The sequence below is a fragment of the Microbacterium sp. genome (assembly GCF_044340635.1).
Taxonomy (GTDB): Bacteria; Actinomycetota; Actinomycetes; order Actinomycetales; family Microbacteriaceae; genus Microbacterium.
In genome coordinates, this window is record NZ_JBIITF010000008.1 from 1 (window position 1) to 57,056 (window position 57,056).

Genomic DNA, 57,056 nt, shown 5'->3' on the forward strand with positions numbered 1-57,056 from the left:
TCACACCCATCGAGAAGGAGAACGAGTACTACCGTGAGATCAACCCCCAGAGCCAGCCGGCGCTGGGAGAACTCGCCCTCCACTAAACCCGGGGCGATTCAGGGTGAGGTCCATTCCAGAACTCCGCCGCCGAGTTGGCGGACGGTCCACGCCGTTTCGCCCTTGAGAATGTGGTGTCGTTTGCAGAGACAAGCAAGGTTGCAGACGGCGGTTTCACCACCCAACGCGTAGTCGAGGGTGTGGTCCCGATCACACCGATGTGCGGGTTGTCGGCATCCCGGGAACCTGCAGTGCTGATCCCGCGCCCGCAAGAACCGTTTCATATCCGCCGAGGGCGTGTACCGGTCCACGGCGAGCACGCACCCCGTGATCGGATCGGCGAGAACTCGGTCCCACCCGGTCGCGTGTCCCGCGAGCTGGCGGGCGGTGGCGGGGTCGATCGGGCACCGTCCCACGAGCTCGGCGGGCTCGTCCGTCACGCCAGCCAGCGCCAAGGCGGGAACGGTGACGTTCACGATCCCGCGAATCGCCCCGAGACCGCCGAGCCCGTCGGAGAGACCGGCACCCGTTTCCACGGAAGGCGTCGTGGTGAGCAGCATGTCCGCCACCAGATCGGCACGGATCTGGTCCAGGGTCCGCGCATCCGTCGGATCGGCTTTCCTGATCGCCCGAGCCTGTTGGGTGATGCGGTCGTGCATCGCATGCGCCAGCACCGCGGGTTGGGTGGAAATGAACTCCGCCATCCCGTCGCCGATGTCTCGTACGCACGCGCCCCGTGACGTGCGTGCCTCCTTGTGGCGCTCCGCGAGCGGTCGCGGCTGCAGCGACTCCGCGAGCCGCGCCAACGATGCTCCGAGCCGCCCGGGCGTGGTCCCCTCGGCGCGAGGCAGTGCTTCGGTCTCGAACTTCGCGCGTGCATCCGGATCCGTCAACGGGAGTCCGTGTTCCATGATCACCGCGACATGGCCGCGAGCGATCCGTCCCTCTTCCCACGCGTTGAACGTCGCGGGAAAGGACTCCGCCAAAACAGCGGCGTCGTTCATGCGGCGTTGCACGGTCCGGTCGGACATATTCGCCGCAGCGGCCATCTCCGCCGCCAAAGAACGGAACGGCAACTCAGCTTCGCGTGAGGAGGGGGAGGCGAGTTCCGCGACCCGGTGCATCCCCTCCGCAGCCGCCTCCGCGAAGATCCGAGCCAGCGCGGCCTGCCCCTGCTCGGCTACACGCACCGCCTCGGCACACCGGACCGCGAAGTCCCGAGCCTTGGCATCAACCCCACAAGAAATCGAATGCATGTTCGAAACTCTACGGACGACCACCGACATCCACAGCCCGAAAAGCATCGAAAACGGGCCGAATCAGCCGAGCGAAAATGAGATTTCTCCCATCTTCGCATCGTGGTTTGGCGCGGCTCAGCCGTTGCCCCGGCCTCCGCTGTTTCCGTTCCCGTTCCCGCTGTTTCCGCCGCCGTTGCCGCTGTTGCCGTCGTTCCCGTTGCCGTCGTTCCCGTTGCCGCTGTTGCCGTCGTTACCGTTGCCCTGGTTGCCCTCGCCACTGTTGCCGCCTTCCCCGCCGTTGCCGTCACCCTCTTCCGGCTCAGCCACATCAGGAGCCACCGGGGCCGGCGCCTCGACGGGCGCCTCGGCGGGCGCGCTCGGCGTTGCGGATTCCACCGCTTGCACGAGGTCGGCGCGCACCGCATCGATCGCTGCCTGGATCGTCGCGGCCCGCTCGTCACTGACGTCGCCCTGCTCCCGCGCGGTGTCGAGCGCCGCCTGAAGCGCATCGAGTTCGACCATCGCTGCGGCATAGTCGCCCGTCGCGGCGGTCTCCGCCACCGAGACCACATGAGACTGGAGTTGTGTGGCGGACTCCCCGGCGAGGTCGGTGTCCGCCTGTGCGCACCCGCTGAAAACGAGCACGAGGGCTAGCGCCGGGGCGATCCATCCCGCCCGGCGCCTCACGGTGTCACCTCGTCGAGAAGATCCTGCAGGTGTGTATCGAGGGGCTCGCCCACCTGCGGCAGATCCGGCTGCGCCGGCCCGGACGGCAGGTTCGCGTTCCAGAGAACGACGGCGAGCACGCCCGCGACCAGCAGCGCGACGAGCGCCAGCAACCCCAGACGCGCGCGGCGCGAACGCGCGGGCGAGCTTGTCCGTCCCGCGTCCCCTCCGGTGCCGATCGGCGCGGGCTCGTGAGGCGCTGGCGAGACATCCGTCAGCGCTTCGGTCGGCAGCATGAGGGTGGGTGCGGGGGAAACCGAGCCCACGGATGAGATCGACGAGGCAGATGCGACGGATGCCTCACCCGCCTCTTTCTCGGAGACCACATCGACGGCAAGCGCGGTCACGCCCGGATCGCTCGGCTCGACATCGAGCAAGCGCGCCCGCGTGGCGACCTCGAGTGCGGTGGGGCGCTGTTCAGGGTCGCGAGCGGTCATGTCGGTGAGCAGCGCACCCCAGCCGGGTCCGAGAGAGGCAGGGATCTCGGGCTGGATCGACAGTCGCGCCGCGATCGCCTCGACCGGGGTCTGCTGTGCGAACGCGCGGCGACCCGTCAGCGCCTCGATCAGAACGAGGCCCAGCGAATAGATGTCGGACGCGGTCGTGGGCGCGGCACCTCGCACCTGTTCGGGCGCGAGATAAGCAGCCGTGCCGATCGCGGTTCCCGGCGCGGTGAGCCGGGTCGTGTCGATGAGGTACGCGATGCCGAAGTCGGCGAGCGTCGGGCGGAGGGGGCTCTGCGGCGTCAGTGCCGGACGCAGCAGGATGTTCGACGGCTTGACGTCGCGGTGGATGATTCCGGCGCCGTGCACGACGTGCAGTGCCTCGCCGAGCTCTCGCGCGAGAGAGGTCGCGTCCTCGTCGCCGATCACGCCGCCGAGAAGACGCGCGTCGAGCGTTCCCCCGTCGATGTACTCCATCACGAGGAACGCGTCGCCGCGCTCCGGCAGATGCGCGTCGAAGAGGGTGACCAGCGCGTGATGGCTCAGCGATGCAAGCAGCCGCGTTTCGGATACCTGGCGTGCCTCGTCCCCGCGGCCCGCGGTACCGGGAGTGAACAACTTGATCGCGACCGTGCGGCCGAGCGCTTGATCGGTGGCGCGGAAGACGGATGCCATCCCGCCCGCGCCGACGAACTCGTCGATCCGGTATCTGTCCGCGAGCACATCACCGGCCTGCAGGGTGTTCCCCCGCAGGCCGGCATGTGCGCGTGGAGCATCCGCCCCGCCGCGACGGCCATCACGGGCCCGTCGCGGGTCGGATGCGACATCCCCCGTCATACGCGCGTTCAGCTGCGGCGCGAGCGACGACCCGAGAAGGCGCCCCAGAGAAGCAGGACGATGATCGAGCCGATGAGCGCGCCGATGATGCCGGCCGGCTGGAAGAATCCATCCTGCGCGTCGGCGCCGAACAGCAAGAATCCGAGGAATCCGCCGACGAACGAGCCGACAATGCCGAGCAGGATGGTCATACCGATGCCCATGCTCTGCTTGCCGGGCACGATCAGGCGTGCGAGCGCACCCGCGATCAGTCCGATGACGATGATGCTGATGATGAGTCCGAGCATGTGTTCTGCCTCTCGTGCAGGGAAATGAGCAACTCAGATCATGCACCGCCCAGGCGCCGCGCGGAAGGGGGTTGCTTTTTCGTCCGCGGCTCGTCGTTTGCCGAAGTTCGTTGCGCGGGGCCACGGCGTCTGCGGTTCGCCGTAGCGTTCTCGGGTGCCGTTCGTCGTCCCACTTGCTGACCCGTGTGTGCTCTGCGGGGCAACGGAGGGCGAGCGCCACGACGGATGCCTGAGGTGCGCGCTCTGCCACTGGCGGGTCGGCGACTCGATCGACGCCGACCTGGAACGACCTCGGGTCGAGGTCGTCTACTATCTGCGCTATGCCGACCGCATCAAGATCGGCACCTCGGCCGCGCCTCGGCAGCGACTCTCGGCGGTCTGGCACGACGAGTTGCTGGCTTTCGAACGGGGCGGGCGGGCGCTCGAGCAGCAGCGTCATCGGGAGTTCGCGGGGCTCCGTGAGGGCGGCGAGTGGTTCCACGCAGGCCCCGAGTTGTTGTCGCATATCGGGGCGCTCGAGTGCGCGGACCCGTGGCAGTCCTACGCCCGCTGGGTGAGCGAAGCGCTCCGGTCGATCACGTGAGTCGACACCGTCGTGCGAAGGTTGAGATGACCGTCGTCGCGAGGATGCGACTTCGGGCGACGGCGAAAGACGCGACCGACGGGATGGACGGATGCCTCAGGCACCACGAAGAGACACCGGACCCAGCGCGTGGCGCGGGTGGTGGGCGACCCTGTCCGAAGCGATCGACTCCCGACTCTGGCCTGTCCCCGTCGGGACGGTCGTCGTCGCGGTGGTCATCGGCATCGTCCTCCCCCGTCTCGACCTCATCGTCGACCCGCAACTGCCGAACGCGGTCGATTCCGTCGTGTTCAACGGGGGCGCCGAGACCGCGCGCACCGTGCTGTCATCCATCGCCGGTTCGCTGATCACCGCGACGTCGCTCACGTTCTCGCTCACCGTCGTCGCACTGCAATTGGCGAGCAGTCAGGCATCGCCCCGCGTGCTGCGGCTGTTCGCCCGCGACCGCCAGGTGCATTGGACGCTCGCCGCATTCCTCGGAACATTCGCATACTCCCTCACCGTGCTGAGGTCGGTGAGGTCGGAGGACGACGATATCGCCGAGTTCGTGCCCCGGCTTTCCGTCACGCTCGGATTCGTCTTGACGCTCGCGAGCGTCATCATGCTCGTCTTCTTCCTCGCGCATCTCGCGGCGCAACTGCGGGTCGAGACGATGCTGAAAGAGATCCATGCCGAGACGGATGGCACGATCGATCTGATCGATGCGCGGAACGCCGACACCCCTGGCTACGTCGGCGCGATCCCGGTCCCCCCGGCGCACGAGACGGGGGTTGCGGACTCGAGCGGGTTCATCACACGCCACGACCACGATCTGCTCGTCCGATACGCCGCCGAGCACGGGATCGTGATCCAGGAGCTCCGCCGCGTCGGCGAGAACATCGTGACGGGATCACCACTGGCACGGTGGTGGCCGTCTGGACAAGCGGAGACGGTTCGAGAAGAGAGCGATCGGGAGGACGTCCATCGAGAAGACGTCGATCGAGAAGACGTCGAGCGCATCATCCGGAAGGCATTCCCCATCGGGTACGAACGGACCTCGGCGCAAGATGTCGACTTCGGGGTGCAACAGACCCTCGATATCGCCCTGCGCGCGCTGTCGCCCGGCGTGAACGATCCGACGACCGCCGTGCACGCTCTCGGTCACCTCAGCGCGATCACCGCGCGTCTCGTCGCGATGTCGCGCCTGCCCGCGGGACTCGCGGGACCCGATGGGCAGCTCTGTGTCGTCACGCTCCCACGACGCTCGGCGGACGATGTGGATGCCTCGCTGACCCCTCTCCGCCACTACGGCGCAGAGCATCCCGCCGTCGTCAAGCGTTTCGTCCAGGCCGTTTCCGAACTCTCTCTGACCTGCGCCAGTCGCGAGGTCGACGTCGCGCTCGTCGCTCAACTGGATGCGCTGGACGAGCAGATTCGCGGGCACACCGCGGACCCGGCGAGCAACTCGGCGATGCTCACGCTGATCGCCGAACAACGAGCACGTCTGATCAGCCCCAGGGCAACGACGAACTGAGCGATATATCCCGCCGACAACCCGATCCGGCTGAAACCGGTGGCAGGGTGGAATCCATGACCACGCAGCAGAGCGGCCGGGCGCGCCGCGAACCGGTGTACTCCCTCGCGGTCGGGTTCGGTCGGTTTGTCTTCGGCGGGGTTCTGCGCCTGAAACCGGTCGTGTCCGGGATCGACAAGATCCCCGCATCCGGATCCGCCGTCCTCGCTATCACGCATTTCGGATACGCCGACTTCGCGCTCGTCGAGTGGGTCACGTGGCTGCACAATCGGCGTCACGTGCGTTTTCTCGCGATGAAGGGCGCCTTCGACAAACCCGTGGTGGGCTGGCTGCTGCGAGCCATGCGACACATCTCGGTCGATAAGGCCGCGGGGAGCGCCGCATATGAACTCGCCGTGGATGCCCTCCGCCGGGGCGAGTTGCTGGGGGTCTTTCCCGAGGCCGGGGTCAGCGCATCCTTCACGGTCCGCGAGCTCAAGACCGGTTCGGCCCGGATGGCGGCCGAGGCGGGCGCACCGATCATTCCCATCGTCGTGTGGGGCGGGCAACTCCTGCGCACTAAGAACCACCGTCCGCGGCTGCGCGAGGCGTACAAAGCGCCCCTTCGCATTGCGGTCGGCGAGCCGCTCACCGTGACGACGAACGATGACCCGGTGCAAGCGACGGAAGAACTGCGTGAACGGATGCAGGCGCTGCTCGATGAGGCGCAGGCGTCCTATCCCCTCTCGGGTTCCGGTCAGTGGTGGCAGCCGAAGCACCTCGGCGGCACGGCCCCGACCCCCGGAGAGGCGGCCGTGGTCGAGGCCGAGCGTCAGCAGCGGAAAGCCGCCGCGCGCAACCGCTGAGGCGTCGCGCGCATGCCGGGACCCGCACGTACGATCGAAGGATGACCGACACTCCCCTCGTCCTCGTCGCCAATGCGGGCGACGGATCGATCAGCGTCTTCCGCCTCGCGGACCGCACGCTCGAGCGCCTCGCCGTCACGGACGGGCTGACGGATTGCTCGACGTTCGCCGTCGACGCGGCCCGCGGCCTCGTCTACGCCGGAGTCAAGGGCAGCGGACCGGGCGAACCCTCCGGCATCCTGACCCTGCAGCTCGACAGGGGCACCGGGCACCTCACCCCGCGCGGACGGCTCGATCTGCCCGACGGCGGCATGAACTACCTCGCGCTCGGTCGCGACGGAACCCTGCTGCTGGGAGCGTCCTACAGCGGCGGTTACGGCATCAGTTGCCCCGTCGATGACGGGGTGATCGGCGAGCCCGTCAGCACGATCGCGTTCCCCAATCTGCATTCCGTGCTCCCCAGCGCCGACGGCCGATTCGCCTACTTCGTCTCGCTCGGTGCCGACCTCGTCGCGCAGTACGCCGTCGACGATGAGCTGCACCTCAACCCGCTCGACCCCGCGACGGTTGCGGCACCCGAGGGAAGCGGCCCGCGTCACCTCGTCCTGAATGGGGCTCAGGACGCCGTGTACGTGATCACCGAATTCTCGGGCGAAGTCCTGCACTTCGCCCGAGACATCACGTCGGGCGAACTCGCGTTCCGAGGCGCTACATCCGTGGTCGACCCGGCACGGGGACTCGGGCACAGCGTCTTCGGCGCCGACCCCCGCGAGAACCATTTCATCTGGGGGGCCGACCTGCACTGGGGCCGGTCCGAGGCGACGCTCTGGACGTCCGAGCGAACCGAAAGCACACTCGCGGCTGCCGCCGTGGACACGGACGGCAGCGTTTCTGCGCCCACGACCTTCCACGAGACCGAACCGCAGCCGCGCGGTTTCGCGCTCAGCCAGGACGGGTCGCTGCTCGTCGCGACCGGGGAACGCTCGACAACCGTCTCGCTCTACGCGGTGGAGGGCGAGAAGCTCGAGCTGCTCCAGCGGGCCGAAACCGGTGCCGGGGCGAACTGGGTCAGATTCGCCTGACCGCCGGCGAATCGCGACGTGCCCGTACGGGAACACGGGGTTTCTCGCAATCCCCTGCCCGTGCGGGCGCTCGCGCGCAAGACTCGGCGTATGGTCTTCATCGGGTACCACGCCTCCCACGAACAAGTTCCGCCGAGCCGACTGCTCGAGGCCGTCGTCCGCGCCGAGGCCGTCGGCTTCGACGGTGCGATGTGCTCCGACCACCTCGCGCCCTGGAGCGTCGATCAGGGCGAGTCGGGCTACGCCTGGAGTTGGCTCGGGGCCGCGCTCGCCTCGACATCGTTCTCACTCGGAGTGGTCACGGCTCCCGGCCAGCGCTATCACCCCGTCATCGCGGCCCAGGCGATCGGGACGCTCGAGCAGATGTTCCCCGGCCGCTTCTGGGCCGCGCTCGGCAGCGGTGAGGCCCTCAACGAACACGTGACGGGCGATCCGTGGCCGCCGAAGGATCGACGCAATGCCCGGCTCGAGGCATCCGTCGAGGTCATCCGCGACCTGCTCGCCGGCCGCGAGGTCAGCCGCGACGACGAGGTCACGGTGCACCGCGCCCGCGTCTGGAGCCGACCCGAAACCCCGCCGCCCCTGCTGGGCGCCGCGGTCACCGCCGAGACGGCGGGCTGGCTGGCATCGTGGGCCGACGGGCTCGCCACCGTGGCGCAGCCGCGTGACGTGCTCGCCCGGGTCCTCGACGCCTATGGGAGCGCCGGAGGTCGTGGGCCTCGGGTTCTTCAGGTCCACGTGGCCCTCGCGGACTCGGACGACGAGGCACTTGCGGTGCTCCGGCAGCAGTGGCGCCACGCGACGATCGAGGGTTCGCTGTGGGATGTCGAACAGCCCGAGGAATTCGATGCGATGGCCGGCGACCCGACGGACGAGGAATTGCGTCGAGGGGCGCTCGTGGCGACCGATGCCGAAGCTCTCGCCGATCGGATCGCCGAGCTCGTCGCGCTCGGATTCGATCGTGTCTACCTGCACGGGGTCGGCACGGACCAGGCGTCCTTCCTCGACCGCGCCGAACGACACTTGCTGCCGGCCCTGAGGAGCGCGCTGTGAACATCACCGACACCAGCGACCTGTGGTGGAAATCCGCCGTCGTCTACTGCCTCGACGTCGAGACCTACATGGACGACAACGCGGACGGCGTCGGCGATTTCGCGGGGCTCGCACGTCGTATCGACTACCTCGCGGACCTCGGGATCACCTGCCTGTGGCTCATGCCGTTCTACCCGAGTCCCGACCGAGACGACGGGTACGACATCAGCGATTTCTATGGCATCGACCCGCGCCTGGGCAACCACGGCGACTTCGTGGAAGTCATCCGCACGGCGAAGGACCGAGGCATCCGCGTCATCGTCGACCTCGTCGTCAACCACACCTCCGACAAGCACCCGTGGTTCGTGTCGGCGAGGCGCAGCCGCGACTCGTTCCATCGGGACTTCTACGTCTGGCGCGACGAGCCGCCCGCCAACGAGCAGCCGACCGTCTTCCCGGGCGAGGAGGCGAGCGTCTGGGAGCACGATCCGCGAACGGATCAGTACTTCCAGCACGTCTTCTACAAGCACCAGCCCGACCTGAACATCGCGAATCCGCGCGTCCGCGACGAGATCGTCAAGACCGTCGGCTTCTGGCTCGCCCTCGGCGTCTCGGGGTTCCGTATCGACGCCGTGCCGTTCTTGATCGAGCCGCCCGAGGGGGTGGACCTCGGCGATCCGCACGACTTCCTGCGCGATCTCAAGCGGTTCCTGCAGCGACGTTCGGGCGATGCCGCTCTCCTCGGCGAGGTCAACCTGCCGTTCACCGAGCAGCTGGACTTCTTCGGCGGCGAGCGCGGCGGCGAGCTCGACCTGCAGTTCGATTTCATGTCGATGCAGGCGCTCTATCTCTCGCTCGCGCGTAGCGATCCGTCGCCTCTTCGGGATTCCCTCGCCGAGCGTCCCGCCGTACCGGACGGTGCGGCCTGGGCGAACTTCGTGCGCAACCACGACGAACTCACGCTCGACAAACTGTCCGACGCCGAACGCGACGAGGTCTTCGAGGCATTCGCGCCCGAGGAATCCCAACGGGTCTACGGGCGGGGCATCACTCGTCGCCTGCCCCCGATGCTCGACGGCGATCCCCGGCGGATCCGGATGGTCTACAGCCTGCTGTTCTCCCTTCCGGGCACGCCGGTGCTGTTCTACGGCGAAGAGATCGGTATGGGCGAGAACTCGGAGGTCGCGGGGCGCGGTGCGGTACGCACGCCGATGCAGTGGACGGACGGGAAGAACGGCGGATTCTCACACGCGTCTCGCGGGCGGCTGGTCGCCCCGATGCCCGCGGATGGTTATGCCCCCGAGCATGTGAATGTGCTGAAGCAGCGGAACGACCCGGACTCGCTGCTGCAATTCATCCGTCACCTCGTCCGCCGCTACCGCGTCTCACCCGAGATCGGCTGGGGTGAGCTGGAGCTGTTCGACACCAGCAGCGATGGCGTACTGGCCCACGGTGTTCTGTCGCCGCTCGGACGGATGATCGCCCTCCACAACTTCACGGCCGCGCCCGTACGCACGGTCGTGGAGATCGGCGAGGTCGAGGAAGGTACGACCCTTCTCGACCTGCACGGACCTGACCGGACACCCCTGGACGCGAGCGGACGTGTGGAGTTCGAGTTGGCGCCCTACGGCTTCCGCTGGATGCGGGTTTCGCCGCCCGGAGACACGCGGATCGGTTGACCTATACTGGCGCGGACCCACACCGGGTTCTGCGCCACGCACCTGGAGGAATAGTGAGCATCACGGCCGAATCCGATTCGATCCTTCGACAAGCGGTCGCCTGGGCATCCGATGGGTCGAGCGCACGGGACGACAACACGTGCGAGAGAGTCCGCTGACGTGGGCGAACGTATCGGCATCATCGGCGGGGGAATCGTCGGCGTCGCGCTGGCACGCGAACTCGCGCAATCGGGGGCGTACGAGGTGACCGTGCTCGAGAAGGAGCCACGGTTGGCTGCGCACCAGACCGGCCACAACTCCGGCGTCGTGCACGCCGGTCTCTATTACAAGCCGGGGTCGTTGAAAGCGACTCTCTGCGCAACGGGACGCGTCGCGATCCGTGACTACTGCGAAGAGAAGGGGCTCCCGTACCGCGAGGTCGGTAAGCTCGTCGTCGCCGTCGACGAGAGCGAACTGCCGGCGCTCGCTGAGATCGAACGGCGCTCGATCGAGAACGGCGTGCCCGACCTCGTGCGGATCGACGATGTCGCACGCCTGCGCGAGATCGAACCGCACGTCGCGGGCGTTGCCGCGGTGCACTCCCCCCACACGGCCGCGGTCGACTACGCAGCGATCACCGAAGCGATGGCGCAGGATGTCCGCGCAGCGGGTGGGCACATCGTGATGCAGAGCGAGGTCACCGCGATGCGCCTCGAGAACGGTGGGGTCCGCGTGATCACTCCGTCCGGTGAGCATGTCTTCGACAGGGTGATCGCCGCCGCGGGCCTGCAGTCCGACATCGTCGCGAAACTCATCGGCGCCGACCCGTCACCCAAGATCCTGCCTTTCCGCGGGGAGTACTGGGAGCTTGCGCCGGAGCGGGGCGACCTGGTGCGCGGCATGATCTACCCGGTTCCGGATCCGCGCTTTCCCTTCCTCGGGGTGCACTTCACCCGCGGTGTGTACGACGATGTCCATATCGGCCCCAACGCGGTGCCCGCCCTGGCACGCGAGGGATACCGCTGGCTCTCGATCTCGCCGAAGGACACGCTGGCCTCGTTGCGGTGGCCGGGAGCATGGCCGCTCGCCAAGCAACATTGGCGCATGGGGGTCGACGAGATCAGCGGCTCCCTCGTCAAGCCGCTCTACTATCGCAAGGCGCGCAGGTTCATCCCGGAACTGAAGATGAGCGACCTGAGCGCCAAGACGTCGGCGGGCGTCCGTGCGCAGGCGTGGGGACGCGCCGGCGAGCTGCTCGACGACTTCGCCGTAGACCAGGTCGGGCCGGTCACCCTCCTGCGTAACGCGCCGTCGCCCGCTGCAACCTCGTCGATCGCGATCGCGCGGTACGTGATCGAGCACTATCTCGATCGCGCCGCGTCCTGAACCGATCTGGCTCTGATCTCGCGCTGCGATCGTCAGTGCCGTAGGTCACCAGCTCGTAGCCGGTGAACAGGATTCCCTGGTCGACGCGAGGGAACGACAGGGCAGAACTGAGGCGCGAGCGGACTAGCGGTCCCGTGACCGTTCCGACCACCGACGGCGAGACGCCTTCCCGGCATCGTCGCGGACCGGGTCATGGACGACGCCGATCGAGGACGGGGCTCGTGAGCCGAGGCGTTCCTTCGCCCAGGCCACGAGCTCGTCCGCTCCGATCTCGGCGCCCGCGACATCCACCACGGCTTCGACGACCTCACCAAACGCCTCATCGGGTCGTCCGAAGGCCAGCGCGCTCCGGACGGAGGGATGCTGCTCCAGCACGCGCTCGATCTCGACGGGGTAGATCTTCTCCCCGCCGCGGTTGATGACATCGTCCGCGCGGTCGACGAGGTAGAGGTAGCCGTCGCGATCCAGCCGGCCGATGTCGCCGAGGGTGTCCCACCCCTCCGCGTCCCGGCGGGAGGTCGCGCCGAGATATTCGTAGGCGGGACGGAGGCCCCGGCGCATCCAGACCGCTCCGATCGTCCCCGTCGGCGCGAGCTTCCCGTCCGCGCCGCGGATCTGGATCTCGGTTCCGCCGATGGCCCGGCCGACGCTGCCCTCGTGGGTGAGCCATTCGTCACCGCGGATCATCGTCAGCCCGTTCGACTCGGATCCGGCGTAGACCTCGATGACCCGCTCCGCGCCCGCCCAGTGGAGGAACAACCTCTTCAGGGGCACGGCGCACGGGGCGCCCATGTGCAGCAAGGACTCGATGCTCCGCAGACGATCGGGATGGCGCTCGGCCTCGGGCAGGCGGAGGAGCCGGTGCATCATCGTCGGCACGACGAGGGCCCACGTGACGGCGTGCTCTTCGACGGCGTCGAGCCACGCGCGTTCGTCGAAGCGCGGCAGGATCACCAGGCGATGCCCGGTGAGCAGACCCCGGAAGGCGTAGGTGAACGTCGCCGAATGGGTCATCGGACCCGACACGAGCTGGGTCGCGCGCAAGGGGAGGAATTCGGCGACGGGCCGGGTCGGGTCGAGGATCGCCGGGGAACTGGCCCGGACCACCTTGGGGCGACCGGTCGAGCCCGATGTCGTGGGCGCCTTCCAGGACGATGCCGCCAGATCGGGGAGCGGCACGGACACGGCGGGCGCGTCGACCGACTCGATCCACGGAATGGACGGGTCCTGGGGGCGGGCACCGATCGCCGCCGCCGGTCGCGACACCTCCTCGACGGCGGAGCGCTCGGCATCCGTCAGCCTCATCGCCACGGGCTGCGGCGTCGCGCCGGCCCTCCAGACGGCGACGGTCGCGATGACGATGTCACGGTCGTTGGGCAGCGAGATCGTGACGAGGTCATCCGTTTCCACGCCCCGACCACGAAGGGCATGCGCCAGGCGGGTCGCCGACTCGTCGAGGCCGGCTGCCGTCAGCTCGCCGCGCTCGTCGATCACGACGACCTCGTTCGGCGCGGCGAGTGCCCGGTCGGCGACGATCGACGAGATCGATTGCCGCATCAGTCGCCCGCCGACGCGAGGAACGAGCGGTAGAAGTCCTCGTGGGCCCGAGCCGCCCCGATCCAGCTGTACGAGCGCGCCAGGTGCTGTCCCGGGACGGGATCGATCCGCGACGACGGATCGAGCGACGTGCTCAGGGCATCGGCGATGCCCGGGACATCCGTCGCATAGAGAACGGCCTCTCCGAACACCTCCCGGATCACGGGAAGGTCCCGCGCGACGACCGGGACCCCGGCGGCGAGCGCCTCCATAGCGGCGAGACCGAAGCCCTCCTTCGTCGAGACGAAGCCGAGCGTCGACGCCGCGGCCACGAGAGCGGGAAGATCATCGTCCGGGACGGTGCCGAGAATCGTCGGCTGGATCCGGAGCTCGTCCGCCCGCCGTTCGAACTCCTCGCGGTAGGGCCGGTAGTCGAAGAGCGTCTCGCCGCCTCCGAACACCAGGCGGAGATCCGGATGCTCCGCACGGAGCGCCGCGAACGCCTCGAGCAGGTCGATGGAGCCCTTGCGCGGCTCGATCCCGCCGAGGGCGAGCACGTAGTCGCCGAGCCGGCCACGCCACCGGGCGCGCTGCTCGTCACCGGCGGGCCCCGCGGCGGCCGCGAACCGGTCGGCGTCGACGCCGTTCGGGATCACGGTAGGGGTGTACCCGTACTCCGCCTCCACCTCTGCGGCGACCGCCCGAGACACGCAGATGCGGCCTGTCGGCCGGTGGATCGCCATCTCGTGGCACGCGATGAGGCGGGGTGTTGTGAAGGCGTCGAGGTGATGGATCGTCCGAACGCACGCGGATCCTGCGGAGATCACGGCGTTCGCCGAGATGCAGTCCTGTGCGTGCACGACGTCGGCGTCGGCCCCGAAGGCCGCGGCCATCGTCGTGATCGATCGCTCGATCCGGTCGCCGACGTCCTCGCCCTCGGGCGTGTCGAAGGGGACCACGCGGACGGAGACGGCCGGATCGACCTCGCGGAAGAACGCCGTGTCGTCACCGCGCCCGAGGGTCCAGATCTCGACCTCGTGACCGAGTGCCGCGAGCGCTTCGGACAGCGCGAGCGTGTGCACGACCCCGCCCCGAGGTTTCGTCGAATACGTGACCTGCGCGATCTTCACGAGGGTCCCCCGGGCGGTCTCACCGGCTCACGCCGGCGTGACGCGATACGCATGCTCGGCGCGCTGTTCGAGGTGGTTCAGGCTCCGCCGAGCGCGCGCCCGCGAGGCCTTCACGTCGGCCTCGGCGATCGCGAGACCGCCCTTGGCCCAAGTCTTGGCGATGATCTCGCCCGCGGGGTCGACGATCTTCGCCTGCCCGAGAAAGCGCAGCCCGCCCATCACGCCGGTCTGGTTGGATGAGACGAGGTACACCTGGTTCTCGGCGGCGCGCGCGCAGTCGTACAGATCGAACAGGTGCGCCTGGCGGTCGTTGCGGATGCGGTCGGAGCGATCGGTCACGCTCGCCGGCCACGCGCTCAGGCACGCGATGATCTCGGCGCCGTCGAGCGCGAGGGAACGCGCGGACTCGGGGAAGGTCTTGTCGAAGTCGATCAGCATCCCGAGGCGCCCGACCCGGGTGTCGAACGCCGAGAACTCGTCGCCGGCCCGGTAGACGTCGGATTCTCCGAGCGGCAGGTGGACCTTGCGGTGCGTCCCGAGGATGCCGTCGCCCGTCACGCACACGGCCGTGTTGTAGCGTACCTCGGTGTCTCCGACCCGCGCGCGCTCAGCGACGCCGAAGCAGACGGTCATGTCGCCGGCGAGCGCGATGACGGCGGCGATCTCCGGCCCGTCCAGGTCGACCGAACGGGGCGCGCTGTCGCCCTCGTCGGACGGATGCTGGAGGTCGAACAGGTACCCGCCGATCGTCGCATCCGGCAGGACGAGCAGATCGACGCCCTTCTCGCGCGCCTGCCCGATGATCCCGGGGAGTTTCGCGAGGGTGCGATCCACGTCGCGCCCGAAGTGCGCGGCGACCCCCGCCATCGTGACCGTGACCATTCGCTCAGCGTATAGCGCGATATCCGGATGCCTCAGGCGACTCGGACGCGTCGGTCTGCGGCCTCGGCGACCAGCCCCGCGACGTGCTCGGCGTCGCGCGCGATCGCGTGGAACCGCCCGGACCCCCAGGTGTGCATCCACGGCAGCCCGATGAACTGGAAGCCCGACACGTTCGTCGCACCCCGGACGTGGGCCGGGTGCCCCTCGTGGTCGAGCACATCGAGGTCTCCGAGCCACGACCAGTCCGCGCGGAAGCCGATCGACCACACGACGGAGGCGATGCCCGCCGCATCGAGCGTCGTGGGGACGTCTTCCGGCCGCCAGACCGGCTGGTACCGGTCTTCGTGAGGCGCGTCGATCCCCTCGCGTTCGATGTAGCGGTCGATGTCGTTCTTGATGGACTCGGCCACCGAGTCGGCGTAGTCGAGGTTGTCGGCCAGGGTGCCATCGAACAGGAAGGCACCTCCCGACATCCCGACCGCCCGGCCGTAGAGCGTCATCCCCCGCAGCGCGAACTCGCGCAGATCGATGTCGCGTCCCCCGTCGCGGCCCGTGACGTAGTGGTTCGTCGACTCGCGCTTGGCCAGCCCCCGCGCCTCGACGGCCACGTCGTAGACGCCCATGTCGGCGAGCCAGGTCATGCAGTCCCGTCCGCGGTAGAACCGCGCGACGCGAGGCGCGCGACCGAGGGCGAGATGCACGTCGCGCCCCTCGAGCAGCAGGTCCTCGGCGATCTGCGTCCCCGACTGTCCGGACCCCACCACGAGGACGGGACCATCCGGAAGCTGCGAGGCGTTGCGGTACTCGTGGGAGTGCAGCTGGACGACGTGGTCGGGGATGTCCGCAGCCCACACGGGCGTGACGGGCAGGTGGTACCCGCCCGTGGCCGAGGTGACCGTCTCGGCCGAGATCGTGCCCGCGCTCGTGTGGACGAGGAATCCGCCGCCCGGGCGCTGCTCGACCAGAAGCACGGACGTGTGCTCCGCCACGGGCGCATCGAAGGTGTCGGCATATCCGCGCGCCCAGGCGTACACCTCGTCGCGGGTCATGAAGCCGTCGGGCTCGGCACCGTCGTACGGATAGCCCGGCAACGCGCAATGCCAGTTCGGCGTCACGAGCGTGAACTTGTCCCAGCGGCCGTCGCGCCACTCGTGCACGACCGTGTCGCGTTCGATGACGACATGACGGACGCCCTTCCGGACCAGGTGCCAGCTGAGGGCGAGCCCCGCCTGGCCCCCACCCACGATCACGGCATCGAAATGGTCGCCGTCCCGCAGCTCGACGGGGATCATGCGCGGCCGCCGTCCGCGGCGGGCTCCAGGCCGGGCTCCATCGCGACGACCTCGACGTCACCGTCCGCGTACGAGGCGGCGGCCGACGCGATCGTCTGCTCCGAGTGCATCGCCGAGGTGCAGGCGAAACCGAACTTCGCCCGCACCCGTTCGCTCGCGATCGCCAGCGCCTCGCTCGTGCGTCCGACGAAGTCCGAGACCGGGTACCGCCCCCCCACCGTGAGGAAGTCGTGCATCACCAGGCTCGGCGAGTAGTGCGTGCTCTCGCGGCCGTCCGGCCAGCGCACCGCGAACGTCATCTCAGGCATGGGCGAGCTCCGTCCACCGGGTCGCGCTGTCGCTCCCCGTCTCGGCGACCGGGCCGTAGACATCCGGTCGTCGATCCCGCAGGTGGAACATGCCACCGCGCATCGCCCGGAACGTCTCGTCGATATCGATCTCGGCCACGGCGAGACCGGCTCCCAGCAGTGTCGTCGCGAGGATGTTGCCGCCCGGATCGACGACCTTGGCGTTGCCGACATAGCGCAGCGACCCGAACGTGCCCGACTGGTTCGACGCCATCCAGAAGACCTGGTTGTCGAGCGCCCGCGCGATGTCGAACTGGTTGAACCGGTACGTCCAGCGGTCGTCCTGCAGGTTCTCGGCCGTCGCGGTGCGCGCCGCCGGCCAGGCCGACATGCTCACGACGATCTCGGCACCGTCGAGCGCGAGCAGCCGTGCCGCCTCGGGAAAGGCTTTGTCGTAGCAGATCTGCATCCCGATGCGCGCGAGCGGGGTGTCGAACGCCGTGTACTCGGATCCCGCCGAGTACGACATGTTCTCGCCGAGCGGCTGATGCACCTTGCGATACGACCCGTAGATCTGCCCGCCGTCGAGGCACACGGCCGCGTTGTAGCGCGTCACCCCGTCGTCGTCGAGCTCGCAGAACCCGATCGTCACGATCGTGTCGCCCGCGAGCTCCTGCACGCGAGCGATCTCGGGGCCGTCGAGCCGGATGGCCGGCGGAAGCGAGCGCTTCGTGTTCTGCACGGTGTCGCCATGGTTGCCGAGCGATGAGAGATACCCCCCGATCGCCGCCTCGGGGAACGCGACGATCCGCGCCCCCCGAGCACGCGCGTCCTGGAGCAGCTGCTCGATGAGCGCGTAGTTCTGGTTCAGGTCCCGCGTGAAGTTCGCCGAGACCGACGCGACGGTGAGTGCCATGGCCGGGCCTAGAGGTTGTAGGTGGAGTTGATGATCGCGCCCTTGCGCGCGTAGTAGATGAGGGCGTCCTGGACATCGAGCGGGTGCGCCGGGATGACACCCTCGATCAGGTCCTCCTCGCGCATGCCGTGCAGGGCCATGCCGAAGCGGCAGCAGTAGACCGTGCCGCCCTCCTTGATGAACGTCTCGAGCGAGCCGTTCATGTTCAGCTCGCCCGGGAATCCGGCGTCCCCGGTGGTCGGGAATCCGCGGTTCGCCGTGCAGGCGAGCGTGCCGGGGCCGTAGAAGTAGATCGCCGATTCGAAACCCTTGCGGAGGGCCCGGGTCGCCTGCAGGATCGCAACGAAGCTGACCGAGGACTCGTGCGGGATGCCGTGGATCAGCGTGAAGTAGGTCTCGCCGTCCTCGGCCTGGAAGTCGGGGAAGATCTTGGTCGATCCGTAGATGTTCGTCCCCTTCGGCAGCGAGGGGTGCGGGATCTCGCCGAGCGACTTGGCGATGTTCTCGGCGATCTGGGCGTCGATGTCTTCAGGCATGGTTCATCTCTTTCGTGAGGTGGAGCACGGGATGGAACGGGGAGTCGAGCTGAAGGTGGAGCCGAGAGGAGCGTGCATTCACACTCGCAAGACGGTGTTTCGGTGTGGTTTCATCCGGAATGAGGTCACGTTACGAACCGGATGCTCCGAGGCCCGTTGCCGGCGCGGCACAGGCGGTCGTGGTGACGCCGTCCGGCCACAGCAGCCGAACGTCGGATCCCCCGTTGAGACGACCGATCACTGCCGTCTCGGCGAGGGGCGAAGCGACCCGCGAGCGCCCCGGACGGTCGGCCGTGAGCATCCCGAAGCCGGGGAAACAGGTGACCCAGTCGCCGAACGCGACGTCGCCCGGCGCGGGGATCGCCGACACGTCGATCGCGAGCCCGGTGCCGGATGCCTCGGCGAGCATCGCGGCGCTGCCGACGATGCCGCCCATGCTGACATCCTTGGCCGCGGCCGGGCGGGCTCGGCGCACGATCCCGCCGAGCTCGCGCAGCTCGGCACCGGTGCGGGCGGAGGTCGTGTCCCACTGCCTGCCCTCGAAGCCGCGGCGCCAGCGTCCGCGCAGGTCCACGGTCAGGCTGAGGTCGTCGCCCACCCGGCCACCGCCGCCGGGCACCGGGCGCTTCGTGCGCCCCATCGCGGTCACCGACAGCGCGGGGGCGACCCCGAGCTGGGTGTGACCGCCGAGGATCGGCACACCCCAGGCATCCGCTCCGCTGCGGAGCCCGCCCAGGATCCGCCGCGCGAACGAGGCGGTCGGTGCCGCCACGGCATCGAGCAGCCCGACCGGCTTCGCCCCCATGGCCGAGAGGTCGTTGAGGTTGACCAGCACGGCGCACCACCCCGCCCATTCGGGATCGCGCTCGATCATGGCAGGAAGGATGGCGTCGCACGCTGCGACAACATCGGTGCCCGGAAGGGGCACCCCGTCATCGCCGACGAATCCGCGACCGCCGAGGGCGTGCGGGTCGTCGTCGCGGAGGTCGCCGAGCAGGTCGCCGAGGACCCCCTTGGTGGACTGCAGGAGCCGCTCGATCCGATCGATCGGCCAGCGCATCCGCACGTGAGCCGCGCCACCGATGGTCGTGGCGCCCCACGACTCCCAGCCGAGGTGCCGGAAGAGCGGAGCGTTGCGTTCCTGAACCGTCGCCTCGAACCTCAGCACGCCGCTCGCGAGAGCGGTCGCGCACGCCTCGCGCACGAGCGCCGACCCGATGCCGCCCGCGCCGCGCGCGTCGCGGCGCACGACCAGCCGGCTGCCGGTCCACCAGCCGATGTCGCGACCCTCGACGGCGGGGGCGAGGCGAACGCCCCCGAGAACCTCGCCCCCGGGAGCGACACAGACCAGCACGATCGTGCGCGGATCCTCGTCGATCCGGTCGGTGTCGTCGCCGTCGAAGATGCCCTGTTCGGCCACGAACACATCGCGTCGGATCGCGCGATACGCGGCGATCTGCGCGTCCGTCGCCCGCTCGATCGTCCAGGCCGTCCGGTCGATCCGGCTCCGGCGCGACGTTCCGGTGATGACCGGCACATCGAGCATCTCAGGCCCCGGCCGTCTTCAGCGCGCTGCACGCACCGCAGGCCACGCAGCCCGCCCGCTGATCCTCACCGCGCATGCCCGCCTCTTGCAGCAGAACCGCGACGCGACTCGTGACCGAGTTGAGCACGGATCGATGCGGCGCCGGAACCTTGTCGACATCCGTCGCCAGGGTTCCCTTCAGAGGACGGAAGGGGACGACGAACGGGTACACGCCCATGTCGATGAGCTCGCGAGCACCCTCGACGAGCTCGTCGGGGTCCTCCCCCATCCCGACCAGCAGATAGGTCGAGACCTGGTTGAAGCCGAACACGCGGACCGCCTCGCGCCACGCCGCGCGGTACTCGTCCATGCTCACACGCGACTTCCCCGGCATCCAGCGCCGGCGCACGTCCTCGTCCATCGACTCGACGTGGATGCCGATCGAACGGGCGCCCGCCTCGTAGAGATCCGTGATCGCCTGCAGATCCGCGGGGGGCTCGCACTGCACCTGGATCTCGAGGCCGGGCACCGCACGCTTGACGGCGCGGACGCAGCGCGCGAGGTGCTTGGCACCGCGGTCCCAGCCGTTGGACGTTCCCGTCGTCATGACCATGCTCGTGATGCCATCGAGCCGAACGGCCGCCTCGGCGACCTCGGCGAGCATGGCGGGCGTCTTGACGGCGACGGTGAGTCCCGCATCCAGCGACGCCTCGATGGCGCAGAACCGGCACCGCTCGCTCTCGTCGTACCGCACGCAGGTCTGCACGACGGTGGTCGCGAGCACGTTCTTGCCGTGGAGCTTGGCGATCTTCTCGTAGTTGATGCCGTCGGCCGTCTCGAGGTCGTAGAACGCGGGTCGGACCACCGGCGCGACATCGAACCCGAGATCGGCGCCGTCGAGGGTGAGCCGACCGCCGGACGTGACGACGTACGGGCTGGCCGGGTTGAGAGGGACGGCGGCACCCTCGCCGTTTATGATGAAGTGCCCGTCGTCGCTGGGCCCGGCTCCGCCCGTCCTGCGCACCGGCGCATCGCTTCGGACACCGAGCAACGCGATGTTGACCCGGGTCGAGACGTGGGTCGCTGTGTTGGTCGCGGTGGGTGTCTCAGCAGCCGATGCGGGAGTCATGACTCCAGTAGACGGACATCCTGTTTCGGTGTGGCTACGAACGGATAGCGCTCGTGTTTCCGCCCGAGAAGATTGCGTTTCGGGCGATTAACCACGGGCAGCGACGTGGTGGGCGCCGAGGCGATGGCTGGTTACACCGGCTCCGTCGTTCGGATAAGGCCACAGTGGACGCACGACCACACGACCAGAAATCGCTCGTCATCGAGGATCTCGAACGAGAGCGCGTCGCCGCAGGTCGGGCACACGCGCGGGTCGGGCCCATCCAGGTTCATTCCGCCAGGCTACGCGCGGAGCCACGACTACCTCCTGGGCGGGACCGAGCCGGGCGAGACGACGCACGCGAGCTCTCGGAACAGGTCGGTGGCCCGGTTCGTGTCGGCCCCGGTCTCGTCGAAGGCCGTCTCATCAAATGTGACGACGACCGTAGGGCGATGTCGTCCTCGGGTAGGTAGTCCTCCACGGCCGCCGTGCCATTGAACATGGGGTTCTGGAGGATCCAGTCGCCCATCATCACGACGCCGATTCCATACGTGTAGATCATCGGAGTGCGGAAAGCACGCCGGGCATCCGTCGATGAGCGTGGCGATGGCGCGGGTGTCGAGATTCATCTGCAGCTCGTGCATGGCGGGCGACAGGAGCTCACCCGTTCCGACCGCTCGCGCCGTCCGCACGAGGTCGTCGACGTTCGTGTATTGGATGGCGCCGCGCGTAATGGTCCACGAGGGGTGCCAGAAGGTCGAGCTCGAGCGGATCGAGCACGCGTTCTGGCAGCGCCTGCTCCATGAGCTGGCCCATGATTTTCTCCAGGGCGAGCCCGAGCAGAAGGTAATTCGTGTGGGAGTAGTTCCAATTCGTGCCGGGCTCATGGACGAGCGGCTTCGAGGTGGCTTATGGGGCGAACTCTTCGGGCACCACTGGCGAAAACGGTTCGCTTCCAGCTGCTCGATCAGCTCGGCATCCCACAGATAGTCGGCATAGCCCGACGTCATCTGAGCGAGCTGCCCCAGAGTGACGCCATCGGTGTCGGGTACGTCGGGCAGCCATGTCGGCCGCCTGTCGTTGAGCGAGATCGTCCCCTCCCCTCCTCAACGAGGAGAACGAGCAGAGTGGCCACATACGAGATCGCCACAGCTCCGTTGGGAGAGTGCATGTCGGTAGGAGCGGGCACTCCGGTCATCGACTCCCAAAGGCCTCCGAGATGAACGGCCGCCCGTCACGCGTAGCCTTCACGATCACTGCGCGAAGGCCTCACTCGTCCATCCGTTCGGTGATCTCTTCCCGGATGGCGTCGGCAACCGCGTCGTCTTCGGGTGAGCTGACATACGGCGGCGGCGCGGGCGATCCGTCGTCTGTCGCGGGCGATCCGTCGTCTGTCGCGGGCGATCCGAACGTGCACGCAGAGAGGGTCACAAGGGCTGCGACAAGAACACCCAGCGTGGACATCGAACGCGCTGAGCTCCGCAGGGACCAGGGTGGTATCGCACGATGCGACGCAAGGCTAGTGATGAGGCATGCTGGTCACCCATATGCATCGGCACGGCACGTTCCCCGTGTTTCGATACGAGTGCGGCGCCATCGGGTCAATCAGAACCGAGTCGCCATCATGCAATCGGATGACCTCCCCGGACGATTCCAGTTCAAGTTCCCCGCTGGTTACGACGACGAACTCCTCTGCACCGACGTGCGAGTACGGAGTGCCCGAATCGAAACCCGGCTCAATCGTGGACTGGATAACTTGCATGGTGGTCGCCGCGACGGGCGTCAGCAGCACGTCGGTGGACTGGCCCACTCGCTGAGCGAGGAGGGGCCGCTCCGCCGCACGGACGACGTTGCCGACTGTTCGGGTTTCGGTGCGGAAAATGGTGCCGAGGGATTCGCCGAGCGCGTCGGCGATCTTAAGGAGCGTCGAGACCGACGCGTTGGTCTGATTCCGCTCGGCCTGCGACAGGAAGCTCTCGGAGATGCCGGCCCGCTCGGCGACCTGACGCAGGGTCAACCCCTTGTCCTGTCGGAATGCGCGCAGACGCGTGCCGAGATCGGCATCTGCGGTGCGGCGCGGTCCGCGCCCGACACCTCGACCCGCCGACAGCATCGGGGCGATCAACCCGTGTGCGCCCTCACTCGATTGCCCCGTCAACGGCTGCCTTTCGAACGTCTCGACTCATGCGGCACTCTCAGCATACTGGCGCGCATCGCGCGCAGTTCGGGGTCATTTCCCCCACAGCCGAGTCCGAACCCGCTCGATGGCGACCGCGGCGACGAGAACCGCGCCAATGACGAGTTCTTGGACGTAACTCGACACGTGCAGGAGGTTCATGCCGTTGCTCAGAACACCCAGGAAGAGCACCCCGAGGATTACCAAGCCGAGCTTGCCCTCACCCCCGAAGAGGGAGGTGCCGCCCAGTACCGCCGCGGCAATGGAGAGCATGACGAACGAACTTCCCAGCGAGGCTTCGCCCGACGCCACGCGCGCGGTCAGGAGCACCCCGGCGAGAGAGGCCAGCACCGAGCAGACGACGAACGCCCCGATAGTAGTCGCGGTGACCGAGATGCCGGCAACGGACGCCGCGGAGGAGTTACCTCCCACGGCGTAGACATTGCGGCCGAACGCGGTCCGATCGAGCACGATGAAGACGAGCACGGCCACGACGGCTCCGATGAGCAACGGCACGGGGATACCGAAAAGGGACCCGGTGGCAAGCGTGGCCGTGAAGATGGGGGGTACGCCGCTGACAGGTGCGCCATTGGACAGAATCAGCGCGAGGCCGGTGAGGATCGACGTCGTGCCGAGCGTCACCATGAACGAGGGCACACCAACCACCGCGACGAAAAATCCATTGAACAGTCCCACCACGATGCCCACTGCGAGGCCGGTCGCGAGTCCGATCAGAACGGTCGACCCGCCGTCCGACGTGAGTTTCGAGGTCACGGTCGCGGTGACCACGCTCGTGGTGGCGATGGTCGCCCCCACCGACAGGTCGAGCTGGGCGGCCAGCAGAACCACCATCTGCCCTAGCGCCACCAGGAGCAGGAATACCGACTGGCGGGCGATGTTGAGCAAGTTCGCTGGTTCGAGGAATTGCGATGACAACATGCTAAAAGTGATCAGAAGAGCTACGAGCAGAAGCGGAAGCAGGCCGGACCTGAACAGAACGGCGAGTGCACCCTTCGCGCGGGTTCGACCCGATGAGCCCGTTGTCTCGGGCTGAGGTGCCAAGGTAGTCGATGTCATGGAATTGTCCTTCCGAAAGCGGAAACGTCGGGATGCCCGTCCGTCGTCTGGGCGTGCGGACTGCCGAAGAAGTGGGACACGAGCGCGTCCTCCGAGGCGTCGGCACGGTCGACCTCACCGACGAGACGGCCCTCGTGCATGACGTATGTGCGGTCGCACATGCCGATCACCTCGCCGAGGTCAGAGGAGATAAGGACGACCGCCTTTCCCTCGCTCGCCAGCCGATCGAGCATCCGGTACACATCGACCTTTGCGCCGACGTCGATACCGACGGTCGGGTCATCGAAGATGTGCACCGAACACTCGTGGTGGAGCCCTCGAGCGAGCACGGCTTTTTGTTGATTCCCGCCCGAGAGCAACTCGACTCGGCGGTGGACTCCCGCCGGACGAATGGCAAGCGCTCCGACGATCGCCGCTGCCGACCGTGCCTCGGCTCGACGCTTGATGAAACCGAACCGGACCAGACCTCCGCCGCGCAAGGACCCCAAGCTGAGATTCTCGAGTAGCGGCCTGACGAGAACGAGGCCGTCGCGTTTCCGGTCGGACGGGTAGTACATCACTCCCGCCGCAATTGCATCCTTGGGCCGACGCGCGCGGTAGGGCCTACCGTCGACAGCGATGTTCCCCCGCGTGCGTTTCTCGAGCCCGAAGGTCACGAGCCCCACCGAAGACTTGCCCGACCCGAGCAGGCCCGCGACACCGACGATCTCGCCGGCCCGCACGTCGAGGTCGACGGAGTCGAGCGCTACGGAGCAGACCCCGTCGAACGACAGCATCGAGCCGCCGACTTCACGTGCGGAATGTGGGAACAGCTGCTCCACCGGGCGGCCGGTCATATGCTCAACGAGACTCTCATGATCAAGCTGCGCGTCTGCGGTGGTTATGAACCGACCGTCTCGGAGGATCGTCACCCGGTCCCCGATGGCGGCGATCTCGTGCATGCGGTGGGTGATGTAGATGACGCCAAGCCCCTTGGACCGCAGTCCGCGCACGATGTCAAGCAGGTTGTCGGTTTCGAGCGTTCCGAGCGAGGAGGTGGGCTCGTCGAGGATGAGGATGCGCGCATCACCGAGGAGCGCTTTCGCGATCTCGACCAGCTGCTGCGAGGCGCGGGGCAACGATCCGACCAGAGCGTCGAGGGGGATGTCGGCGTCGATCCGGTCGAGCGCATCGTGAGCCATCGCCTTCATCCGCTTCTTGCTGACGAAGCCCGCGCGGCGAGGCAGCCGGCCGAGGAGCAGGTTCTCTGCGACCGTGAGGGTCGGAACGAGGCTCAGCTCCTGGAACACCGTGCGGATACCCGCCTTGCGTGCCTCTCCGGCAGAGCGGAACTGCACCTCTTCACCGTCGAGGATCATCCGCCCCGAGGACGCCCCTTGCACCCCGGCCAGGATCTTGATGAGGGTGGATTTGCCGGCACCGTTCTCGCCAAGGAGGACATGCACCTCCCCCGCCTTCAGGTCGAGTGTCACGTCGTCGAGTGCGACGACACCGGGAAACCGACGGCCGACGCGTTCGACCACGAGGAGAACTGGACCCGCCGTCGGCGTGCCATGAAGACCTTGCTCCGTCGCCGTCGTCATGACTGCGCTCCTTCTGCATCGCCCGAGAACACTCGGTCGCCCTCGACGATGACCCGCTCGACGGCGATGTTCGGCAGATCGTCGACCTCGACCGCCCGCGGATCGCGGTCGAGCACCACGATGTCAGCGAGCTTCCCCACCTCGATCGAGCCGATGCGGTCGTCCATGCCGAGCGCCCTTGCCCCTTCGATCGTGTACAGCCGGAGTGCCTGGGCCACGGAGATCGACTCCTCCGGTTCGATGTGGAGGTTCCAGTAGCTGCGGCGGGCCACCGCGCACCAGATGTTGAACAGCGGGTTCGATCCGCCCTCCTCCGCACCGAGCGCGACGTCGGAGGTGAACACCGGCGTCACTCCCTCTTCGAGGACGGTCTTCGTTGCCATGCGGCCGGAGGTGCCGGGTGTTCCGAGAAGGAGCGGCACGAAGTCGCCGATGAAGTTGTAGAGGAACCCGGGCTGCATGACGGGGATCACGTTGGCCTCGCGCCATGCGGCCACGTCGGTCCGCGCGCCCATCACATTTCCGAGATGCTCTACCCGCACTGGCGGGTTCTCGAGTGCGCCACCGGCGCCCATCACACCGGCGAGGATCTCATCCTGCGCGCGGGTGCCGTTTCCGTGAACAGCCAACCGCACCCCTTGTTCGCGCGTCGCCCGCACCGCTTCGGCAACACGTGCGCGCGTGAGGTTGAGCTGGCCGGCATAGCCGCGTCGCGGAGCGTGTTCTGCCACATACGCCTGCCGGGTGGCGGCGTTTCGCGACGAATAACCGCCGTCGGCGAACATCTTGACGCCCGCGAAGTGGAACCGGTCGCGCCCGGCGGTGCTCGAAAAATCGGCGGCCCAGCGACTCGCCTCTTGAAGGGGCAGGAAAGAGGGTGCAAGGGCGTAGGCCGCGATCCGCCCGGCGATCTCGCCGCGACTCAGGAGTCCGTCGAGCACGCCGACGCTCTGGTGCGACTCCGCCATCTCCCCGATCGTCGTCACCCCGTACCGGGTGAAGAGCTCGCCGAAACCCACTCGGAGATGGGTCTCATGTTCCGAAGGATCGGGTTCGGAAATCGGCAGCAAGCGGTCGATCTCGCTGACCACGCCGCTCGGGTGTCCGTCTGCGCCGATCCCTATGACCGGCGCCCCCCACAGACCGGCAGCACCGGAGAGGAATCGCTCCGCTTCGGCAAGCTCGAGCGCGGGCGTGTTGAGCACCGAGGTGTGGCCGCCGCAGTGCACGACGATGGGCACCCGAGTGCTGACGCTGTCGAGTTCGTCCCGTCGCGGGAGGCGATGTTCGGCGAGCTTCTGGTCGAAGAAAAGATTGCCGTAACCGATCAGCCATCCGCCGGAGGTGCGTCCCGCCGCCAGACCCTCGGAGAGCCTCTCCAGCAGCTCCGGGATGGTGCGGATGCCGGGGACGCGGCAGTCGATACCGCGCCCCCGGCCGGTCGCAATGCCCTCGAAGTGCACATGGGCGTCGACGAACCCGGGCATGAGCACATGCCCCGCGGGCAGCCGCTCGGTGGGCAATCCGGCGGCCTCGGCCGTCGCGAGGACATCGTCGCCGCCGACCGCGGCGATACGCCCGTCGGTGATGATCACCGCCTTCGCGTCGACGGATCCCGCCATGGTGATGGTGCGGCCCACCAGCGCGTAGCTACCCGAGGTCATGTGGACGCTCCTATTCCGCGTCCGTGTCGACCCGCGATTTCGGGGTCCAGCCGTCAATCGCGAAGCTGGTCGTCGTGTCGAACTCGGCCACGTTGTCGGCGTCACCCGCCGCCGGTCCGCACACCAGGAGCGGTTGCGGTCCGACGCGCTCGGCGTCTTCGGCGATCGGTGTGCCCTCCAGGAGGCCCACCGCAACGTCGACGGCGATGCGCGCGGTCATCACGGGCTGCTCGGTGGGCGCACAGGTCGCCGTCCCCGCCGTAATCAGGTCGAGCGTGCTCGGGATGACGTAGGTGCCGTACAGCGCGACCGAGTCGGTGAGCCCACGCTCGGCGAGCACTGTCGCAGCTACGTCAAGAGTCACGGCAGTTCCCACGATTGCTTCGATGTCGGGGTTTGCGGCCAGGGTGTCCTCGACTAACTGCAGCTGCACTTCCCGTCCGGTGTCGCCGTACTTGACGTCGACGATTTCCACGTCGCTTCCGCTGACGGCATCCTGCACCCCGAGAAGCGAACGCTCGGCCCAGCCGGCTCCGGCCGGACCGGGCAGCACGCTGACTTTCAGCGATTCACCGCTGTCTGCCAGATACTCGCCGATCGTGCGACCCATGTCGTAGTAGTCCACGATGGCGTGCGCCGAGACATCCGGGGTAGTGACGCCGTTGGCGATGTCGAGGACGACCACGCCGGCCGCCTCGGCGGCTTCGATCGCGGGGTTCAAGGCGTCTGCGCTGACGGCGCCGACCAGGATCGCGTCGGCGCCCTGGGTGATGCAATCCTCGATCTGCGTGACCTGTTCGCTGACGTTCTCGTATCCTCCGACATCCGTCAGGGTGATCGAGACCCCTAGGCGCTCGGCTTCTACAGCCTGACCGTAGTTGTAGGCGACCCACAACGGATCTTTGAGATGGGGCACCGTGCTGCAGAGCTCCCACGGCTCGGTGACGTCGTCGGGCGACAGCGACTCGTAGGTGCCTTCGATCCCGGGGCCGATGCACCCCTCAGGATCGACCTCGGCCGATTCGCAGTCGATGAACGTCGCGGCCACGCTAAATCCGTCGAGAGCTTCTGTCTCGCCCCCGGGTTCGGTCGTGCCCGAACAAGCGGTCAGGGATATGAGAGCCACTGCCGTAGCTGTCACGGCAAAGAACTTCACCTTCATTGTGGAACCTCCGGTTGTGAGATGTATGGAGCGTCGAGGTGGTGCAGTGGTGGTGCGGTAGGGCAGTGGTGCGATGGGGAATGAGGCCGTCGTCAAGCCGACGATCTCGTCGTCGCGTACTCGGGAAAGTAGGTCGCGGCGAAGTTGATGCGACGCTGCACGGGCTTAAAGCTCCCGAGGCCACGGACGAGCACCGACCGGGCGCCGAGCGCCCAATCGGGCCATTTGGTGCCGATACGGCCGTACAGCCGGGAGAACCGCTGCACGTCGTCGGCGATCGGACGTTCGGTGAGCTCCCAAGCCGTGAGTGCCTCGGAAAGCGAGTCGTGGGCTTCGATCGAACGGGAGAGGGCGACCGCGTTGGTCAACGACACGCACGCGGCCTGGCCGAGGTTCGGAGACATGCCGTGGGCGGCGTCGCCGAGGATCGCCGCGCGGCCCCGATGCCACGCCGTCGTGCGGATGTCGCGGAACTTCACCCACCGACCGTCGCTCACGGCGGGGATGCGCCGCAGCTGCGACTCGAATTCGGGGAAGCTCTCGATCCAGGTTTCGGGGGTGAAAGGCACCTGATCGACCCCCCGCTCGTCATCGGCGCGACAGCACAGGAAGATATAGGTGAAGTCAGCCGAGACCGGCACGATGCCGATACGACGGCCGCCGTTCCATTGCTCGATGACTTCTCCGACGGGGTCGTCGGAGTTCCGCGGAATCATGTACCGGCCGCCGCCGTCGCCGAGGTCCACCGATTCGCGGAGTAGCCCGAGCGAGTCGCGCACGCGGGATCCAATGCCGTCGGCACCGATGACGAGGTCGGCCTCGAGGGTTTCCCCGGATTCGAGCTGGAGGACACCGTCTGTGGCCCCGGCGACCGGCGATCCGGTCACCAATTCGGCGCCGGCCTCGCGCGCGGCATCCACGAGACACGCGTGCAGATGCTGCCGACCCATCGTGAACAGGCGACCGTGGCGAAGCCACTCCCGCTGCAGGATGCGCCCCTTGTGGTCGCGCAGGACCGGGGACGACACCGCCTCGGCATTTGCGACCGCCGCCGAGTAGGCTCCCACCGCCTCTAGCGCACGCAGACCGTTTTCCCACATATAGATGCCGGCCCCGATCTCGCGCAGTTCAGTGCCGCGCTCGTGCACTCGGACGCTCCAGCCGAGGCGGCCAAGGGCAGCAGCGGCGGTGAGCCCAGCGAGGCCTGCCCCTGCGATTTCGGCGTGCTGTTTACTCACTCGACAATCTCCTTCAGACCGTGTGTTCTCCGGAATGGACTCCGGGCTTCATAAGGACTTCACAAAAACTTCGATATAGGTTCAGAAGTCGAGCAAAGTGCATCCCTTCGATTGTGCAGGTGGGTATCCCGTCGAGTGTTTCATACGAGTAAACGCTGACTAACGAAAGTTAACAGCTCATTTCGCGAGTCGATCCCCGCTCGCCGTGCGATGCCGGCATGCCCATGGACGGCGCCCGCGACGAGGTTGCACCGAAACCGCGCCCGTACGCAGGGATATACGCCTCCTACGCTCATCTGCTTTGACCCACCGTCGATTCACGATGATGAATGTTCTGCAACACGATTGCATCGTGGTAACCTCACTTCGTCCCTAGACAGAGAAGGTCAACCGACTCCTATGACACAAGTCGACGAGGTCACCGCCTCCCCCGCAAGCACCACCACCACCACCACCGCAACCGCCGCCGCAACCGCGCAGCCGACGCTGCGCACCCTCGCCGAGGCCGATAATGTGCAGTTCATCCTGGCCCTGTTCGTCGACATGAACGGCAAGCCGTGCGCGAAGTTGGTCCCGCTCTCTGCCGTCGAAGAACTCGAGAGCGGAGCATTGGGTTTCGCCGGGTTCGCGGCTGGCGCGATCGGGCAGCAACCCCAGGACCCCGACCTGATCGCGATGCCCGACCTTGATTCCTACACGCCGGTGCCATTCATCCGCGAAGGCCTCGCGATCGTGCACTGCGATCCTCATGTCAACGGACAGGCATGGCCATACGCACCCCGGGTGATCCTCAAGCGACTCCTCGCCCAGTACGCCGAGCGCGGCCTCACGCCAAAGGTGGGGGCCGAGGTGGAGTACTTTCTGGTGCAACGCGACGGACCCGGCGAGATCAGCACCGCCGACAAGCGGGACGACGGGATGCGGCCCTGCTACGACGCCCGCGGCGTCACACGCATGTACGAGCACCTCACGGCAGTCAGTAACGCAATGAACGCCCTCGGCTGGGGCAACTATGCCAACGACCACGAAGACGGCGCAGGCCAGTTCGAGCAGAACTTCGACTACGCCGATGCCCTCATCACGGCCGATCGCGTCGTCACGCTTCGCTACATCGTCAGCATGCTGGCGGAAGAGCGAAACATGACCGCCACGTTCATGCCCAAGCCTTTTTCTGACCGCGCCGGCAACGGCCTGCACCTGCATCTTTCTCTCTGGGAGGGCGAGAGTCCCGCGTTCCCGTCGGACGACGACACCCGCTCGCTGGGCATCAGCTCGCTTGCCTACTCGTTCGTGGCCGGCGTGCTCGATCACGCCGCGGGTTTGTCGGCCTTCCTCGCACCGTCTGTCAACTCGTACAAGCGCCGAGGAGCGCGCACCACTTCGTCGGGCGCAACGTGGTCACCGACCAAGGCAACCTACGGTGGCAACGACCGGACCCACTTCATCCGTGTGCCCGATGACAAGCGCATCGAGCTTCGAGGTGGTGATGGTTCGGCAAACCCCTACCTCGCCGTCGCGGCGACTCTCGCCGCCGGTCTGCATGGCATCGACAACGCTGCCGACCCGGGCGACCCGTGCGGCCCCGGCGAGTCTCGGGACGGCGCGGTGAGTCTGCCCGCCACACTCCTGCACGCGGTGGAGGCTCTGCGCCGCGACCAGGTGCTGCTTGACGCCTTCGGCACCGACCATCCGGTCGTCGAGTACTTCGCACAGATCAAGGAAGAGGAATTCCTCACTTGGCACAACGAGGTCAGTGACTGGGAGATCCGCTCGTACCTGACCGCCTACTGACGACACCCGACCTTCAAGGAGAAGAACTATGTGCGGCATTGCAGCACTCCAGCTGAGGAACAGCGCGCTCGAGCCGCGCCTCGGCGAACTGATGGGCACGATGCTCTGCGAGATCGTCGACCGTGGCACCGACTCGGCCGGCATGGCTCTTTACGGCGACCCGGAGCTGACCTCTCCCGGCGGGACGACCGTGACGGTTCTCGATGCGGCCATCACCGGGGACGCGCTCGTCGAGGCGCTCTCCAAGCGGCTCCCGGACTCCGCGCTCCCCGCAACCCAGACCCTCGGCGAAACGACGGTCATCCGTGCGACCACTGATTCCGCGACCCTCGAGGCCGCGATCGCCTGGGTGCTCCCCGGAGCGGCGATCGCCGGCCGCGGGGCGCACGTGGCGGTTTTGAAGGGCACCGGCCACCCACTAGAACTGGCCGAGCAGTACGCGCTCGCAGGGCGTAGCGGCACGCAGGGAGTCTCCCACACGCGCATGGCCACCGAGTCGGCGGTCACCGCGACGGGCTCGCACCCCTTCACTGTGTCGGATGACCTGTGCCTCGTTCACAACGGCTCGTTCAGCAACCACGCCTCGATCCGGCGACAGCTGCGAAAAAAGGGTGTCGAGTTCGATAGCGAGAACGACTCCGAGGTTGCCGCCCGCTATATTTCTTGGCGCATGCGCGAAGGAGACACTCTCACGGATGCGCTGCATGCGCTCGCCGAGGTCTTCGACGGCTTCTACACTCTCGTGGTGACAACGGCCGACAGCATGGCCGTGGTGCGGGACCCCATCTCGTGCAAGCCGGCGATCATCGCCGAGACCGATGACTGGGTCGCCATGGCGAGCGAGTACCGGGCTCTCGCCGGGCTGCCCGGTGTGGAGAACGCGCGGATCTTCGAACCCGAACCCGGGCGCGTCTACATCTGGACCGCCCCCGTACGAGAGCTGGTGAGCGCATGAGCACGACCACTCGCACCGCAGACCAGGCCAGCGACCTGATCTCGATCGACCTCGCCCACGGCGTACGGGCGCTGAACGCGCGGCTGCACGAGGCGACTGGCGGTGAGGCGTTCACTGTTGCGAATCCCGCGGGACAGCACAACATCGCCGTCGGCATCGACACGGCCGTCGACGTCACCGTCGAAGGTCACGTCGGGTATTACTGCGCGGGCATGCACCAGCGCGGAACGGTCACGGTGCACGGCAACGCCGGAACGGGACTGGCCGAAAACATCATGTCGGGCACGGTGCACGTCACGGGCGACGCCTCGCAGTCCGCCGCCGCTACCGGCCACGGGGGGCTCGTCGTCATCGACGGCAATACCGGTGCTCGGTGCGGCATTTCCATGAAAGGCGTCGACATCGTCGTGGGCGGCGACATCGGCCACATGTCAGCTTTCATGGCACAAGCCGGCACCCTCGTGGTGTGCGGCGACGCCGGCGAAGCGCTCGGCGACTCGATCTACGAGGCCCGTATCTACGTCAAGGGCACGGTCGCCTCGCTCGGCGCGGACTGCATCGAGAAGCCGATGAAGAGGGAGCACCTCGAGCAGCTGCGCGAGCTGCTCGATCGCGCGGGCCGGAACGACGACCCCGCCGATTTCACCCGGTATGGGTCGGCCCGCACGCTCTACCATTTCCAGGCCGAGAACTCGTCCAGCTACTGACCTCGCCGACCAACCAGAGGAACACCGTGAACAGCAACACCGCCGCCCTCGGCCTGCGTGAATCCGCCACGTTCGACCGTGCCACGATCGCCGACATCCAGCGCTCGGCGCAGACGGGCGTCTACGACATCCGGGGCTGGGGCGCCAAGCGCGCCCTCCCCCACTTCGACGACCTGCTCTTCCTCGGCGCCAGCATGTCGCGCTACCCCCTCGAGGGGTACCGCGAGAAGTGCGGAACTGATGTGGTGCTGGGTTCTCGTAACGCGCTCGAGCCGCTGCACCTGGACATCCCGGTGACGATCGCCGGCATGAGCTTCGGCGCCCTCTCGGCCAATGCCAAAGAGGCGCTCGGCCGTGGCGCGAGCGCCGTGGGAACCTCGACAACGACCGGCGATGGCGGGATGACGCCGGAGGAACGTGGGCAGTCGAAGAATCTTGTGTACCAGTACCTGCCCTCGCGTTATGGCATGAACCCGGACGACCTCCGTAAAGCCGATGCGATCGAGATCGTGCTGGGCCAGGGAGCAAAACCCGGCGGCGGAGGAATGCTGCTCGGGCAGAAGATCACTGAGCGCGTCGCCGGCATGCGCACCCTACCAGTGGGCATCGACCAGCGCTCGGCGAGCCGCCACCCCGACTGGACCGGACCGGACGACCTCGCCATCAAGATCGCCGAGCTGCGCGAGATCACCGACTGGCGCAAGCCCATCTATGTCAAGATCGGCGCCTCGCGACCCTTTTACGACACCGCGCTCGCGGTCAAGGCCGGTGCCGACGTGATTGTGCTCGACGGCATGCAGGGCGGCACCGCCGCCACGCAACAGGTCTTCATCGAGCACGTTGGCATCCCCACCCTCGCGGCCATCCCGCCCGCTGTCGCGGCGCTGCAAGAGATGGGCGTGCATCGCGATGGCGTGCAACTCATCGTCTCGGGCGGCATCCGCTCTGGCGCCGACGTCGCGAAAGCCATCGCCCTCGGCGCGGATGCGGTCGCCATCGGCACGGCGGCGCTCATCGCGCTGGGTGACAATCATCCGCGCTACGCGCCCGAGTACGAGGCGATGGGTTCGGCGGCGGGCTTCTACGACGATTTCCAGGACGGGCGTGACCCGGCCGGGATCAGCACTCAAGATCCCGAGCTTTCGGCACGGTTGGACCCTGTTGAAGGTGGTCGGCGCATCGCGAATTACTTGCGGGTACTTACCCTCGAAGCCCAGACCATCGCGCGCGCGTGCGGCAAGTCCCACCTGCGCAATCTCGAGCCCGAGGATCTCGTCGCCCTGACCGTGGAATCCGCGGCCATGGCGCGCGTGCCGCTCGCCGGCACGTCGTGGATCCCCGGCTCGTCCTGAGCGTGAGGACCGTCTCGCTCGACGAGCTGCGCCTACTGCCCGCCGAGCCATGGGCCAACGGTCTCGGCTCGACGCGGGTGGTCACCGCGGCGGTGAACCCCGGCGACGGAACATTCGACTGGCGGCTGAGTCTGGCCGAGATCGACCTTCCTGCCGACTTCTCGCCGTTTCCGGGCGTCAACCGCCACCTGCTCCTCGTCGAGGGCGACCGGCTCGAGATCGAGATCGACGGGCAGGTCATCCGAGCGGCGCCCGAGGTCGCGATCGCGTTCCGGGGCGAGCAGGCCACCCGTGCCGTCACAGTGACGGGCGCCGTGCGGGTGCTCAACTTGATGACCCGACGGCGCTCCGGTCCCTCACGTAGCTCGCTCGAGATCGAACACGAGTCACCGACCGACCCGGACTCGGTGGTCGCCGCGGTCCGCCTGAGTGAGCACCGGGTCGCCGTAGCCCGCGTGGTCTGAGACCGCCCGCACCCGAAACCCGCTTCCGCCTCTCGATCAGAAAGATCCCGCATGAAGCCCTCCTCCTTCCTCGTCATCGGCGCCGGCCTCGCGGGCGCCGCGACCGCCTGGCGCCTGGCGCAACGCGGACACGACGTGACCGTGCTGGAGCGCTCGGAGCCAGCCAACGAGATGAGCAGCTCGCACGGCTCGGCCCGCATATTCCGCTACGCCTATGCCGACCCGTTCTACGTGGGTTTGGTGAAACGGACACGACCGGGATGGGATGAACTCGAGCGGGCGGCCGCGCAAACGCTGATCTCGAGCGGGGGCTGCGTCGACTTCGGCGCGCTCCGCGATCCGGTCGGGCTGGCCGGGGTCCTCGAAGCGCAGGGCGTCGAGCATCAGCTGCTGTCGTCGACGGAGGCGGCGGCGCGCTGGCCGGGCATCGCCTTCGACTCCCCGGTGCTCTGGCACGAGGCGGCCGGCGTGATCGACGCCGAGAGCAGCGTGCACGCCATGCTCGCCCAGGCCGTCGCGCACGGCGCGCGGGTGCGGAGCGATTGGACCGTGGCGCGGGTCGAAAAGACCGCGCACGGGTATCGCGCGCGCTCCACCTCGGGCGACACGGTCGAAGCGGAGCGGGTCGTCGTCGCGGCCGGCGGGTGGCTACCCGATTTACTCAGCGAGATCGATCTACCGCAAGCATTTCTCGAGGCGCTACCGACGTTCACCGTGCGCCAAGAGCAGGCCTACCATTTTCCCTACGCCGACTCGGATGCCGCGGGCTCATGGCCGACGCTGATCTCCAAGTCGGACCAGATCCAGGTGTACGGGCTACCGGGCGGGCGAGACGCCGACTTCCGCGGGCAGAAGATCGCCGAATACAACGGCGGCCGGGCGATGCCCTCGGCGGCGCACCAGGACGGGCGTATCGATCCACGCAATCGGGAGCGGGTAGTCGCGTATGTGAAGGAGTTCCTGCCCGGGCTCGTGCCCGAGCCCTACGCCGAAACGACTTGCCTGTTCACGAATACCCCGCACGAGGACTTCGTGATCGACGGCGTCGACGGTATCACCATCGTCTCCCCCTGCTCCGGGCACGGTGCCAAGTTCGCGCCGCTGGTCGGAGAGTTCGCGGCAGACCTGGCGACGGGCGAGGGCGGCGTTCCCGATCGCTTCCTCGTGGCCGCGTCGGGAGTGGCGGCATGACCGGGCTCCTCGGGGCCGGGCCGGCCGACACGGTCATGGGCCTCCTGGGCGCGATCAACTCCGTGGGCCGCGACCCGAGACGGGGCGGCTATAGCCGTCCCGTCTTCGACCCCTCCGAACGAGAGCTACGGGAGTGGTTCGTCGCCGAGGCCACCAAGCGCGGGCTCGATGTGACCACCGACCGCAACGGCATCATCTGGGCATGGTGGGCGCCGGCATCCGGTTCGTTCGAGGACGCGGTCGTGACCGGCAGCCACCTCGATTCCGTGCCCGGCGGTGGCGAATTCGACGGGCCGCTGGGAGTCGCCTCCGCGCTTGTCGCCGTCGATCTGCTGCGAGCACGCGGCGTCGAACCGCGCCGCGCCCTGGGAGTGGTCGTCTTTCCGGAGGAGGAAGGGTCACGGTTCGGTGTGGCGTGTCTCGGATCACGACTACTCTCGGGCGCAATTGATCCCGCTCGCGCCCTCAGCCTGAAAGACAGAGACGGCAACACGTTCGCCGAGGTCGCCGCTGCGAGCGGATTCGATCCGGGCGGCTTTGGGCACGACCCCGCGTCCGTCGCGCGCGTCGGGCGGTTCGTCGAGCTACACGTCGAGCAGGGCCGCGGTCTGGTGGATCTCGACCGACCGGTGGCGATCGGGTCCTCGATCCTCGGCCACGGCCGCTGGCGACTGAGCGTCTCGGGCGAGGGCAACCACGCCGGTACGACGCTGATGTCGGACCGTCGCGACCCGATGGTCGCCGCAAGCCGGATCATCGTCGACGTGCGCGCCCAGGCGCGTGGCCAGCTCGACGCCCGCGCGACCGTCGGGCGAATCGAGGCCGTGCCGGGTGGCAGCAACGTCATCGCCTCAAGGGTCGACCTCTGGCTCGACGTGCGGCATCCCGATGATGCGGTGACCCTGGGGCTGGTCGAGAGTATCCGGGCCCGGGCCATGGCTCTCGCCGCGGGCGAGGGATGCACAGTCACCGTGGTCGAGGAGTCCTTCAGCGCCACGGCGGACTTCGACGGCGCTCTGCGCGACTGGCTCGGCGAGGTGCTGCCCGACGCGCCCGTCCTCGCCACAGGGGCAGGACACGATGCGGGTGTACTGGCGGCCTCGGTGCCGACCGCGATGCTGTTTGTGCGCAATCCGTCTGGGATCTCGCACTCGCCCGAGGAGTACGTCGAGGGGTGGGATGCTGAGGCGGGTGCGGAGGACCTCGCGACCATCCTCGAGCGCCTGCTGATGCAAACATAGGATGGTGAACATGCTGTCGAACCCCAAGCGTGGCGAGGCCTCAGGCCCCGAGGACGCGGGGGCCGACGAGCAGGGCGCCACCCCGGAACACGGCGGCGCCGAGAACCTCGAGCGAGTAATCGGCCAGCGCCTGCGCGAGTACCGCACCGCGGCGTCCATGACCGCCGCTGATCTCGCTGGCCTGACCGGCCTGTCGCGAGCCATGATCTCTCGCATCGAGAGCGCCACGACATCCTGCAGCCTCACCACGCTCCAGAAACTCGCCGACGGGCTGAATATCCCGGTCACGGCCCTGTTCCGCGGTGTTGATACAGACCGCGAGGCGATTTACACCCCTAGCGGTCACGGAGCGATCACCGTCCGCACCGGTACTACGCATGGGCACGAGTACGCGTCTCTCGGTCACCTCCGCAGCAGCGCCGGCCCAGCCCTCGAACCCACCCTCGTCACGCTCAACGAGGCATCGATGGTATTCCCCCTGTTCCAACACCCCGGCCCCGAGTTCCTGTACATGCTCGAAGGTCTGATGATCTACGGCCACGGTGCCTACGAATACCGTCTCGCACCCGGGGACTCGCTCCTCATCGACGGCGAGGGGCCCCACGGACCACTGAAGCTCCTGGAACTTCCCATCCGTTTTCTCGCCGTCAGCCAGGACTACTCCTGACCGTCAAACTTCCGAGCGGGTACGCGGCCCGCACGTCCCCGTCCGCGATCGTCGCCTAGGGCAGGGAGTTCAGTTCAGTCCAGCTGAAGTTCACACCGGGTCTCGCATACGCGATCGATGCAAACTGCCGCGTCGACGGGGCGAGGCGACTCAGAGCGCAAGGGCCGGGCGAAGCCGCTCGAATGTGGGCAAAGCGCACCCCAAGCTGGCGATAAACGGGACTTAACCTGCCATTTCGTGGAGCCACCTAAGGGAATCGAACCCTTGACCTATTCATTACGAGTGAATCGCTCTGCCGTCTGAGCTAAGGTGGCGCGCGCCGCTTGCGCGATGCACAAGCAACGATCTTACAGGCTGCCGGGTGCACTCGTGAACTTCGCGCTCCAAGCCCGCGAGTGCATTACTTCGTACCGAGCGCACGGGTTCCGTACGGTGCGTACGTCGTGCACTCGCGCGCACGTCGTGCACTCGCGCAAGCGTCAGCCGCAGAGGCCGTCCGGCGGCACGGTGCCGTCGATCAAGTACGCCTCGACCGCGTCGTCGACGCACGCGTTGCCCTTGTTGTAGCCCGTGTGCCCCTCGCCGACGTTCGTCACGAGGGTGCCGGACTCGAGCTGCTCCGCGAGCGCCACCGACCAGGCGTACGGGGTCGCGGGATCGCCGGTCGTGCCGACCACGAGGATCGGCGCCGCACCGGCCGCGGCGATCGGTCCACGGGTTCCGGTCGGCTCGTACGGCCAGACGTCGCACGGATCCGGGCCCGCCCAATACGGGGCGATCGTCGGGGCTTCGGCGGCGATGAGGGCATCAGATGCATCCTGATCCGCCTGCGAACCATCCACCGGGTAATCCATGCAGTTGTACGCACGGAACGCCTCGGCCGAGTTGTCGGTGTACACGCCACCCTCGCGACCGTTGTAGAAGTCGGCGAGCAGGAACGCCGTCTCGGGATCGCCCTGCAGCGTCTCGCTGAGCGCCTGGGTCAGAAACGACCAGTTCGCCTGCGAATACAGCGCGGCAACGATCGCCGTGACCAGGCTGTCGGCGCCGAGCTCGCGCCCGTCGCTGGCCGGCAACGGTGTGCGGTCGACGCTCGCCAGCAGCGCACCGAGGTCGGCCATCGCCTGGTCGACCGAGCCGCGGAACGGGCATTCCTGGGTCGTGAGACAGTCCGCCATGTACGCGCGCAGGGCGTTCTCGAACCCGACCGCCTGCTCGGTGCCGACCTCGAGACCCGAGATGGACGGATCGATCGCGCCATCCAGCACCATCCGTCCGACGTTCTCGGGGTACAGCTCGGCGTACGTGGCGCCCAGGAAAGTGCCGTACGAATAGCCGAGGTAGTGCAGCTGGTCATCGCCCAGCACACCCCGCAGCAGGTCCATGTCCCGCGCGGCGTTGGTGGTCGTGATGAACGGCAGGATGCCCTGACTGTTCGCCTCGCACGCCTCGGAGAACGCGGCGTTGCGCTCGGTGAGTTCGGCCTCCCACTCCGCCGACCCGCGCGGGTTCGCGGGGATCTCGTAGAGGTAGGCGTCCATGTCCGCCGCGTCGAAGCATGCGACTGCCGTGGACTCCCCCACCCCGCGCGGGTCGAAGCCGATGATGTCGTACGACTCCTGTAGAGCGGAGCCGACCGCGAAGTCGAGCGAGTCCCGCACCAGGGCGACACCGCTCGCGCCCGGCCCGCCCGGATTGGTCAAGAGCGACCCGATCCGCTCGGACCCCGTCGCCCCCGACCTGATCACCGAGAGGCCGATCGTGCCGGCGGCGGGATCCTCCCAGTCGAGCGGCGCCGTCACCGTGGTGCACTCGAACTGACCGCAACCGGTCCACGAAAGCTGCTGCGCATAGAACGCGTCGAGATCGCTCGGGTCCTCGATCGCCGGGGCGGACGAGGTCGGCTCTTCGGGGATGGCCGCGTAGAGGCATCCGCTCAACATCACGGATGCGGCCACCAGGGCGATCGAAGCGCGCAGAATGCGGCCGGCGTGACGCGCGGGGTGATGTGCGGGGCCACGGCGTTCGGTGCGGGTCACGAGATCCTTCCGGTCGCCGCGGTCACGAGCATGCTCTCGAGGGCGAGGGCGGGCGCGGCGTTCTGTTCAAGGTTACGACGAGTCATCTGCAGCTGATCGAGCACATCGAGTGTGCGCTGCGGAGTCCACGCGGATGCGGCAGCCCGCAGCTCCGGCTCGAGTTCGACGTTCACGAGGTCGCTGTCGCGGCCGTACTGCAGCATGACGATGTCGCGGAACATCGACTGCAGATCGGTGAGGACCCGGTCGATCCCGTCCCGGAGGCTCCGTGTGGCACGCCGTTTCTGGTCGTCATCGAGCGCGCTCAGCTGGGAGCGCACCGACGGCGGGACCGCCTGCCCCTCGGTCACACCGATGGTGCGGAGGAACTCGGCACGCTCGGTCGCGTCGCGCTCGGCGGTGAGAGCCTTCGCGTCGTCGGTCGCGACCTCGACGATGCGGGCAGCGACGGCCACGACGTCACCGACATTGCGGACGGCGAGCACCGCGCGAAGGGTTTCGTCGCGGCGCGCGCGAGCACCGTCGTCAGACGCGAGACGCTGGGCCATACCGATGTGCCGTTGCGCGTGGCGCGCGGCCTGCTCGGCGATCTCGGGGGACGCCCCGGTGCGGTCGGCGACGAGCCGCGCGACGTCTTCAACCTCGGGCTCGCGCAGCCGAACCGAGCGGACGCGCGAGCGGATCGTCGGCAGCAGGTCGGCCTCGCTCGGCGCGCACAAGACCCACACGGTGCGCTCGGGCGGCTCTTCGAGGGACTTGAGCAGGACGTTGGAGGTGCGCTCGGTCATCCGGTCCGCGTCTTCCACCACGATCACGCGGTGGCGGCCAAGGGAGGGCGAATATGCCGCCCGTTCGACGAGCTTTCGCGCCTCGTCGATCGTGATGATGACGCGTTCGGTGCGGAGCGCCGTGAGGTCGGGATGCGTGCCGGCCAGCACCTGCCGCATCGTGCCCTCGTCGCCCTCGTCGTTCGCGATGAGCGCCGCGGCGAACGCGTAGGCGAGGGTGGAGCGACCCGAGCCCGGCGGGCCGGTGAGGAGCCAGGCGTGCGTCATGCCCTCGGAGTCGCCGCGCGCGGCCGCGGAGAGCGACGCGACGGCGGCGTCCTGACCCCAGACGGCACCCCACGGAAGGGCGGAGGGGGCGGGCGTCGGCACTTCCCCAGACTAGCCGGGGCTGCCGACGCGACCGGCTGGCGGACAGTACTCCGGATGAGTTGCGTATCCGGACGCCACAAATGACGGTTGGGCCCCGACGACGCCAGAAGCTCCGGAGTACTGTCCGGACATGGGCGCACGCGGAACCGCGGCCGACCCGAGCGGCTAGAGCAGGGGCTCGATGCGGGCCCGCACGGCCGCCGCGAGCTCGGCCGCCGGAAGGGTCGCGTCGAGCACCAGGAACCGCTCGGGCTCCGCCGACGCGAGGTCGAGGAACGCCGTGCGCACCCGGGTGTGGAAGTCCTCGCGCTCGGCCTCGAGCCGATCGAACGGCTTGTCGTCCGCGTCGAGCCGCGCACGGGCCGCCGCGGGGTCCAGGTCGAGCAAGATCGTCACGTCCGGCAACGCGCCGCCCGTCGCCCACAGCGACAAGTCGCGCACCTCGGTCGCGTCGAGCACGCGTCCGGCCCCCTGATACGCGACGGATGAGTCGAGATACCGGTCCTGCACGACGACGTCGCCCCGCTCGAGCGCGGGAATCACCAGCGTCTGCACGTGCTGCGCCCGGTCGGCGGCGTACAACAGGGCCTCGGCGCGCGGCGCGACCTCGCCCCGATGGTGCAGCACGATGTCGCGGATCAGCACGCCGACCTCGGTACCGCCCGGCTCGCGTGTGCGCACGACGGTTCGACCGGATGCCTCGAGCCACTCCTGCAGCAGCGCCGCCTGCGTGGTCTTCCCGGCGCCGTCGCCGCCCTCGAGCGTTACCCAGAGACCCGGGCGCGGACCCGGGCGCGACGTTGCCGCCGCGCCCCCGGCATCCGTCATCACTTCTTCTTCGCCGGTGCCTTGCGGGCCGCAGGCTTCCGCGCGGTGCGCTTGGGGGCGGGGCCCTTGGCGCGCTTGTCGGCGAGGATCTGCACGGCACGCTCGAAGTCGATGTCTTCGACGCTCTCACCGCGCGGGATCGTCGCGTTGGTCTCGCCGTCGGTGACGTAGGCGCCGAAGCGTCCGTCGCGGATGCGGATCGGCTTGCCGCTGAGAGGGTCGGCCTCGAACTCCTTGAGCGCGCTCGACGGGCGGCGCGCGCCGTACTTCGGCAGGGCGTACACGGCGAGCGCGCCGGGCAGGTCGATGTCGAAGATCTGCTGCTCGTTCTCGAGCGAACGCGAGTCCGTGCCCTTCTTCAGGTACGGACCGTACCGGCCGTTCTGCGCGGTGATGACATCGCCCGACTCGGGGTCGGTACCGACCGTGCGGGGCAGCTCGAGCAGGCGCAGGGCGGTGTCGAGGTCGATCGTGTCAACCGACATGCTCTTGAACAGCGAGGCCGTGCGGGGCTTCGGCGCGACTTCCTTCTTCGTGCCGCGCTTCTTCGGGGCCGGAGCGTCGACGACCTCACCGGTCGCCTCGTCCACGCCCGCGGGCTCCTCGGGCTCGAGCTCCTGCACATAGGGGCCGTAGCGGCCGTCCTTGACGACAACGAGCTTGTGGGTCTCGGGGTGCTCGCCGAGCACGCGGTCGCCGGCGACGGGCGCCTCGATAAGCTCCTGCGCCTTGGCGGGTGTCAGCTCGTCGGGCGCCAGGTCTTCGGGCACGTTGACTCGGCGCGGGTCGGCCTCCGGGTTCTCGGGGTCGACGACCTCGAGGTACGGGCCGTACTTGCCGATACGGAGCGTCACGCCATCCGAAATAGGGCGGGAGTTGAGCTCGCGGGCGTCGATCTCGCCGAGGTTGTCGACGATGTTCCGCAGGCCCGCGTGACCCTCGGAGCCGAAGTAGAACTCCTGCAGCCACGCGACGCGACCCTGCTCGCCGCGGGCGATCGCGTCGAGGTCGTCCTCGAGCGCGGCCGTGAAGTCGTAGTCGATCAGGTCGGGGAAGTTCTCTTCCAGAAGCCGGACCACGCTGAAGGCGATCCAGCTCGGCACGAGGGCCTGGCCGCGCTTGGTGACGTAGCCGCGGTCGAGGATCGTGTCGATGATGCTCGCGAACGTCGACGGGCGGCCGATCCCCTTCTCTTCCAGCGCCTTGACGAGGGATGCCTCGGTGTAGCGCGGCTTCGGGGTGGTCTGGTGGCCCTTCGGCTCGACCTCGGTGACGGTAAGCGCGTCGCCGACGGCGACCTGCGGCAGCGACTGCTCGTCGGCTTTGTCTGCGTCTCCGCGCTTTTCGTCGCGCCCCTCTTCGTACGCCTCGAGGAAGCCCTTGAAGGTGTAGACCGTGCCGGATGCGGTGAACTCGACGCGGCGAGCGCCGGCCGCGACCTCGAGGGTCACGGTCGTGGTCTCGTACTTGGCGTCGGCCATCTGGCTCGCGACGGTGCGCTTCCAGATCAGGTCGTACAGGCGCTGCTCATCGCGATCGAGCGATCCCGTCAGCGACGACGGGGTGCGGAAGTGCTCACCCGAGGGACGGATCGCCTCGTGCGCCTCCTGCGCGTTCTTGCTCTTGCTCTTGTAGACGCGGGGGTTGAGCGGCACGGCCGCCGAACCGTACAGCTGAACGGCCTGCTCGCGCGCCGCCTGGATCGCCTGGGTACCCAGCGACACCGAGTCGGTACGCATATAGGTGATGTAACCCTTTTCGTACAGGCGCTGGGCGACGCTCATGGCATGCTTGGCGCTCATCGAGAGCTTGCGGCCGGCCTCTTGCTGCATCGTCGAGGTCGTGAAGGGCGCGTAGGGGCTGCGGGTTCCGGGCTTGGCCTCGACCTTGCTGACGGATGCCTCGCCCGCCGTCTGCACGTCGGTTGCGAGTTCGCGGGCCGCGGCCTCGTCGAGCACGACGACTGCCTTCTTCAGCTGGCCCTTGTCGTCGAAGTCGGTTCCGCGGGCGATGGCGGCACCGTCGATGCGGACGAGCTTGACGCCGAAGGCGGAAGCATCCTTCGCGACCTGAGCTTCGATGTCCCAGTAGTTGGCGCCGACGAAGGCGATGCGCTCGCGTTCGCGGTCGACGACGAGGCGGGTGGCGGCAGACTGCACGCGGCCGGCCGAGAGGGCCGCACCGTTGCTGCCGGATCCGATCTTGCGCCAGAGGACGGGCGAGACATCCCAGCCGTACAGACGGTCGAGGATGCGGCGGGTCTCTTGCGCGTCGACCAGGTCGTGGTCGAGCTCGCGTGTCTTCTCGACGGCGGCCTGGATCGCGTCCTTGGTGATCTCGTGGAAGACCATGCGCTTGACGGGAACCTTGGGCTTGAGCGCCTCGAGCAGGTGCCACGCGATGGCTTCGCCCTCGCGGTCCTCATCTGTGGCCAGCAGGAGTTCGTCTGCACCCTTCAGGGCGCGCTTGAGCTCGGCGACGGTCTTCTTGCCGCGGTCGCTCTCGACGTAGAAGGGGGCGAAGTCGTTCTCGATGTCGATCGAATACTTGCCGACCGAGGTCTTCTTCAGATCGGCGGGGATGTCCTTCTTGTCGGCGAGATCACGGATGTGTCCGACAGACGACAGCACCTCGTAGTCGTCACCGAGGTACGACTGGATCGACTTCATCTTCGTCGGAGACTCGACGATGACGAGCTTCTTGCTGGTGGCCACGGGGGTCCTTTCTCCGATGCACACCATACACACCGCACACTGTGAGCCGGGTCGGGACGGCGCGGAACCCCCTCCGTGACGAGTCGGTGGATTCGGGCCGACGCGGCGGATCCGATCCACAGACTCAGCCCGAATCGACCGAGTCGCGGGGCGGTCCCGCCCGGGCGCGCGCCGCCGCCGCCATGCCCGCAAACGACACCTCAACGGTGACGATGGCGTCGAGATCGTCGGTCCCGCACGAGACCAGCCGCGCACCGGATGCCTCGGCCACCTCCGCCGCGCGTTCGCACGGCTCGCCCGGCAGCGCACCCGACACGCTGTCGGCCGCGGCGATCGCGGCGTTGTCGGCAGCCCCCGCGGCGCGGCGAGCAGCCACGGCTGCGCCGCCCGTCGCCGCGAGACCGATCGTGAGGGTGGCGCTGACGAGCATCGACCCGACGACGAGCATCGCACCCGCCATCAGCCGCGCTCCACCATCGCACCCGCCATCAGCGGCCTCCCGCCTCACCGCGAGGCATCAGCGGCGCTCCAGGACAGCGCAGGGCATCAGTGGCCGCCCGCCGCGGCGCAGGCGCTGGCGGAGACATCCAGTCCGGCCGCGGCGAGGGCGGGCACCGCGACGGGCGACGTCAGCGTGACGCAGACGAGCCGATCGCTCTCGGTGATCCGCATAATGGTTCCGCCGGCAAGGCGGCCGACCAGGGCATCCGCGGGCTGTAGCTCCCCGCGCGCGACCAGGCGGGCCGCATCCGCCGCGGCTCCCTGCAGACGCACCGTCTGCGACCCCGCCGCCAGCGCACCGACGCCCACCACGATCACGAGCAGAGCGGCGGGAAGGGTCACGGCGAACTCGGCCGCGACGGATCCACGCTCATCGAGCGGGACTCGTGCGCGACGCTGCCCACAGCGACATCGACTCCGGCGACAACCGCGGCGGCGACCCCACCCGCGGCGCACGCTCACGCCACCGTCAGAGCACGTCGGACGAGATCGGTCAGGATGCCGCGCACCTCGTCGCTGCGCATGATCACGACGAGCAGCCCGGCGAAGGCGACGGCCGCCATCGTGGCGATCGCGTATTCGGCGGTCGCGGCTCCGGCGTCGTCCTCGAGGAGGCGGCGCCGGGCGGTCCGAACGGCGCGAGGGCTGAAGGGGTCTTTCATGATGTACCTCTCTATATGTGGTCAGTTCGAACATGTGGTCAGTTCGAATGGTCAGTTCGATCCATGGCCCCGGAGTTACGGGACGCAGGATCGGTTTGCCTGGCACTTATTGCGACGACCGCTCGCCGCGAGGGACAACACGTGCCAGGCGAGCGGTGAGGTGGGTCCTTCCTCTAGAGGGCGGGGAGGTCGGTGGTTCCGAGGATCGACAGCACCAGCGGTGCGACGGCGAGAAGCAAGAAGGACGGCAGGGTGCAGATTCCGAGGGGCAACAACAGTCGGGTCCCGAGTTTCGAGGCCCGCAGCCGTCCGTCGACGCGGGCGCGATGACGGGCGCTCGCGGATTCGGCGCGGAGCAACTCGACCGCAGGAACACCCGCCGCACGCGATAGGTCGAGGACGTCCCGCACACCGGGAGGGATGTCCGTCTGCACGTCGTCACGGCGAGGGTCCACGGCCGCACGTGCGCGGCCGATGTGCACCGCAGCGGCGTCTATCGATGCCCCGCCGCTCAGGGCGATCGCGAACAGTTCCGCGTCGAGACCCGGGAGCCCCGGATCGGGTCGGGCGCGCATGATCAGGCGGGCCGTCCACACCCGCGCACACACGACGAGCGCCAGTCCGGCCGCGAGGCACGCGACCCCCCGCGGATCGGTGAACAGGATGCCGAGAGTGTCGAACCCCAGAGCCACACCCATCAGCAGACCGACCGCCGGCAGCCACAGCATGAGTCGCGCGGTGGCGGCGGGCTCGGCGAGGGCGACGGTGACGTCGTCGCGCGCCTCGGCGGCATCCCTCAACCCGAGGGCGAAGGAGCGCAACGCTTCGGCGAGCGCCGCACCGACCGCGGACGCCACCGCCCACGCGACCGCCAGCTCGCGCCACGACTCGCCCCGAGCCGCGATCGCGGCCGCCACGGGCACGCCCCGGTCGAGGTCGGCGAGCACAGCCGCCGCCGAGGCATCCCGCTCGGCCAGGTACCGCCAGGCGGCGAGCGGCGCGACGCCCGCCTGCAACAGGACGGCTGCACGGCGCGCGACCTCGGCGACCTCGGCGGGACCGGCATCCTGAACGGTCGCGGTTCGCCGCCTCACGAGAGCCACGGCACCTGCTCCACGATCGCGAGCCGCCCGCTCTCGAGGCTGAGGCGACCCGCGCCCACGAGAGTGCGGGAGCCGTCGGCGGCACGACCGACGTGAACGACCGCCCCGATCGCGCTGACGGCCTGCCGGGCCAGGGCGGCATCGTCGAGGCCCGCGAGCGCTCCGAGAGCCTCGAGCCGGGCGGGCACTTCCCCCAATCCGCTCGCGTGAACCGTGCCGGCCCCGCCGTCGTGGCCCGTGTTGAGCGCAGCGAGAAGCTCGCGAACCTCCTCACCACGACACTCCCCCAGCACGAGCCGGTCTGGACGCATCCGCAGTGCTTCCCGGACGAGACGCGCGAGCCCGATCCCGCCCGCGCCCTCGAGGTTCGGCTGCCGAGCCTCCAATGCGATGTGGTGCGGGTGGGCGATCGTCAGCTCGGCGACGTCCTCGATCGTGACGATGCGCTCGGAGGTGGGGGCGGCAGCGAGCAGCGCGGCCAGGAGCGTCGTCTTGCCGCTACCCGCGGCACCGGTGACGAGCACGTTCACGCGGTCCGCGACCAGCGAGCGAAGCCAGGCAGCACAGCCCGGGTGGACGCGGAACATCCCCCGCGCTTCGAGATCGTCGAGCGTCGGCCGCACGACCCGCGGTATGCGGATGGAAAGCGTCGTACCGGCGGTCGAGATGGGTGGCAGGACCGCGTGGACGCGCATCCCGGAGTCCAGCCGGACGTCCACGCACGGACTCGCCTCGTCGACGTGTCGCCCCCCGAGCCCGATCAGTGCGAGCGCGAGTTCCCGCACTGCATCCTCATCGGCGCGCCAAACCGGGTCGCGCACCGCCCCCGCACCCCGGTCGGCCCAGAGCCCGCGTGAACCGTTGACGAAGACATCCGTCACGTCCGGATCGTCCAGATAGGCGGCCAGCGGCGCGAGTTGCGACGGATGCTCGGATGGCGCGTATACCGCGGGCACCTCGGCCTCGTGCATCCCGGCCGAATCCCGTTCGCGCACGAAACCGGTGCCGGGGGGACTGCTGATGTGCTCGAACGCCGGCACGAACCCGCCGGTCCGCCGATCCGGCTCACGGTGCACGGAATCAGGCCGCCGGAAATCGGCGGAGAACCTTTCGTGCCCGGCCGCGCGCCCGACGACATCGGGCGGCGGCGCGGGCACGAAAGGTGGGGGCATGCAGCGAGGTTAGGAGAGCCCGCATCCCCGCTCCCGCGCCCACCCCCCATTCCGGGGACCTGCCCCTGAATCGCCTGCTGGGGAGGACCCTCAAACCCTTCGAGCTGTCACAGAACGCTCGATCTCGCGATCGGATGCAGCGGTTTGTGACAGCTCGACCGCGAGAATGCCGCGGGGGAAGAAGAAGGCGGCATCCCGTGGGGGGAACGGGATGCCGCCGTGCAACGTCCGCACATGGGGACGCCGCGATGCCAGAATCGAATGTTCGGCCGCGAAAAGCATACGCATGAACTCGAGCACATCTCGCCGATTCGGGCAGATCAGGCGGTATATCAGCGCGCGGATGTCAGGAGCCCTGCGATCGGACGCGCCGAGCACGACCCACAGCACCCGCGACACCGACTTTCGGCGGTAGTCGCCCCTCCGAAAGCGCCGGTACATTCGCAGAGACGATCCCCGGCGGCCCCGAGCGCCGGAGTGAACCGCACAAAGGAGCGCGCATCAATGTCCAGCCAGATCGACCACCTCTACAACGAGACGCGGCACTTCGCCCCGCCCGAGGGTTTCGCCGACAAGACGGCGACCGAGGCCCTGTACGAGCGTGCAGCCGAAGACCGCGAAGGCTTCTGGGCTGATCAGGCCCGCGTTCTGCACTGGTCGAAGCCGTTCACTCGGACGCTCGACTGGACCAACCCGCCGTTCGCGAAGTGGTTCGACGACGGCGAACTGAACGTGGCCTACAACTGCCTCGACCGCCACGTCGAGGCCGGCAACGGCGACCGAGTCGCTCTTTACTGGGAGGGCGAACTCGGCGACGAGCGTCGCATCACATACGCCGAGCTGACGGACGAGGTCAAGCGCGTCGCCAACGTCCTGCAAGAACTCGGTGTCGAGGCCGGAGACCGGGTCGCGATCTACCTGCCGATGATCCCCGAGGCCGTCGCGTCGATGCTCGCCGTCGCGCGCCTCGGCGCCATCCACTCCGTCATCTTCGGCGGTTTCTCGGCCGACAGCCTGCGATCCCGCATCGACGACGCGGGCGCAAAGGTCGTCATCACCGCGGATGGCGGCTACCGCAAGGGCAAGGTCTCACCCCTGAAGCCCGCGGTCGACATGGCCCTCGCCGACCGCAACGGCTCGGGCGTACAGGCGAGTGTCGAGCACGTGCTGGTGGTACGTCGCGGCGAGAACGAGGTGGACTGGACCGAAGGGCGCGACGTGTGGTGGCACGATGCCGTGCCCGAGGCATCCGGTGATCACGAGGCGCAGCCCTTTCCCGCCGAGAACCCGCTCTTCATCCTGTACACCTCGGGCACGACGGGTAAGCCGAAGGGCATCCTGCACACATCGGGCGGATACCTCACCCAGGCCGCCTTCACGCACCGGAACGTCTTCGATCTGCGCCCCGAGACGGACGTCTACTGGTGCACCGCGGATGTGGGATGGATCACGGGACACTCCTACGTCGCGTACGGCCCGCTCGCGAACGGCGCGACGCAGGTCATGTACGAGGGCACGCCCGACACCCCGCACCCGGGGCGCTGGTGGGAGGTCATCGAGAAGTACGGGGTGACGATCTTCTACACCGCCCCCACCGCCATCCGCTCGTTCATGAAGCTGGGGCGGGCGATCCCGCAGAAGTTCGACCTGTCGAGCCTGCGCGTGCTCGGCTCGGTGGGAGAGCCCATCAACCCCGAGGCGTGGATGTGGTACCGCGAGGTGATCGGTGCGGGCAAAGCTCCGATCGTCGACACGTGGTGGCAGACCGAGACGGGCGCGATCATGATCTCGGCGCTGCCGGCCGTGACGACGACGAAGCCCGGTAGCGCCCAGGTGCCGATCCCGGGCATCTCGATCGACGTCGTCGACGACGCCGGCGAGCACGTCGGCACCGGCAACGGCGGCCTGCTCGTCGCGACCGAACCGTGGCCGAGCATGCTGCGCGGCATCTGGGGCGACCCCGACCGGTACGTCGAGACGTACTGGGAGAAGTTCGCCGACCAGGGCTTCTACTTCGCGGGCGACGGCGCGCGGCTCGACGACGACGGCGACATCTGGCTGCTCGGCCGGGTCGACGACGTCATGAACGTTTCGGGTCACCGACTCTCGACGGCCGAGATCGAATCGGCGCTCGTGGCGCACGAGGCGACGGCCGAGGCCGCCGTGGTCGGGGCATCCGACGAGACGACCGGACAGGCCGTGGTCGCGTTCGTCATCATCAAGCAGAGCTACCTCGACAAGCACTCCCCCGACGGCCTCGCGCAGGGACTGCGCGCCTGGGTCGGCGAGCAGATCGGCCCGATCGCGCGTCCTCGCGACGTCTACATCGTGGCCGAGCTGCCCAAGACCCGCTCCGGCAAGATCATGCGGCGCCTGCTGCGTGATGTCGCCGAGGGTCGGGATGTCGGGGACACCACGACGCTCGCCGACACCGCGGTGATGAGCGTGATCAGCGCGCAGGTGCGCTGACTCGACGCGAGGCGCTACCCGCGCCCTGACGCTCGGCGCAGGTCGGAGATTCGGCGAGGGTCGGATGGATTGGATGCATCCGACCCGACGCTCGCCGGATCTCCGACGCCCACGTCGGCGCGCGCGCCCGGCCGACGCCTACTTGCCGTCGATACGGCGCAGCTGCGACCCCACGACCACGAAGAACGCGCCGAGCCCGGCGACGAGCGCGCTGACCCCGTACGCGAGCACGGACGTCATCAAGGCGGTGCGAAGCGAAGCCGCGGTCGCAAGCGAGGCGCTCTGACCACGCAGCTTGCCCTCTTCTTCGCTGCCCTTCTCGACGGTGCGGAGCGCGTCGCTGATGTCGGCGAACGTGCGTCCACCCGCGCCGCGCTCGGCGTTGCCCTTGATCACGACGGCCTCGACGTAGGCGGAGACGGGATCCTGCACGGTTTCGCCCGCCAAGATCGGCGCGTTGCCGGGAACCGTGATCTTCTCGGCGCGCAACTGCTTCGTCACCGCGAACCAGGCCCCTGAGCCCGCGACGGCGAGCAGTGTGCCCGCCGCGACCGTGAGTCCACCGACGCGGCGCAGGACAGTGAGCGGTGGGAGGGAGGCCATGGGGGTGTCCTTTCGGGCGCGGATGTCTCCACGCATCCTGACACGCGCCGCCCGTTCTCCGCTCAGCCGGTGACGTCAGCCAGGTAGGCGAGCGCCTTGCGCGCCTCGGGCAGATCCAGATGGAACTGGTACTCGTGCGGCAGCGCCGGGCTGTGTTGCGCGGGCCAGAAGAGCTCGGTGACATCGACGCCGACATCGCGCAGACGCTGCGACATCGGTATCGACTGCAGCCACGTCAGCCCGTCGCCGTTGCCGCCCGAGATGTAGGTGGGCGGGAAGTCATCCGTCACCCATTCGATCGTCGACATCGTCGCTCCCTCGTACGAGGCCGACCAGTTCTTGGTGCCCGTGTACGCCCACAGCGCGACCTGAAAACCCCACGCGGTGATGCCGTCGAGCTCGGCCATCGCGGGCAGGCTGTAGACGCCGCAGTTGAGGATCGCGCCGACGAGCTGATCGGGTTCGAGCGCCGGTTCCATGCCCATGATGTCGGCGTACCGCGGATTGGTCATCAGCACGGCGAGCTGGCTGGCGAGCTGCCCACCCGCCGAGTCGCCGGCGAGGACGATGCGGGATGCGTCGACCCCCAGCTCTTCCGCGTTCGCGTCGATGTAGGCGAGCGCCTCGTTCAGCTGGGTGATCGCGATCGGGTATGCCCCCTCGGGCCCGAGCGTGTAGTTCACGCCGATCGTCGTGTAGCCCTCGTTCGCGAGGATGCGCAGATACGGATCGACGTTCTCTTTCGAGCCCGAGATCCAGGCGCCGCCGTGGACCCAGACCACCGTCGGCAGCACCGCGCCAGCGGCCGCCGATGTGAAAACGTCCATCGTCGTGTCGGCGGCGGCGATTCCCGCCGTGGCGGGGGCATAAACGACATCGAGCTGTTCGCGCAACGGGGTGTCGGGGACGTAGGGCTGCATCTCGGCAACAGTGGCCGCTCCCCCGCGCTCGAAGACCGAGCGGATGATCATCGCGGAGGGCCACGGCGTGACCGACGTGACGATGCTGATCACGACCAGGATCGCGACGAGCGGGACACCGATCCACAGGACGACCCGCAACCAACGATGCCGCGGCTGGGCCCGCTCGGTTCGGGTGTCGTTCTGCTGCACGTCTTCTCGTGACACCTCGTGCTCTGCCATGTGCGCCTCCGGCGTCAGTGTGGCACAGCCGAAGCGGCAGCCCCGGGAGGCCCGGATGCTCCGCTACAACGCGTTCCACAGACCGTCAAGCCCCGGCATCCGTTCACACGGATGACACACCCCGCTGGCATGATCGACGGATGAAGCGAGACGTCGGCGCACACATGACACTCACGGTCACCCAACCGGCCGAGCTGATCTTTTCCATGGCGGTCGCGAAGGGTGCGGAGTTCGCATCCGAACGACTGCTCGTGAGCCTGGACGGCGCGGCCGTCGAGGCCGAAGAGCTCGTCGACTCGCACGGCACGCGCCTGCATCGGGTCGAGGTCGGCACGGGCGAGCTCGAGGCGAGCTACACCGCGACCATCCTGGGGCAGACGCCGGAAGAGGAGCTCATTCCGACCGACCTGATCCGCTACCTTCGGCCCAGCCGCTACTGCGAGTCCGACTCGCTCGCGCCGACCGCGGCCGCCGAGTTCCAGGGGCTCGAAGGCGTCGACCTGCTCGACGCGGTCAGCTCGTGGGTGGGCACGCGCCTCTGGTACGTCAGCGGCTCGAGCCTGCCGACCGACGGCGCCGTGCGCACCTTCCTCGCCCGCCAGGGCGTCTGCCGCGACTACGCGCACCTCTGCGTCGCGCTGCTGCGGGCACGCAATGTGCCCGCGCGCCTCGTTTCGGTCTATGCGCCGGGGCTCGCGCCCATGGACTTCCACGCCGTCGCCGAGGCCTATGTCGACGGAGCCTGGCACGTCGTCGATGCCACGACGCTCGCACCCCGCAGCACCATGGTGCGGATCGCGACCGGGCGCGACGCATCCGACACCGCGTTCTTGACCACGCAGCGGGGCGGCGTCGACTTCCACTCCCTCGAGGTCACGGCCGTCGTGGACGAGCTGCCGAACGACGATGTGACCGCGCTGGTGCGCCTGGGCTGAACACCCCCACTCGCACCCCGGGCGAGCGCGTGGCACCCTGGACGCATGCGCAAGTGGATCGTGCGGTTCGTGTCGCTGTACCTCTTCAACCTCGTCGTGCTGTGGCTGATCGGGCTGCTGCTCGCGTCGGTGTCGGTCGGCTGGGCCGCGTTCTGGGCCGCGATCGTGCTGACTGCCGCGACGCTGTGGATCAAACCGTTCATCACGCGGTGGTTCCGGGGTATGGCGGCGCGCTCGGCGCACCAGCGCACGAAGATCGGCGAAAAGCTGACGCAGTACGTGCTCGTGCTGCTCGTCGCGGCGATCGTGTGGGTGCTGGTGGTCGTGCTGACGTCGGTGCGCGTGGAAGGGTGGTTCTGGGGCTGGGTCCTGCCGCCGATCGCGCTGCTGATCGCGTGGGCGATCTACGACGCGATCGATGACCGCGTTGAGGCGCACGCGGGGGTCGTGTACGACTCCGCCGCGGCGAAGCTCGGGCGCACACCGAAGGTTGGAGGGACGACGGATGCCTCGACATCACCGAAACCCGGCGCGGACGCATCCGCCCGACGGGAGCTGAAGGACGGGCTCACCGACGAGCAGCGTCGCATGCTCGACGAGCTCGGCTGACTCGCGCGGGCCCGCGAACCAGAGCGGGTCACTTCGACAAGCTCAGCGACCGACCCACCACCCCCGCCGAAACACCCCGGGCGCGACGAGACACCCCCAGACACAGGGTGTTTCGCGGCGCCAGGGGTGTTTCGGTGTCAGGACAGCGGATGTCACGGGCCGACCGGGCCCGCCGGGTCAGGCGACGGAGCGCTCCGCGGCCTCGACGACGTTCGTCATGAGCAGCGCGACGGTCATCGGTCCGACACCGCCGGGGTTGGGCGAGAGCCATCCGGCGACCTCGGCCACGGCCGGGTCGACGTCGCCGTAGACACGGGACTTGCCCGTCTCGGGGTCGGGCTCGCCACGGGTGACCCCCACGTCGAGCACCGCGGCCCCGGGCTTGACGTCTTCGGCGCGCACGAGGTGCTTGACGCCCGCGGCCGCGACGACGACGTCCGCTTGGCGGATGAACGACGGGATGTCCGGGGTGCCGGTGTGCGTCAGCGTGACGGTCGCGTTGACCTCGCGGCGTGTGAGCAGCAGTCCGATCGAACGCCCGATCGTCACGCCGCGGCCGACGACGACGACGTGCTTGCCCGCGAGGTCGTAACCGCTCCGCTGCAGCAGCTCGATGACGGCGCGCGGGGTGCAGGGCAGGGGCGACGTGATCTCGCTGTTGACGTTCAGTACGAGACGCCCGAGGTTCGTCGGGTGGAGTCCGTCGGCATCCTTGTCCGGATCGATCCGCTCGAGGATCGCGTCGGTGTCGATGTGCTTCGGCAACGGCAGCTGCACGATGTAACCGTGGCACGCCGGGTCGGCGTTGAGGTCGTCGATGACCTTCTCGACGTCCTGCTGCGTCGCGTCGGCGGGCAGCTCGATCTGGATCGAGTTCATGCCGATGGCCTCGGATTGACGGTGCTTCATGCCGACGTACAGCTGCGATCCGGGGTCGGCCCCCACCAGCACGGTCGCGATCCCGGGCGTGACGCCCCGCGCCTTGAGCGCCGCGACCCGTTCCGTCAGCTCGGCCTTGATCGCCTCAGCCGTTGCCTTGCCGTCCAGCTTCTTCGCCGTCATGATGTCTCCCGTCGTCGGTCGTCCGCGCTTCTTCGCTGCGGGACTGCGCTGTATCGCCGATGCACTGTTCCCAGTCGGGCGAAATACCTATGTCGATAGTTATTGTAGGCGCGCAGGTGCCGCGGCCACCAGGGTCGAAGGCCCGTGACCGGGACGCCGGCTGGACATCATTCCGGTGGAAGGTGGCCCAGCCCGCGCAGGAACCGGGCGGAACCGCGGGAAACACGCGGAAGCGGCGCATCCCTCGGAGCAATCCACCGGAGTTCTGTCCGGCACCCCGTGCCCTCCCGGAGGCGCTACTGCTCGAGCCCCGGGTACAGCGGGAAGGCGGCCGTGAGCGCCGAGACACGGGCGCGGAGCGCCTCGACATCGGCATCCGGCAGCAGCGCGAGCGCGATGATGTCGGCGACCTCGGTGAACTCCGCGTCGCCGAAGCCGCGCGTCGCGAGCGCGGGCGTGCCGATGCGCAGGCCCGAGGTCACCATCGGCGGCCGCGGGTCGTTCGGCACCGAGTTGCGGTTGACCGTGATGTGGATGTCGTGCAACAGATCCTCGGCCTGCTGCCCGTCGATCTGGGCATCGCGCAGGTCGACGAGCACGAGGTGGACGTCGGTTCCGCCGGAGCGGACTCCGATGCCCGCGGCCGCGACATCCGGCTGCGTCAGGCGCTCGGCGAGGATGTGCGCGCCGCGGACGGTGCGCTCCTGGCGGTCGCGGAACGCGGGGGTCGCGGCGAGCTTGAAGGCGGTCGCTTTCGCCGCGATGACGTGCATGAGCGGCCCGCCCTGCTGCCCCGGGAAGACCGCGGTGTTGATCTTCTTCGCCAGGTCCGCGTCGTTGGTCAGGATGAAGCCCGAGCGCGGTCCGCCGATCGTCTTGTGCACCGTGGAGGACACGACGTGCGCGTGCGGGAACGGCGACGGGTGCAGGCCTGCGGCAACGAGCCCCGCGAAGTGCGCCATGTCGACCCACAGGTACGCGCCGACCTCATCGGCGATCTCGCGGAAGCGGGCGAAGTCGAGCCGACGCGGGTACGCCGACCAACCCGCGATGATCACCTTCGGCTTGTGCTCGACGGCGAGCGCGCGGACCTCGTCCATGTCGATGAGGGATGTCTCGGCGTCGACGCCGTACGCGACGATGTTGAACAGGCGGCCCGAGAAGTTGATCTTCATGCCGTGCGTGAGGTGTCCGCCGTGGTCGAGCGAGAGGCCGAGGAGCGTATCCCCGGGGCGCGCGATGGCGTGCAGCACGGCGGCGTTCGCCGTGGCACCCGAGTGCGGCTGGACGTTCGCGAACGCCGCACCGAACAGGCTCTTGGCCCGCTCGATCGCGAGCTCTTCGGCGACGTCGACCTCTTCGCATCCGCCGTAGTAGCGGCGCCCGGGGTATCCCTCGGCGTACTTGTTCGTCAGCACCGAGCCCTGCGACTCGAGCACCGAGACCGGCACGAAGTTCTCGGATGCGATCATCTCGAGGTAGCCGCGCTGGCGGTCGAGCTCGCGCTGCAGGACCTGCGCGATCTCGGGATCGACTTCGGAGAGCGGGGCGTTGAAGAGCGGATCGATCACAGCAACCTCCAGGACGACGGCATCGGCAGAAATTCCGCATCGGCCCAGGCGAGCGGTCGAATGCCGTTGTCAGTCGCTCCCCGGTGGTCACCCACCCGAACGCCAGTCGCGACACCGCGAGTCTAGCGGATGCGCCGGCATCCGCTCTCGCCCGATGTCCTCCGATGACGGCTGCGAAAACCGCGCCGTAGCGGTCGGACCCGGGGTTTGTTAGGTTTCCTTACATGATCCCCTACCCCGCTCGCGTCGAGCCCGACGACGGGGCGCTTTCACTCGACGCGGGGCTCGTCATCCACGCCGGGCCCGGGGCATCGCACGAGGCGCACGAGTTGGGCCGGGC

The 57,056-nt window shown here is 68.3% G+C and carries 53 protein-coding genes, 1 tRNA gene, 1 pseudogene and 1 riboswitch (1 of these 56 running past the window's edge); of the genes and pseudogenes, 19 read left to right on the plus strand and 36 right to left on the minus strand.

Features of this window, described 5'->3' with window-relative positions:
- Positions 1-98 precede the first annotated feature (98 nt).
- The 4 genes from ACIQ0W_RS08595 to ACIQ0W_RS08610 form a co-directional block, all read right to left on the minus strand.
- The gene (locus ACIQ0W_RS08595) at positions 99-1,295 is read right to left on the minus strand and encodes a DUF222 domain-containing protein (RefSeq protein ID WP_396642356.1); all 1,197 of its coding nucleotides are present in this window, start codon (positions 1,293-1,295) and stop codon (positions 99-101) included.
- 117 nt (positions 1,296-1,412) lie between these two features.
- Positions 1,413-1,964 (minus strand): FIMAH domain-containing protein, encoded by a 552-nt coding sequence (locus ACIQ0W_RS08600; protein ID WP_396642357.1) that lies wholly within the window; start codon positions 1,962-1,964, stop codon positions 1,413-1,415.
- Positions 1,961-3,283, minus strand: a complete 1,323-nt coding sequence (locus ACIQ0W_RS08605; protein ID WP_396642359.1) for a serine/threonine-protein kinase — start codon at positions 3,281-3,283, stop codon at positions 1,961-1,963. Before ACIQ0W_RS08605 ends, ACIQ0W_RS08600 begins: the two co-directional genes overlap by 4 nt.
- 8 nt (positions 3,284-3,291) lie before the next feature.
- Positions 3,292-3,570, minus strand: a complete 279-nt coding sequence (locus ACIQ0W_RS08610; RefSeq protein ID WP_036299908.1) for a GlsB/YeaQ/YmgE family stress response membrane protein — start codon at positions 3,568-3,570, stop codon at positions 3,292-3,294.
- A 154-nt stretch (positions 3,571-3,724) separates the two neighbouring features.
- Here ACIQ0W_RS08610 and ACIQ0W_RS08615 point away from each other — a divergent pair, with 154 nt between their 5' ends.
- From ACIQ0W_RS08615 to lhgO, 7 genes are all read left to right on the plus strand, one after another.
- Positions 3,725-4,153 carry a GIY-YIG nuclease family protein gene (locus ACIQ0W_RS08615; protein ID WP_396642360.1) on the plus strand — a complete coding sequence of 143 codons (429 nt, stop codon included), beginning with the start codon at positions 3,725-3,727 and terminating at the stop codon, positions 4,151-4,153.
- A gap of 91 nt (positions 4,154-4,244) precedes the next feature.
- The gene (locus ACIQ0W_RS08620) at positions 4,245-5,666 is read left to right on the plus strand and encodes a DUF2254 domain-containing protein (protein WP_396642361.1); all 1,422 of its coding nucleotides are present in this window, start codon (positions 4,245-4,247) and stop codon (positions 5,664-5,666) included.
- A gap of 56 nt (positions 5,667-5,722) precedes the next feature.
- Positions 5,723-6,511, plus strand: a complete 789-nt coding sequence (locus ACIQ0W_RS08625) for a lysophospholipid acyltransferase family protein (protein WP_396642362.1) — start codon at positions 5,723-5,725, stop codon at positions 6,509-6,511.
- 41 nt (positions 6,512-6,552) lie between these two features.
- Positions 6,553-7,593, plus strand: a complete 1,041-nt coding sequence (locus ACIQ0W_RS08630) for a lactonase family protein (protein ID WP_396642363.1) — start codon at positions 6,553-6,555, stop codon at positions 7,591-7,593.
- Positions 7,594-7,683: 90 nt separating this feature from the next.
- The gene (locus ACIQ0W_RS08635; RefSeq protein WP_396642364.1) at positions 7,684-8,646 is read left to right on the plus strand and encodes a TIGR03885 family FMN-dependent LLM class oxidoreductase; all 963 of its coding nucleotides are present in this window, start codon (positions 7,684-7,686) and stop codon (positions 8,644-8,646) included.
- Positions 8,643-10,304 carry an alpha-amylase family protein gene (locus ACIQ0W_RS08640; RefSeq protein WP_396642366.1) on the plus strand — a complete coding sequence of 554 codons (1,662 nt, stop codon included), beginning with the start codon at positions 8,643-8,645 and terminating at the stop codon, positions 10,302-10,304. The genes ACIQ0W_RS08635 and ACIQ0W_RS08640 overlap by 4 nt, the downstream gene beginning before the upstream one ends.
- A 159-nt stretch (positions 10,305-10,463) precedes the next feature.
- The gene (lhgO, locus tag ACIQ0W_RS08645) at positions 10,464-11,669 is read left to right on the plus strand and encodes an L-2-hydroxyglutarate oxidase (protein ID WP_396642367.1); all 1,206 of its coding nucleotides are present in this window, start codon (positions 10,464-10,466) and stop codon (positions 11,667-11,669) included.
- A 123-nt stretch (positions 11,670-11,792) separates the two neighbouring features.
- On the opposite strand, the gene ACIQ0W_RS08650 is transcribed toward lhgO, so the two are convergent.
- The 17 genes and pseudogenes from ACIQ0W_RS08650 to ACIQ0W_RS08730 form a co-directional block, all read right to left on the minus strand.
- Entirely contained in the window at positions 11,793-13,226 is a 1,434-nt protein-coding gene (locus tag ACIQ0W_RS08650) for an AMP-binding protein (protein WP_396642369.1), read from the minus strand.
- On the minus strand, positions 13,226-14,335 hold the full coding sequence (locus tag ACIQ0W_RS08655) for an MSMEG_0565 family glycosyltransferase (protein WP_396642370.1): 1,110 nt from the start codon (positions 14,333-14,335) through the stop codon (positions 13,226-13,228). Before ACIQ0W_RS08655 ends, ACIQ0W_RS08650 begins: the two co-directional genes overlap by 1 nt.
- Positions 14,336-14,362: 27 nt before the next feature.
- Complete coding sequence (locus ACIQ0W_RS08660; protein ID WP_396642371.1) at positions 14,363-15,217, minus strand: carbon-nitrogen hydrolase family protein; 855 nt, start codon at positions 15,215-15,217, stop codon at positions 14,363-14,365.
- A 32-nt stretch (positions 15,218-15,249) separates the two neighbouring features.
- A complete protein-coding gene (locus tag ACIQ0W_RS08665; protein WP_396642372.1) occupies positions 15,250-16,509 on the minus strand; it encodes an MSMEG_0569 family flavin-dependent oxidoreductase in 1,260 nt (419 codons plus the stop codon).
- The gene (locus tag ACIQ0W_RS08670) at positions 16,506-16,817 is read right to left on the minus strand and encodes an MSMEG_0570 family nitrogen starvation response protein (protein ID WP_396642373.1); all 312 of its coding nucleotides are present in this window, start codon (positions 16,815-16,817) and stop codon (positions 16,506-16,508) included. Before ACIQ0W_RS08670 ends, ACIQ0W_RS08665 begins: the two co-directional genes overlap by 4 nt.
- Positions 16,810-17,712, minus strand: a complete 903-nt coding sequence (locus tag ACIQ0W_RS08675) for a carbon-nitrogen hydrolase family protein (RefSeq protein WP_396642374.1) — start codon at positions 17,710-17,712, stop codon at positions 16,810-16,812. Before ACIQ0W_RS08675 ends, ACIQ0W_RS08670 begins: the two co-directional genes overlap by 8 nt.
- 8 nt (positions 17,713-17,720) lie before the next feature.
- Positions 17,721-18,248 carry an MSMEG_0572/Sll0783 family nitrogen starvation response protein gene (locus tag ACIQ0W_RS08680; protein WP_396642376.1) on the minus strand — a complete coding sequence of 176 codons (528 nt, stop codon included), beginning with the start codon at positions 18,246-18,248 and terminating at the stop codon, positions 17,721-17,723.
- Positions 18,249-18,378: 130 nt separating this feature from the next.
- Complete coding sequence (locus tag ACIQ0W_RS08685; RefSeq protein WP_396642377.1) at positions 18,379-19,785, minus strand: MSMEG_0567/sll0787 family protein; 1,407 nt, start codon at positions 19,783-19,785, stop codon at positions 18,379-18,381.
- Positions 19,786-19,795: 10 nt separating this feature from the next.
- The gene (locus tag ACIQ0W_RS08690; protein ID WP_396642378.1) at positions 19,796-20,902 is read right to left on the minus strand and encodes an MSMEG_0568 family radical SAM protein; all 1,107 of its coding nucleotides are present in this window, start codon (positions 20,900-20,902) and stop codon (positions 19,796-19,798) included.
- A 639-nt stretch (positions 20,903-21,541) separates the two neighbouring features.
- Positions 21,542-21,772 (minus strand): annotated as a pseudogene (locus ACIQ0W_RS08695) (serine hydrolase); the annotation flags it as partial.
- A gap of 378 nt (positions 21,773-22,150) precedes the next feature.
- Positions 22,151-22,345 carry a hypothetical protein gene (locus ACIQ0W_RS08700; protein ID WP_396642379.1) on the minus strand — a complete coding sequence of 65 codons (195 nt, stop codon included), beginning with the start codon at positions 22,343-22,345 and terminating at the stop codon, positions 22,151-22,153.
- Between the two features lie 55 nt (positions 22,346-22,400).
- On the minus strand, positions 22,401-22,994 hold the full coding sequence (locus tag ACIQ0W_RS08705; protein ID WP_396642498.1) for a cupin domain-containing protein: 594 nt from the start codon (positions 22,992-22,994) through the stop codon (positions 22,401-22,403).
- 117 nt (positions 22,995-23,111) lie between these two features.
- On the minus strand, positions 23,112-23,996 hold the full coding sequence (locus ACIQ0W_RS08710; RefSeq protein ID WP_396642381.1) for an ABC transporter permease: 885 nt from the start codon (positions 23,994-23,996) through the stop codon (positions 23,112-23,114).
- Positions 23,997-24,130: 134 nt separating this feature from the next.
- Complete coding sequence (locus tag ACIQ0W_RS08715) at positions 24,131-25,717, minus strand: sugar ABC transporter ATP-binding protein (RefSeq protein WP_396642382.1); 1,587 nt, start codon at positions 25,715-25,717, stop codon at positions 24,131-24,133.
- The gene (locus ACIQ0W_RS08720) at positions 25,714-27,381 is read right to left on the minus strand and encodes an amidohydrolase (protein WP_396642383.1); all 1,668 of its coding nucleotides are present in this window, start codon (positions 27,379-27,381) and stop codon (positions 25,714-25,716) included. Before ACIQ0W_RS08720 ends, ACIQ0W_RS08715 begins: the two co-directional genes overlap by 4 nt.
- A gap of 10 nt (positions 27,382-27,391) precedes the next feature.
- Positions 27,392-28,507 (minus strand): TMAO reductase system periplasmic protein TorT, encoded by a 1,116-nt coding sequence (torT, locus tag ACIQ0W_RS08725; RefSeq protein ID WP_396642384.1) that lies wholly within the window; start codon positions 28,505-28,507, stop codon positions 27,392-27,394.
- Positions 28,508-28,635: 128 nt separating this feature from the next.
- Entirely contained in the window at positions 28,636-29,781 is a 1,146-nt protein-coding gene (locus ACIQ0W_RS08730) for an FAD-dependent oxidoreductase (RefSeq protein WP_396642385.1), read from the minus strand.
- Between the two features lie 399 nt (positions 29,782-30,180).
- Between ACIQ0W_RS08730 and glnT the strand changes: the two genes are divergently transcribed.
- From glnT to ACIQ0W_RS08770, 8 genes are read left to right on the plus strand one after another with little or no spacing between them, the layout of a single operon-like run.
- Entirely contained in the window at positions 30,181-31,572 is a 1,392-nt protein-coding gene (gene glnT, locus ACIQ0W_RS08735) for a type III glutamate--ammonia ligase (protein ID WP_396642386.1), read from the plus strand.
- Positions 31,573-31,600: 28 nt separating this feature from the next.
- The gene (locus ACIQ0W_RS08740) at positions 31,601-32,527 is read left to right on the plus strand and encodes a glutamine amidotransferase (protein WP_396642387.1); all 927 of its coding nucleotides are present in this window, start codon (positions 31,601-31,603) and stop codon (positions 32,525-32,527) included.
- Positions 32,524-33,234 carry a protein glxC gene (locus tag ACIQ0W_RS08745; protein WP_396642388.1) on the plus strand — a complete coding sequence of 237 codons (711 nt, stop codon included), beginning with the start codon at positions 32,524-32,526 and terminating at the stop codon, positions 33,232-33,234. The genes ACIQ0W_RS08740 and ACIQ0W_RS08745 overlap by 4 nt, the downstream gene beginning before the upstream one ends.
- 26 nt (positions 33,235-33,260) lie before the next feature.
- A complete protein-coding gene (locus tag ACIQ0W_RS08750) occupies positions 33,261-34,586 on the plus strand; it encodes an FMN-binding glutamate synthase family protein (RefSeq protein WP_396642389.1) in 1,326 nt (441 codons plus the stop codon).
- A gap of 2 nt (positions 34,587-34,588) precedes the next feature.
- Positions 34,589-35,050 carry a HutD family protein gene (locus ACIQ0W_RS08755; protein WP_396642390.1) on the plus strand — a complete coding sequence of 154 codons (462 nt, stop codon included), beginning with the start codon at positions 34,589-34,591 and terminating at the stop codon, positions 35,048-35,050.
- 51 nt (positions 35,051-35,101) lie between these two features.
- On the plus strand, positions 35,102-36,241 hold the full coding sequence (locus ACIQ0W_RS08760; RefSeq protein ID WP_396642391.1) for an FAD-dependent oxidoreductase: 1,140 nt from the start codon (positions 35,102-35,104) through the stop codon (positions 36,239-36,241).
- Positions 36,238-37,482 carry an allantoate amidohydrolase gene (locus ACIQ0W_RS08765; protein ID WP_396642392.1) on the plus strand — a complete coding sequence of 415 codons (1,245 nt, stop codon included), beginning with the start codon at positions 36,238-36,240 and terminating at the stop codon, positions 37,480-37,482. The genes ACIQ0W_RS08760 and ACIQ0W_RS08765 overlap by 4 nt, the downstream gene beginning before the upstream one ends.
- Positions 37,483-37,492: 10 nt before the next feature.
- On the plus strand, positions 37,493-38,149 hold the full coding sequence (locus ACIQ0W_RS08770) for a helix-turn-helix domain-containing protein (RefSeq protein ID WP_396642393.1): 657 nt from the start codon (positions 37,493-37,495) through the stop codon (positions 38,147-38,149).
- 238 nt (positions 38,150-38,387) lie between these two features.
- Here ACIQ0W_RS08770 and ACIQ0W_RS08775 read toward each other — a convergent pair.
- The 11 genes from ACIQ0W_RS08775 to ACIQ0W_RS08825 form a co-directional block, all read right to left on the minus strand.
- Positions 38,388-38,463: transfer RNA gene (locus ACIQ0W_RS08775), tRNA-Thr, on the minus strand.
- A gap of 165 nt (positions 38,464-38,628) precedes the next feature.
- Positions 38,629-40,092: an alpha/beta hydrolase gene (locus ACIQ0W_RS08780; protein WP_396642499.1), complete on the minus strand. Its 1,464-nt coding sequence runs from the start codon at positions 40,090-40,092 to the stop codon at positions 38,629-38,631.
- A 92-nt stretch (positions 40,093-40,184) separates the two neighbouring features.
- Positions 40,185-41,345 carry a DNA polymerase III subunit delta' gene (locus ACIQ0W_RS08785; protein WP_396642394.1) on the minus strand — a complete coding sequence of 387 codons (1,161 nt, stop codon included), beginning with the start codon at positions 41,343-41,345 and terminating at the stop codon, positions 40,185-40,187.
- A 165-nt stretch (positions 41,346-41,510) separates the two neighbouring features.
- Positions 41,511-42,173, minus strand: coding sequence for a dTMP kinase (gene tmk, locus ACIQ0W_RS08790; RefSeq protein ID WP_396642396.1), 663 nt, complete (start codon positions 42,171-42,173; stop codon positions 41,511-41,513).
- Complete coding sequence (gene topA, locus ACIQ0W_RS08795) at positions 42,173-44,887, minus strand: type I DNA topoisomerase (protein ID WP_396642397.1); 2,715 nt, start codon at positions 44,885-44,887, stop codon at positions 42,173-42,175. The genes tmk and topA overlap by 1 nt, the downstream gene beginning before the upstream one ends.
- Positions 44,888-45,011: 124 nt before the next feature.
- A complete protein-coding gene (locus ACIQ0W_RS08800) occupies positions 45,012-45,347 on the minus strand; it encodes an Rv3654c family TadE-like protein (RefSeq protein WP_396642398.1) in 336 nt (111 codons plus the stop codon).
- A gap of 86 nt (positions 45,348-45,433) precedes the next feature.
- The gene (locus ACIQ0W_RS08805) at positions 45,434-45,730 is read right to left on the minus strand and encodes a hypothetical protein (protein WP_396642399.1); all 297 of its coding nucleotides are present in this window, start codon (positions 45,728-45,730) and stop codon (positions 45,434-45,436) included.
- Positions 45,731-45,846: 116 nt separating this feature from the next.
- Positions 45,847-46,050 (minus strand): DUF4244 domain-containing protein, encoded by a 204-nt coding sequence (locus ACIQ0W_RS08810; protein ID WP_396642400.1) that lies wholly within the window; start codon positions 46,048-46,050, stop codon positions 45,847-45,849.
- Positions 46,051-46,223: 173 nt separating this feature from the next.
- Entirely contained in the window at positions 46,224-47,153 is a 930-nt protein-coding gene (locus tag ACIQ0W_RS08815) for a type II secretion system F family protein (RefSeq protein WP_396642401.1), read from the minus strand.
- Entirely contained in the window at positions 47,141-48,124 is a 984-nt protein-coding gene (locus tag ACIQ0W_RS08820) for a TadA family conjugal transfer-associated ATPase (protein ID WP_396642500.1), read from the minus strand. Before ACIQ0W_RS08820 ends, ACIQ0W_RS08815 begins: the two co-directional genes overlap by 13 nt.
- Before the next feature lie 291 nt (positions 48,125-48,415).
- The gene (locus ACIQ0W_RS08825; RefSeq protein ID WP_396642403.1) at positions 48,416-48,715 is read right to left on the minus strand and encodes a hypothetical protein; all 300 of its coding nucleotides are present in this window, start codon (positions 48,713-48,715) and stop codon (positions 48,416-48,418) included.
- Positions 48,716-48,829: 114 nt separating this feature from the next.
- Between ACIQ0W_RS08825 and acs the strand changes: the two genes are divergently transcribed.
- The gene (acs, locus tag ACIQ0W_RS08830; protein ID WP_396642404.1) at positions 48,830-50,794 is read left to right on the plus strand and encodes an acetate--CoA ligase; all 1,965 of its coding nucleotides are present in this window, start codon (positions 48,830-48,832) and stop codon (positions 50,792-50,794) included.
- Between the two features lie 138 nt (positions 50,795-50,932).
- On the opposite strand, the gene ACIQ0W_RS08835 is transcribed toward acs, so the two are convergent.
- Together ACIQ0W_RS08835 and ACIQ0W_RS08840 are read right to left on the minus strand one after the other, a co-directional pair.
- Positions 50,933-51,397 (minus strand): hypothetical protein, encoded by a 465-nt coding sequence (locus ACIQ0W_RS08835; RefSeq protein ID WP_396642405.1) that lies wholly within the window; start codon positions 51,395-51,397, stop codon positions 50,933-50,935.
- Positions 51,398-51,459: 62 nt separating this feature from the next.
- A complete protein-coding gene (locus tag ACIQ0W_RS08840; RefSeq protein WP_396642406.1) occupies positions 51,460-52,539 on the minus strand; it encodes an alpha/beta hydrolase in 1,080 nt (359 codons plus the stop codon).
- A gap of 140 nt (positions 52,540-52,679) precedes the next feature.
- On the opposite strand from ACIQ0W_RS08840, the gene ACIQ0W_RS08845 reads away from it, so the two are divergent.
- Complete coding sequence (locus tag ACIQ0W_RS08845; RefSeq protein WP_304686420.1) at positions 52,680-53,474, plus strand: transglutaminase family protein; 795 nt, start codon at positions 52,680-52,682, stop codon at positions 53,472-53,474.
- A 45-nt stretch (positions 53,475-53,519) separates the two neighbouring features.
- A complete protein-coding gene (locus ACIQ0W_RS08850; protein WP_396642407.1) occupies positions 53,520-54,083 on the plus strand; it encodes a hypothetical protein in 564 nt (187 codons plus the stop codon).
- 177 nt (positions 54,084-54,260) lie between these two features.
- Here ACIQ0W_RS08850 and ACIQ0W_RS08855 read toward each other — a convergent pair whose 3' ends face one another.
- Both ACIQ0W_RS08855 and glyA read right to left on the minus strand, forming a co-directional pair.
- The gene (locus ACIQ0W_RS08855; protein WP_396642408.1) at positions 54,261-55,145 is read right to left on the minus strand and encodes a bifunctional methylenetetrahydrofolate dehydrogenase/methenyltetrahydrofolate cyclohydrolase; all 885 of its coding nucleotides are present in this window, start codon (positions 55,143-55,145) and stop codon (positions 54,261-54,263) included.
- 296 nt (positions 55,146-55,441) lie between these two features.
- Complete coding sequence (gene glyA / locus ACIQ0W_RS08860) at positions 55,442-56,716, minus strand: serine hydroxymethyltransferase (protein ID WP_396642410.1); 1,275 nt, start codon at positions 56,714-56,716, stop codon at positions 55,442-55,444.
- A 35-nt stretch (positions 56,717-56,751) separates the two neighbouring features.
- Positions 56,752-56,836, minus strand: a riboswitch (ZMP/ZTP riboswitch).
- A 104-nt stretch (positions 56,837-56,940) separates the two neighbouring features.
- Between glyA and ACIQ0W_RS08865 the strand changes: the two genes are divergently transcribed.
- Positions 56,941-57,056 carry the start of a beta-N-acetylhexosaminidase gene (locus ACIQ0W_RS08865; RefSeq protein WP_396642411.1) on the plus strand. It continues 1,393 nt past the right edge of the window, so 116 of the gene's 1,509 nt are visible here — the first part of the coding sequence; it begins with the start codon at positions 56,941-56,943; its stop codon lies off the right edge, out of view.

Excerpts from the sequence above, each read along its gene's own strand:
- ACIQ0W_RS08595 (WP_396642356.1), bottom strand. The coding sequence starts at position 1,295 with ATGCATTCGATTTCTTGTGGGGTTGATGCCAAGGCTCGGGACTTCGCG.
- ACIQ0W_RS08605 (WP_396642359.1), bottom strand. The coding sequence starts at position 3,283 with ATGACGGGGGATGTCGCATCCGACCCGCGACGGGCCCGTGATGGCCGT.
- ACIQ0W_RS08610 (WP_036299908.1), bottom strand. The coding sequence starts at position 3,570 with ATGCTCGGACTCATCATCAGCATCATCGTCATCGGACTGATCGCGGGT.
- ACIQ0W_RS08620 (WP_396642361.1), top strand. The coding sequence starts at position 4,245 with ATGCCTCAGGCACCACGAAGAGACACCGGACCCAGCGCGTGGCGCGGG.
- ACIQ0W_RS08625 (WP_396642362.1), top strand. The coding sequence starts at position 5,723 with ATGACCACGCAGCAGAGCGGCCGGGCGCGCCGCGAACCGGTGTACTCC.
- ACIQ0W_RS08630 (WP_396642363.1), top strand. The coding sequence starts at position 6,553 with ATGACCGACACTCCCCTCGTCCTCGTCGCCAATGCGGGCGACGGATCG.
- ACIQ0W_RS08635 (WP_396642364.1), top strand. The coding sequence starts at position 7,684 with ATGGTCTTCATCGGGTACCACGCCTCCCACGAACAAGTTCCGCCGAGC.
- ACIQ0W_RS08650 (WP_396642369.1), bottom strand. The coding sequence starts at position 13,226 with ATGCGGCAATCGATCTCGTCGATCGTCGCCGACCGGGCACTCGCCGCG.
- ACIQ0W_RS08660 (WP_396642371.1), bottom strand. The coding sequence starts at position 15,217 with ATGGTCACGGTCACGATGGCGGGGGTCGCCGCGCACTTCGGGCGCGAC.
- ACIQ0W_RS08665 (WP_396642372.1), bottom strand. The coding sequence starts at position 16,509 with ATGATCCCCGTCGAGCTGCGGGACGGCGACCATTTCGATGCCGTGATC.
- ACIQ0W_RS08670 (WP_396642373.1), bottom strand. The coding sequence starts at position 16,817 with ATGCCTGAGATGACGTTCGCGGTGCGCTGGCCGGACGGCCGCGAGAGC.
- ACIQ0W_RS08675 (WP_396642374.1), bottom strand. The coding sequence starts at position 17,712 with ATGGCACTCACCGTCGCGTCGGTCTCGGCGAACTTCACGCGGGACCTG.
- ACIQ0W_RS08680 (WP_396642376.1), bottom strand. The coding sequence starts at position 18,248 with ATGCCTGAAGACATCGACGCCCAGATCGCCGAGAACATCGCCAAGTCG.
- ACIQ0W_RS08690 (WP_396642378.1), bottom strand. The coding sequence starts at position 20,902 with ATGACTCCCGCATCGGCTGCTGAGACACCCACCGCGACCAACACAGCG.
- ACIQ0W_RS08700 (WP_396642379.1), bottom strand. The coding sequence starts at position 22,345 with ATGTCCACGCTGGGTGTTCTTGTCGCAGCCCTTGTGACCCTCTCTGCG.
- ACIQ0W_RS08705 (WP_396642498.1), bottom strand. The coding sequence starts at position 22,994 with ATGCTGTCGGCGGGTCGAGGTGTCGGGCGCGGACCGCGCCGCACCGCA.
- ACIQ0W_RS08710 (WP_396642381.1), bottom strand. The coding sequence starts at position 23,996 with ATGTTGTCATCGCAATTCCTCGAACCAGCGAACTTGCTCAACATCGCC.
- ACIQ0W_RS08715 (WP_396642382.1), bottom strand. The coding sequence starts at position 25,717 with ATGACGACGGCGACGGAGCAAGGTCTTCATGGCACGCCGACGGCGGGT.
- ACIQ0W_RS08720 (WP_396642383.1), bottom strand. The coding sequence starts at position 27,381 with ATGACCTCGGGTAGCTACGCGCTGGTGGGCCGCACCATCACCATGGCG.
- glnT (WP_396642386.1), top strand. The coding sequence starts at position 30,181 with ATGACACAAGTCGACGAGGTCACCGCCTCCCCCGCAAGCACCACCACC.
- ACIQ0W_RS08740 (WP_396642387.1), top strand. The coding sequence starts at position 31,601 with ATGTGCGGCATTGCAGCACTCCAGCTGAGGAACAGCGCGCTCGAGCCG.
- ACIQ0W_RS08745 (WP_396642388.1), top strand. The coding sequence starts at position 32,524 with ATGAGCACGACCACTCGCACCGCAGACCAGGCCAGCGACCTGATCTCG.
- ACIQ0W_RS08760 (WP_396642391.1), top strand. The coding sequence starts at position 35,102 with ATGAAGCCCTCCTCCTTCCTCGTCATCGGCGCCGGCCTCGCGGGCGCC.
- ACIQ0W_RS08765 (WP_396642392.1), top strand. The coding sequence starts at position 36,238 with ATGACCGGGCTCCTCGGGGCCGGGCCGGCCGACACGGTCATGGGCCTC.
- ACIQ0W_RS08770 (WP_396642393.1), top strand. The coding sequence starts at position 37,493 with ATGCTGTCGAACCCCAAGCGTGGCGAGGCCTCAGGCCCCGAGGACGCG.
- ACIQ0W_RS08780 (WP_396642499.1), bottom strand. The coding sequence starts at position 40,092 with ATGTTGAGCGGATGCCTCTACGCGGCCATCCCCGAAGAGCCGACCTCG.
- tmk (WP_396642396.1), bottom strand. The coding sequence starts at position 42,173 with ATGACGGATGCCGGGGGCGCGGCGGCAACGTCGCGCCCGGGTCCGCGC.
- ACIQ0W_RS08800 (WP_396642398.1), bottom strand. The coding sequence starts at position 45,347 with ATGGCGGGTGCGATGCTCGTCGTCGGGTCGATGCTCGTCAGCGCCACC.
- ACIQ0W_RS08810 (WP_396642400.1), bottom strand. The coding sequence starts at position 46,050 with ATGAAAGACCCCTTCAGCCCTCGCGCCGTTCGGACCGCCCGGCGCCGC.
- ACIQ0W_RS08820 (WP_396642500.1), bottom strand. The coding sequence starts at position 48,124 with ATGCACGAGGCCGAGGTGCCCGCGGTATACGCGCCATCCGAGCATCCG.
- acs (WP_396642404.1), top strand. The coding sequence starts at position 48,830 with ATGTCCAGCCAGATCGACCACCTCTACAACGAGACGCGGCACTTCGCC.
- ACIQ0W_RS08835 (WP_396642405.1), bottom strand. The coding sequence starts at position 51,397 with ATGGCCTCCCTCCCACCGCTCACTGTCCTGCGCCGCGTCGGTGGACTC.
- ACIQ0W_RS08840 (WP_396642406.1), bottom strand. The coding sequence starts at position 52,539 with ATGGCAGAGCACGAGGTGTCACGAGAAGACGTGCAGCAGAACGACACC.
- ACIQ0W_RS08845 (WP_304686420.1), top strand. The coding sequence starts at position 52,680 with ATGAAGCGAGACGTCGGCGCACACATGACACTCACGGTCACCCAACCG.
- ACIQ0W_RS08850 (WP_396642407.1), top strand. The coding sequence starts at position 53,520 with ATGCGCAAGTGGATCGTGCGGTTCGTGTCGCTGTACCTCTTCAACCTC.
- ACIQ0W_RS08855 (WP_396642408.1), bottom strand. The coding sequence starts at position 55,145 with ATGACGGCGAAGAAGCTGGACGGCAAGGCAACGGCTGAGGCGATCAAG.